This is a genomic window from Pseudomonas sp. CK-NBRI-02 (assembly GCF_008124495.1).
Taxonomy (GTDB): Bacteria; Pseudomonadota; Gammaproteobacteria; order Pseudomonadales; family Pseudomonadaceae; genus Aquipseudomonas; species Aquipseudomonas guariconensis.
In genome coordinates, this window is record NZ_VSJH01000028.1 from 1 (window position 1) to 41,347 (window position 41,347).

37 protein-coding genes are annotated in these 41,347 nt (G+C 66.4%); 29 read left to right on the forward strand and 8 right to left on the reverse strand.

All coding sequences use genetic code 11. From position 1 onward, the window contains the following. The 5 genes from DQ397_RS17385 to DQ397_RS17405 form a co-directional block, all read left to right on the forward strand. Positions 1–2,004: RHS repeat-associated core domain-containing protein (locus DQ397_RS17385; RefSeq protein WP_148921590.1), on the forward strand; the 2,004-nt coding region annotated here is incomplete at its 5' end. A gap of 154 nt (positions 2,005–2,158) precedes the next feature. Continuing rightward, positions 2,159–3,274: a DUF1214 domain-containing protein gene (locus DQ397_RS17390; RefSeq protein ID WP_043215162.1), complete on the forward strand. Its 1,116-nt coding sequence runs from the start codon at positions 2,159–2,161 to the stop codon at positions 3,272–3,274. Then, complete coding sequence (locus tag DQ397_RS17395) at positions 3,271–4,446, forward strand: sulfotransferase (protein ID WP_043215160.1); 1,176 nt, start codon at positions 3,271–3,273, stop codon at positions 4,444–4,446. The genes DQ397_RS17390 and DQ397_RS17395 overlap by 4 nt, the downstream gene beginning before the upstream one ends. A gap of 30 nt (positions 4,447–4,476) precedes the next feature. Then, entirely contained in the window at positions 4,477–5,265 is a 789-nt protein-coding gene (locus tag DQ397_RS17400; protein ID WP_043215156.1) for an SDR family oxidoreductase, read from the forward strand. A gap of 11 nt (positions 5,266–5,276) precedes the next feature. Beyond that, positions 5,277–6,242, forward strand: coding sequence for a hypothetical protein (locus DQ397_RS17405; RefSeq protein WP_043215155.1), 966 nt, complete (start codon positions 5,277–5,279; stop codon positions 6,240–6,242). A 77-nt stretch (positions 6,243–6,319) separates the two neighbouring features. On the opposite strand, the gene DQ397_RS17410 is transcribed toward DQ397_RS17405, so the two are convergent. Beyond that, on the reverse strand, positions 6,320–7,702 hold the full coding sequence (locus DQ397_RS17410) for a DUF1329 domain-containing protein (RefSeq protein ID WP_043215152.1): 1,383 nt from the start codon (positions 7,700–7,702) through the stop codon (positions 6,320–6,322). Positions 7,703–7,726: 24 nt separating this feature from the next. Then, positions 7,727–9,304, reverse strand: a complete 1,578-nt coding sequence (locus tag DQ397_RS17415) for a DUF1302 domain-containing protein (RefSeq protein WP_102082467.1) — start codon at positions 9,302–9,304, stop codon at positions 7,727–7,729. A 257-nt stretch (positions 9,305–9,561) separates the two neighbouring features. Between DQ397_RS17415 and DQ397_RS17420 the strand changes: the two genes are divergently transcribed. Continuing rightward, complete coding sequence (locus DQ397_RS17420; protein WP_043215150.1) at positions 9,562–11,295, forward strand: FAD-dependent oxidoreductase; 1,734 nt, start codon at positions 9,562–9,564, stop codon at positions 11,293–11,295. Between the two features lie 2 nt (positions 11,296–11,297). Further along, a complete protein-coding gene (locus tag DQ397_RS17425; protein ID WP_043215148.1) occupies positions 11,298–12,176 on the forward strand; it encodes an SDR family NAD(P)-dependent oxidoreductase in 879 nt (292 codons plus the stop codon). A 123-nt stretch (positions 12,177–12,299) separates the two neighbouring features. Here the strand turns inward: DQ397_RS17425 and DQ397_RS17430 are convergent, their stop codons facing one another. From DQ397_RS17430 to DQ397_RS17450, 5 genes are all read right to left on the reverse strand, one after another. Next, the gene (locus tag DQ397_RS17430; protein WP_043215145.1) at positions 12,300–13,883 is read right to left on the reverse strand and encodes a FadD3 family acyl-CoA ligase; all 1,584 of its coding nucleotides are present in this window, start codon (positions 13,881–13,883) and stop codon (positions 12,300–12,302) included. A 67-nt stretch (positions 13,884–13,950) separates the two neighbouring features. Beyond that, positions 13,951–14,697: an SDR family NAD(P)-dependent oxidoreductase gene (locus DQ397_RS17435; RefSeq protein ID WP_043215143.1), complete on the reverse strand. Its 747-nt coding sequence runs from the start codon at positions 14,695–14,697 to the stop codon at positions 13,951–13,953. A 149-nt stretch (positions 14,698–14,846) separates the two neighbouring features. Further along, positions 14,847–15,938, reverse strand: a complete 1,092-nt coding sequence (locus DQ397_RS17440; protein ID WP_052352513.1) for a ferredoxin--NADP reductase — start codon at positions 15,936–15,938, stop codon at positions 14,847–14,849. Between the two features lies 1 nt (position 15,939). After that, entirely contained in the window at positions 15,940–17,637 is a 1,698-nt protein-coding gene (locus tag DQ397_RS17445; RefSeq protein ID WP_148921591.1) for an FAD-binding protein, read from the reverse strand. A gap of 9 nt (positions 17,638–17,646) precedes the next feature. Then, positions 17,647–18,165: a flavin reductase family protein gene (locus DQ397_RS17450; protein ID WP_043214641.1), complete on the reverse strand. Its 519-nt coding sequence runs from the start codon at positions 18,163–18,165 to the stop codon at positions 17,647–17,649. Between the two features lie 211 nt (positions 18,166–18,376). Between DQ397_RS17450 and DQ397_RS17455 the strand changes: the two genes are divergently transcribed. From DQ397_RS17455 to DQ397_RS17540, 18 genes are all read left to right on the forward strand, one after another. Beyond that, positions 18,377–19,558, forward strand: coding sequence for an acyl-CoA dehydrogenase family protein (locus DQ397_RS17455; protein WP_043214643.1), 1,182 nt, complete (start codon positions 18,377–18,379; stop codon positions 19,556–19,558). Positions 19,559–19,681: 123 nt separating this feature from the next. Beyond that, positions 19,682–20,806: an LLM class flavin-dependent oxidoreductase gene (locus DQ397_RS17460; RefSeq protein WP_043214646.1), complete on the forward strand. Its 1,125-nt coding sequence runs from the start codon at positions 19,682–19,684 to the stop codon at positions 20,804–20,806. Between the two features lie 281 nt (positions 20,807–21,087). Then, positions 21,088–21,984 carry a VOC family protein gene (locus DQ397_RS17465; protein ID WP_043214648.1) on the forward strand — a complete coding sequence of 299 codons (897 nt, stop codon included), beginning with the start codon at positions 21,088–21,090 and terminating at the stop codon, positions 21,982–21,984. Positions 21,985–21,995: 11 nt separating this feature from the next. Further along, positions 21,996–22,877, forward strand: coding sequence for a CoA transferase subunit A (locus DQ397_RS17470; RefSeq protein ID WP_043214650.1), 882 nt, complete (start codon positions 21,996–21,998; stop codon positions 22,875–22,877). A gap of 12 nt (positions 22,878–22,889) precedes the next feature. Further along, on the forward strand, positions 22,890–23,693 hold the full coding sequence (locus DQ397_RS17475; protein ID WP_043214652.1) for a CoA-transferase subunit beta: 804 nt from the start codon (positions 22,890–22,892) through the stop codon (positions 23,691–23,693). A gap of 38 nt (positions 23,694–23,731) precedes the next feature. Then, complete coding sequence (locus DQ397_RS17480; protein WP_043214653.1) at positions 23,732–24,604, forward strand: enoyl-CoA hydratase; 873 nt, start codon at positions 23,732–23,734, stop codon at positions 24,602–24,604. A gap of 2 nt (positions 24,605–24,606) precedes the next feature. After that, positions 24,607–25,674, forward strand: coding sequence for a nitronate monooxygenase family protein (locus tag DQ397_RS17485; protein WP_043214655.1), 1,068 nt, complete (start codon positions 24,607–24,609; stop codon positions 25,672–25,674). Positions 25,675–25,686: 12 nt separating this feature from the next. Then, the gene (locus DQ397_RS17490; protein WP_043214657.1) at positions 25,687–26,442 is read left to right on the forward strand and encodes an enoyl-CoA hydratase family protein; all 756 of its coding nucleotides are present in this window, start codon (positions 25,687–25,689) and stop codon (positions 26,440–26,442) included. Positions 26,443–26,451: 9 nt separating this feature from the next. After that, positions 26,452–27,618, forward strand: a complete 1,167-nt coding sequence (locus tag DQ397_RS17495; RefSeq protein WP_043214659.1) for an acyl-CoA dehydrogenase family protein — start codon at positions 26,452–26,454, stop codon at positions 27,616–27,618. Positions 27,619–27,628: 10 nt separating this feature from the next. Beyond that, positions 27,629–28,708 carry an acyl-CoA dehydrogenase family protein gene (locus DQ397_RS17500; protein WP_043214662.1) on the forward strand — a complete coding sequence of 360 codons (1,080 nt, stop codon included), beginning with the start codon at positions 27,629–27,631 and terminating at the stop codon, positions 28,706–28,708. Beyond that, positions 28,701–29,849 carry an acetyl-CoA C-acetyltransferase gene (locus DQ397_RS17505; RefSeq protein ID WP_043214664.1) on the forward strand — a complete coding sequence of 383 codons (1,149 nt, stop codon included), beginning with the start codon at positions 28,701–28,703 and terminating at the stop codon, positions 29,847–29,849. Before DQ397_RS17500 ends, DQ397_RS17505 begins: the two co-directional genes overlap by 8 nt. A 15-nt stretch (positions 29,850–29,864) precedes the next feature. Next, entirely contained in the window at positions 29,865–30,740 is an 876-nt protein-coding gene (locus DQ397_RS17510; protein WP_043214667.1) for an SDR family oxidoreductase, read from the forward strand. Between the two features lie 243 nt (positions 30,741–30,983). After that, positions 30,984–32,156, forward strand: coding sequence for an acyl-CoA dehydrogenase family protein (locus DQ397_RS17515; RefSeq protein WP_043214669.1), 1,173 nt, complete (start codon positions 30,984–30,986; stop codon positions 32,154–32,156). Continuing rightward, the gene (locus DQ397_RS17520) at positions 32,153–33,343 is read left to right on the forward strand and encodes an acyl-CoA dehydrogenase family protein (RefSeq protein ID WP_043214670.1); all 1,191 of its coding nucleotides are present in this window, start codon (positions 32,153–32,155) and stop codon (positions 33,341–33,343) included. The genes DQ397_RS17515 and DQ397_RS17520 overlap by 4 nt, the downstream gene beginning before the upstream one ends. Before the next feature lie 15 nt (positions 33,344–33,358). Next, on the forward strand, positions 33,359–34,141 hold the full coding sequence (locus DQ397_RS17525) for an SDR family oxidoreductase (protein WP_043214673.1): 783 nt from the start codon (positions 33,359–33,361) through the stop codon (positions 34,139–34,141). A gap of 2 nt (positions 34,142–34,143) precedes the next feature. Further along, positions 34,144–34,602, forward strand: coding sequence for a MaoC family dehydratase (locus tag DQ397_RS17530; RefSeq protein WP_043214675.1), 459 nt, complete (start codon positions 34,144–34,146; stop codon positions 34,600–34,602). Between the two features lie 19 nt (positions 34,603–34,621). Continuing rightward, the gene (locus DQ397_RS17535) at positions 34,622–35,824 is read left to right on the forward strand and encodes an acetyl-CoA C-acyltransferase (protein ID WP_043214677.1); all 1,203 of its coding nucleotides are present in this window, start codon (positions 34,622–34,624) and stop codon (positions 35,822–35,824) included. 1 nt (position 35,825) lies between these two features. Beyond that, a complete protein-coding gene (locus tag DQ397_RS17540; protein WP_238556637.1) occupies positions 35,826–36,212 on the forward strand; it encodes a steroid Delta-isomerase in 387 nt (128 codons plus the stop codon). Between the two features lie 205 nt (positions 36,213–36,417). Here the strand turns inward: DQ397_RS17540 and DQ397_RS17545 are convergent, their stop codons facing one another. Next, complete coding sequence (locus DQ397_RS17545; RefSeq protein WP_043214679.1) at positions 36,418–37,191, reverse strand: SDR family oxidoreductase; 774 nt, start codon at positions 37,189–37,191, stop codon at positions 36,418–36,420. Between the two features lie 171 nt (positions 37,192–37,362). On the opposite strand from DQ397_RS17545, the gene DQ397_RS17550 reads away from it, so the two are divergent. Genes DQ397_RS17550 through dmpG form a run of 4 tightly spaced genes read left to right on the forward strand, consistent with a single transcriptional unit; the run spans position 37,363 to position 40,950 of the window. After that, complete coding sequence (locus DQ397_RS17550; RefSeq protein WP_043214683.1) at positions 37,363–38,190, forward strand: alpha/beta fold hydrolase; 828 nt, start codon at positions 37,363–37,365, stop codon at positions 38,188–38,190. Beyond that, the gene (locus tag DQ397_RS17555) at positions 38,187–38,978 is read left to right on the forward strand and encodes a fumarylacetoacetate hydrolase family protein (protein ID WP_043214685.1); all 792 of its coding nucleotides are present in this window, start codon (positions 38,187–38,189) and stop codon (positions 38,976–38,978) included. The genes DQ397_RS17550 and DQ397_RS17555 overlap by 4 nt, the downstream gene beginning before the upstream one ends. 16 nt (positions 38,979–38,994) lie before the next feature. Beyond that, positions 38,995–39,903 (forward strand): acetaldehyde dehydrogenase (acetylating), encoded by a 909-nt coding sequence (locus DQ397_RS17560; RefSeq protein ID WP_043214686.1) that lies wholly within the window; start codon positions 38,995–38,997, stop codon positions 39,901–39,903. 12 nt (positions 39,904–39,915) lie between these two features. Beyond that, positions 39,916–40,950, forward strand: a complete 1,035-nt coding sequence (dmpG, locus tag DQ397_RS17565) for a 4-hydroxy-2-oxovalerate aldolase (RefSeq protein WP_043214688.1) — start codon at positions 39,916–39,918, stop codon at positions 40,948–40,950. The last annotated feature ends 397 nt before the right edge of the window (positions 40,951–41,347 follow it).

Below are 41,347 nucleotides of genomic sequence, written 5' to 3' on the forward strand. Positions count from 1 at the left end.
ACCTACGAGCCCAAGACCCAGCGCCTGGCCTCCATCAAGACCGAGCGTCAGGGCAGTGGGGCGAAAGTGCTGCAGGATCTGCGCTATGCCTACGACCCGGTGGGTAACGTGTTGAGCGTGCGTAACGACGCCGAAGCCACGCGCTTCTGGCGCAACCAGAAGGTGGTCCCGGAAAACACCTACGCATACGACAGCCTCTATCAACTGGTCAGCGCAACGGGGCGCGAGATGGCCGATGCGCGGCGGAAAGGGCAGGACCGCGACCATCCCGCGCTCATCGCATGCGATGACGCCACCTACACCCGCTACACCCGTACCTACACCTACGACAGGGCAGGCAACCTGGCCCAGATCCGCCACAGCGCGCCGGCCAGCGGCAACAGCTACACCACCGACATCACCGTGAGCGAACGCAGCAACCGGGCGGTGCTGAGCTCGCTGGCCAAGGATCCGACCGACGTGGAGACGCTGTTTAACGCCGGGGGGCAGCAGCGGCTGTTGCTGCCGGGCCAGTCCCTGGCCTGGACACCGCGTGGAGAGCTCGCACAGGTCACCCCCGTCAAGCGCGACAGCGGCGCGGATGACCACGAACGCTACCGCTACGACAACGCCAGCCAGCGTGTGCTGAAAACCAGCACCCAGCAGGCGGCCCGCACCACACAGACCAAGAACATCCTCTACCAGCCCGGCCTGGAGCTGAGGCGCACGCTGAGCAGCGGCAAGGTCACGGAAGACGTGCAGGTCATCGCCGTGGGCGAAGCGGGTCGCGCGCAGGTGCGGGTGTTGCACTGGGTAGCCGGTAAACCCACCGACATCGCCAACGATCAGTTGCGCTATAGCTACGACGACCAGACGGGCAGCAGTGCACTCGAAGTCGATGGCACAGGGGAATTGATCAGCCACGAAGAGTATTACCCCTATGGCGGCACCGCCCTCTGGGCCGCTCGCAATGCGGTGGAGGCGCGTTACAAAACCGTGCGCTATTCGGGCAAGGAACGCGACGCGACGGGGCTGTATTACTACGGGTATCGCTACTACCAGCCGTGGGTGGGCCGCTGGCTCAGCGCTGATCCGGCGGGGACGGTGGATGGACTGAACCTCTATCTTATGGTCAGGAACAACCCGGTGACGCTTGTGGATGAAAAGGGGCTCAACGGCGAAACACGTCACTTGGACAGTGCTCGCAAAGCGGCAAGATTAAAAACAGGGGAGCAACGGAAAGTACCAGGCTCTGTGTTGGGGTTTACTAGAAGCCAGCCTGCCACGGTCCATATAACAGCGGAGCCTGTGAGCACGGATAAGGTTATAGACGACGCGGTGCTGAGAAGTGTCCCCTTGCTGACGGATCTTTTCGTCCCGAACAAAGTGCATTCTGACAGTGCAACGGCGGAAATCGTAACGAACCAAAACGGAGGAGGGATCCTCGCGTTCAACGCACTTCATTTGCCGCTCGCTGAAGATAAAAGCGTTAACGCCTTGCAAATAGTCCACACGAAGACAATGACATCCCAGAGAAGCCCAGAAATGCACTATGCCTATTGGGCGCCGCAAGGCGGATATGTCGATATTGCCGCTCATCCTCGACAGGGTGAACCTGAGCTCCTGTTTACACCCGGTTTCAGTGGATGTTCGCTTGTTGTGGACAAAATGAGCGAAGAGACCTTACGTGTTCGACATGTAGAGGGCAGCAAAGAAGACGCACAATATAATGATTTGGATGAGGCTGAGCATGGTATGGGAATGCTGGGAGCCATGGAATTTACAGATTATGGTTTCCACGTCACTGCAGACGGAAAGGTGGTCGAGAACGTGACGGCTACTGCTTTTATGAAATACGAGGAAGGTGAGTGGAGGATTAAGTATCAGAGCCTTCTGCTTTCGCCCACAATTGAATCGCTTCAAACAAAGCCGGGCGGCTTCTTCAAAGCGGACCAATTAAAAGCCAAAGTTAGGCATTACGAGGGGCGGTCCGTTGTCAAAACAGCAACGATCCCACTACGTTAAGGACATCTGCGTTTTCCACATTCATCAGCCAACGCAACTGCATTGTGTCACCGGAAGCGCACGTGCTGTTAGTCCGCTCGGACGTAGTACTCCGAGGGCCGCAATTCCTATGGTCTCCCAACCCGCGGCATTCCGCCCCCCCAAGGAGACCCTCATGGTTAACGACCCAACCGAGCAGCAGGTGTGCAGCGGTGAAACCTGGAACCGGTTCTGCGAACAGCTAAGGCGCAGCGGCGAGCAGATCCTGCGCGCCGAGGCGCCGGCCGATGCGCAGACCCGCGCCGAAGGCTTTCGCTACCTCACGCGCCTGCTGCGCATCGCCTTGGAGATGCACCTGGAGTTCGCCGACCCGGACTTCCCAGGCTTCATCACACCCTCCCACGAAACCGCCAAGATCGGCGCCGACAACCCCGACAACCTGTACCGCTACGCCCGCCTCAATGGCGCCCAGCGCTACCGCGTCAGCGGCCAGCGCGGCAGTGTCGCCTACTTGAGCTTCGGCACACAGAAAGGCGGTTACGAGACCGACGGCAAGATGATCCAGACCGGCTTCATCGACGCCAGCCAGCTTGAGCTCGATGCCCAGGGCAACTTCGAAATCATCCTCAGCCAGTACCCGCAGGCCAGCGGCAACTGGTTGCGCCTGGAGCCGGAGAGTAACGCGCTGATCGTGCGCCAGACCTTCCTCGACCGCGCCACCGAGCAGCCTGCACGGCTGCACATCGAGCGCCTGGACGCCGACCAGGTGCCCGCGCCGCTGGACCCTGCCTTCCTGCAGCACGGTCTGCAGCGCGCCGCCTCGTTCGTGGAGAACACCGCACGGCTGTTCGCCGACTGGGCCCAGGGCTACCAGGCCCACACCAATGAGCTGCCGCCGGCCGACCAGGCGCTGTGCCAGTCGGTGGGGGGCGACCCGAACATCTTCTACTACCACTCGTACTGGGCGCTGGCTGACGACGAGGCGTTGCTGATCGAGGTTGACCACGTACCGGCGTGCGATTTCTGGAACCTGCAGATCAACAACTACTGGATGGAGTCCCTGGACTACCGCTACCACCGCATCTGCCTGAACAAACACTCGGCCCAGTTGGATGACGGCGGTGGCCTGCGCATGGTGCTCAGCGCCCGTGACCCGGGCTTGGCCAACTGGCTGCACACCGCCGGTCACCCCCACGGCACCCTGTGCCTGCGCTGGGTCGGCGCGAAATCCCCTGTTCACCCCAGCACCCGCGTCGTGAAGTTGCATGCCCTTGAGGAGCTTGTCCGATGATCAACAGTGAATTCGCCCCAGACCGCCTGCTGGCCGACGCCAGCGCCCGGACCGGCGGCCTGCAGGATTTCGGCCCCGGTAACTACCGAGAGGCCCTGGCAGTACTGGCCCAGGCGCTGGAGCTGGAGGCCCGGTTGTCGTCCGCCGGGCGCGGCATGCTGCGCGAAAAGTTGGTGGCGCAACTGGCCAACCGTTTGGTGGTGGAGGAGCACTGCAAGCGCTTCCCCGAAATCCTGGCGCAACCTGTCGACGACCCACTGGTGATCGTCGGCCTGCCGCGCACCGGCACCACCTTGTTGCAGCGCACCCTGGCGGTCGATCCGCAGTTCAGCAAGGCCCATTGGTGGGAAACTCGCTACCCGGCGCCCCTGCCCGGCGAAGACCCGGCCCAGCCCGAGGCGCGCATCCAGCGCGCCCGCGCAGAGGTCGCGGCAATGGTCGAGCACCTGCCGCAGTTGCTGGCCATTCACCCCCTCGATGCCGAGCAGGCCGATGAAGAGTTCATGTTGATGGAGCACAGCTTCCTCTGCGCCATGGACTCCTATGTCAATGTGCCCAGCTACACCGCCTGGCTCGATCGCCAGGACCAGACCGAGGTCTACCACTACCTCAAGCGTTGCTTGCAGTTCCTGCAATGGCAGCAGGGCTTGCGCGGTATCGCACCGGGCCGTCGCTGGCTGCTCAAGAGCCCCCAGCACCTGCATACCCTGGAGCTGTTGATCAAGGTCTTCCCAGGCGCACAGGTGATCCTCACCCACCGCGAGCCTGCCAGCACCATCCCGTCGCTGGCGAGCTTCATCCATACCCTGTGGCAGCTGTACAGCGACCAGGCCGATGCCGAGGCCGTCGGCGAGCAGTGGAACCGCCGCATGGCCCGTGCCCTTCGTCATGCCATGGCCGTGCGCGAGCTGCTGCCCGCAGGGCGTGTGCTGGATGTGCATTTCGAAGACACCCTTGGCCAGCCATTGGCGGTGGTCGAGCGTATCTACGCGTTCGCCGGCCTGGACCTGAGCGACGCGGTGCGCGAAGCCATCGTGCGTTGGCTGGCCGACAACGGCCGCGAGAAGCGCGCCAGCCACCACTACACCCCCGAGCGCTTCGGCCTTACCGAGGCCATCTTGCAGCGCGACTATGCCCAATACCGCAGCCGCCACCTGCGCGCCCGTGCCTGACACCCTCACAACCAGAAGAAGGAACACTCCATGCTGTTGAACGACAAAGTCGTGATGATCTCCGGCATCGGCCCGGGCCTGGGTATCAAGCTGGCCCTGGAGGCCGCGCGCGAAGGTGCGCGCGCCCTGGCCATCGGGGCTCGCAGCGCCGAGCGGCTGGCCGACGCCCGCGCCCGCATTCTCGCCCTGGGCCACGCTTGCGACGTGCTGTGCGTGCCCACCGACATCACCCAGCCCGAGGCCTGCACCCGGTTTGCCGAAGCCACCCTGCAGGCCTTCGGGCGCATCGATGCCTTGGTCAACAGCGCGTTCTCCCACGGCGGTTTCCAGGCCGTGGAAGAGGCCGACAACGCGCCGCTGCGCGAGGCGCTGGAGGTCAACCTGCTGGGCTCGCTGAACATGTCCCGGGCCGTGCTGCCGGCGATGCGCGAGCAGGGCGCAGGGGCGATCGTGATGATCAATACGCTCGGTGTGCGCAAGCCTTACCCGGGCGGCGCGGCTTACTCGGCGTCCAAGGCGGCCCTGGCCGCCAGCGTGCGGTACCTGGCCTGCGAGCAGGCCGGGCATGGCATCCGCGTCAATGCCCTGGCCTGCGGCTGGATGTGGGGGGCGCCGGTGCAGGCGGTGGTCCGTCAGAGTGCCGAGGCCCGCGGGATCAGCGAGGCGCAGGTCAAGGCCGAGTTCAGCGCGGGCATCCCCGGCGGGCGTATGCGCACCGATGATGAATGCGCCCGGGCGGCGCTGTTTCTGGCCTCGGACTATTCCAGCGCAATCAACGGCGCGCAGCTCGACGCCAATGGCGGCGAAGTGATGTATTGAAGGGGGCGGTCATGATCGATCATTGCGCTTTCAACGGCGACGCCGATGGCCTGTGTGCCCTGCAGCAGTTGCGCCTGGCGGGCGAACTCGACCCTAACGTGCAACTGGTCAGCGGGGTCAAGCGCGACATTGCATTGCTGGGCCGGGTCAAGGCCCGCCCCGGCGAGCGGGTGACGGTGCTGGACATCGGCCACGAGCAGAACCGCGAAGACGTCCAGCGTTTGCTGGCCGACGGCGCCCAGGTGCGCTACTTCGACCATCACTTTGCCGGGGAACTGCCCCAGCATCCGGCCTTCGATGCGCACATCGACACGGCGGCGCACGTGTGTACCAGCCTGCTGGTCGACACCTGGCTGCAAGGCAAGGCCCACCGCTGGGCGGTGGTGGCGGCCTTTGGCGATGGCATGGCCGGGCCGGCACGGGCCCTGGCGCAACGCCATGGTCTGGGCGCACCTGAGCTGACGGCCCTGGCGCAGTTGGGCGAATTGCTCAATTACAACGCTTATGGCGACAGCGTGGCCGATTTGCACTTCGACCCGCTGGCCCTGGCCGCCGAGCTGTTGCCCTATGCCGACCCGCTGGATTTCGTGCAGCACAGCGCAAGCTTTGCCGTGCTGCGGGCCGGTTACGCCGCGGACATGGCCGCCGCCGCGGGGCTTTCGCCGTGGTGCGAAGGGCCGGGCATGCGCCTGTTCCGCTTGCCGGAACAGGCCTGGGCGCGGCGAGTCAGCGGTGTGCTGGCCAACGACCTGGCCGCTGCCGCGCCTGGACGTGCCGTGGGGCTGCTCAGCGCCAAGCCTGATGGCGACTGGATGTTCAGCCTGCGCGTGCCGGACGGTGCGCTTTGGTCCGCCGATGCCTTTTGCCGGCAGTTCCCCAGCGGGGGCGGCCGGGTGCGTGCCGCGGGCATCAATCGCCTGAGCCCCGCACAACTGCCAGCACTCGCCCAGCGCCTGGCCGCCTGCTACCCCGGCTGATCCCTCCCACCCCAAAAGCGCAAGGCAAAACAAAAAGCCCCGGGTCTTTCGACACGGGGCCTTGAGGTGGTCGCTGCTTAGCGGGTGCCGAGCTTGCGCAGGTTGCCTGGCGTGAATTCGTCAGCGCCGAAGTTGCTGGCGTTGAGCTTGGCCGGGGTCTGGCCGTCGAGCAGGCGGTCGACCATGTAGGACCCGGCGATCAGGTCGTGGTACAGGCCCAGACGGGCATGGAAGCGCTGGATGTCATAGGCATACACCGAGGTCTGCATGTTGGTGCGCCACAGCTGGCCACGGGCATCGTAGTTGTCGGCCAGGATGGCAGCCCAGCTGTCCTCGTCGATGTAGAAGGTACGCTTGGCATAGATGTGACGCGCGCTCGGTTTGAGGGTGGCCTGCAAGACCCAGACGCGATGCTTCTCGTAGCGCATCAGGTCAGGGTTGATGTGACCGGCGGCGTTGATGATATCAGCCTGGCTGACTTGCGGGCTGTCGATCTTGTAGTTGTTGTACGGGATGTAGATCTCTTTCTTGCCGACGATCTTCCAGTCGTAACGGTCGGTGGCACCGTTGAACAGGCGGTCCTCGTCGTACACGCGGAAACCACCGGCACCGGTCGGGGAGTCATAGCCCACGGTCGGCGCACGGCGCACGCGGCGCTGGCCAGGGGTGTACTGCCAGGCCTGGCGCGGCTGGGCGGCGGCGTTGATGAACTCGTGGCCGACGACGATCTCACCTTTCTTGCGCACAGGCTCCAGGGTGGTGAGCAGGAAGTCGGTGAACACACCGTTGGTGCTTTGCGCATTCTGCTTGGGGTCGGACCACAGCGAGTAGATCTTGTAGTTGACCTTCTCCAGCACGCGGTTGTTATCGGCGTAGACCACCACCTGGTTGTAGTTGGCCTCCTCGGTGATCGCACGGGCCTGCATGGTGTGGTTGAGAATCAGCTCGTTGCCGTTCTTCGGCACCGGGAACGGCGAGGCACCGAAGGCGTCCAGGGCGTCGTTGCCGTCGCTGCTGAGCTTGGCGCTGGCGGCGTTGCGGCTGATGGCCGCCTCGGTGTCCGGATCGACGCGAAAATCCCGGTGGCTGGGGTAGACCGGCATCTTGAAAGTGTCGGGATAACGCTTGAACAACGCTTTCTGGCCGTCAGAGAGGTTGGCCGCGTACTGGTCCATGTTCTGCGCGGTGATGACGAACAGCGGCTTTTCGTCGGCATAGGGATCCGGGTAGGGGGTGCCGGGGCCGGCGAATTTCACCTGGGGCGGTGCGCCGCGCCATTTGCCGGTCCAGGCCGGGATGCTGCCGTCGGCGTTGCCGGCGCGCTCGGCGCCCATGGGCGTCAGGTCCTTGCCCAGGGATGCGGCACTGGTGCCGCTGACGTTGGCCTGCAGGGCCAGGCTGCTGCCGAGCAGGGCGACGGCGAGGGTGGTGCGTATCCAGGGGTGCTTGAGATTGGACATGTCGATGATCCTCCGTCGGGGGCTTCAGAACCGGTATTTGAAGTTGAGGGCAACGTTGTCGCGGTCGGCCCAGGGCGAGTTATTGGCATTGCCCAGGTAGGCGCTGTAGAGGGCCTCGACAGTGAAGTTGCCGAGGTAGCGCCAGGTGGTACCGATGCTGGCGCGGTCGTCGCCCTGGCCGTAGTTGATCGAGCCGGTCAGGGCGCTGTCGTGCTGGGCGGCGGTGCTGAAGTTGATCGGCACCGACATGTCCCAGCCACTGAACACGTCGTTGTAGTCGAAGTTGACTTGCACCGTGTAACCCCAGGCATCGCGATCGCCGACCAGCGAGTCGGTGCCCGGCAGCGAGAAGCCAGGGGCCAGGGTCAGCGGGTCGGACTTGTCGTTGTTGAGCACGGTGTTGTAGACCAGCTCACCGGTCAGGGTGGTGTTATCGGAGAAGGCATTGGGGCCGAACACGTGGATGGCCGACACCTGGGCCTGCAAGGTCTCGGCGCGTACCGCGCTGGAGAAACCGTTGTCGACCATCACCGGTTGGCCGTCGCGGTAGCTGACTTCGCCGGCCAGGCTGGTATCGCCGAGCACGGTGGCGAAGCTTGCGCCGTACAGGTCGATGTTGTCGAAGTAGCGCGCACGGTAGAAGCCCAGGTCACTCTGGAAGTCCAGCGTCGGGGTCTTGTCGTGGTAGCGCACGTAGTACAGGCCGAACTCGGTGTTGTTCAGCGACGCTGCGCTGTAGCGCAGGGCCAGGCCGTACTGGCCGCTGTCGCTGGGCTCGTCGTCGGGCAGGCGCTTGACGAAGCCGCTGGCGTCGCTGTAGCCGCCACGGTCGATGAAGTCGGTGGTGGAGAAGTAGCTGCCGACGCCGAACAACTGTGTCTTTTCCCACTTGTACTGGTAGTAGGCTTCCACATCCAGGTCGTCGGTCAGGCTGAACTGGCCGAACACCTGGCCGACCGGCAGCAGCACTTCCTTCACCTCGACGCCGGGGGTAGTCGCCTTGGTGGCATCCACCGGGCTCTGGGCGCCCGAGACGCCTGGGTAGAACAGGCTTTCACCCCAGCTCACTACTTGGTCGCCCACGCGCAGGTTGAGGTTGTGCCCGGCCATGTCCCAGGTGCCGTAGGCATAGGCATCGAGCAGGCGCAGGTCGTCGCGGTGCTGGTCGACGGTGTCCTTGGGGAACTGGTTCGGTTTGCTGCAGACACCGCTGGCGAAGCAGTTGGAGGTACCGGTGTCGTTGTCGTTGCTCTGGTCGTAGGCCTTGTCGTAGAAGCCCGAGGCGCGCATGAACAGGCCGTAGTTTTCCTGCCAGCGCAGGTTGGCTTCGGTGAGGAAACCCACCCGGTCGGTGATCAGGCTGCCGCGGTCGAAGGCGTTGTCGCCGTCGTTGCCGTCGGCGTTGTTCACCAGCTTGTGGTCACGCTTCTCGGTACGCCAGGCAAGGCTGTAGGACAACGTCGTGTCCCAATCAATGCTCAGGTCATCGCTGGGCTGGAAGGTCAAGGCACTGGCCTGCTGGCCGAGGCCCCCGGCCAGCAGCAACAGGGACAGACGCACGTACGTGTTAAGGGGTTGGGGGGCGATTGTTGTTTTTATCATTGTCGTCCTCATGCGCGGGCATGCCTGCCCGACCGACGTTCCGGTTTTGGGAGGTGAAGCAGGGCCGACTATGGGACCGGACCCTTGGACCAACATCGTCCAAGTGGACTACGCGCAATCGGTGGTGACCCGCTAGTCCCATCGGACGATGTCCGGTCATGCACCGCGCCAGACAATCGAGCGAGCCCTTGGCCCCGGCCGCGTTCTTCCTTTTCCGGCGCGGGCTTTGGAGGCGTCTGCCCCGAGGAGGTGCGTGCATGATCAGGTGGGACGAATGTTGCGATGTACTGGTGATCGGTTCGGGTGCGGGCGGCCTGACCGCCGCGTTGCGAGCCCATGACCTGGGGCTCGATACCCTGGTGATCGAGAAGAGCGAGCAGTACGGCGGCACCTCGGCGGTGTCCGGCGGGGGGATCTGGATCCCCGACAACCACCGCGTGGCCGCGCTGGGTGGGGCGGACTCGGCCGCCGAGGCGGTGGCGTACCTCAAGGCCGTGACGCAAGGCGAGGTCGACGACGGGCGCATCGAGGCCTACGTCGAGCATGCCCGGTCCATGGTCCAGTACCTGGAGCGCGACACCCGCGTGCGCTTCGAAGCCCAGGCCCACTACACCGACTACTACCCCGAAGTGCCGGGCGGCAAGCCCGGCTACCGTTCCATGGACCCGTTGCCGTTCGACGCCGCGCAGCTGGGTGATGAATTCCTGCGGATGCGCGCACCATCCCCCGGTACGTTGATGATGGGGCGCATGGCCATGACCATGAAGGAAGCGCGGGTCTTGCTGTGCCGAGGCAAAGGCTGGATGGGCCTGACCGCCAAGGTGCTGTGGCGCTACTGGCGCGACCGCAAGGGCCGCAGGCTGTCGCGCCGCGACCGCTACCTGACCCTGGGCAACGCCTTGGTGGGCGCCTTGCGCTGCTCGTTGCTCGACCGAGGCGTGCCACTGTGGCTCGATTGCCGGCTCGATCAGTTGTTGATCGTCGGCGAGCGCATCGGCGGCGCCCGAGTGCTGCGCGACGGGCAATGGCTGAACATCAAGGCCCGGCAAGGGGTGATCATCGCCGCCGGCGGTTTCGAGCGGAACCAGGCGATGCGCGAGCAGTATCACCCGCAACCGTCCAATGCCGGTTGGAGCGCCACACCGCCGCACAACACCGGTGATGGCATTCGCGCGGCCGTGGCCGTTGGCGCACGCACGGCCCTGATGGAACACAGCTGGTGGGCGCCGACCGTGCAGGTGGCGGGCGAGGAGAAGCAGCGCGCGCTGTTCGTCGAGCGCAACCTGCCTGGCTGCATCCTGGTCAACTCGGCCGGTGAGCGCTTCGTCAACGAAGGTGCGCCCTACAGCGACATCGTCTACGCCATGTACGCGAACAACCGCGAAGGCGCCACCAGCGTGCCGTGCTGGATGGTCTTCGACGCCCAGTTCCGGCGCAAGTACCCCTGTGGCCCGTTGCTGCCCGGCTATGCCCAGCCGGACTGGCGATTGCCGGCGCATCTGCGCCAGGTGCTGCACAAGGCCGATGACCTGGGCACGCTGGCGGCGCAGATCGGCGTCGATGCCACCGGCCTGGGCCGCACTGTACAGCGCTTCAACGCCATGGCCGCCCAGGGCCGCGACGACGATTTCGGCAAGGGCGAGTCGCTGTTCGACCGCTACTACGGCGACCCCTGCGTGCAGCCCAACCCATGCCTTGCACCGCTGACCAAGGGGCCGTTCTACGCCGTGCGGGTGGATGCCGGCGACATCGGCACCAAGGGCGGTTTGCTCACCAATACGCACGCCCAGGTGCTGCACCACGATGGCGGGCCGATCCTGGGGCTGTACGCCATCGGCAACAGCGCCGCCTCGATGATGGGCCGCACCTATCCCGGCGCCGGTGCCACCCTTGGCCCGGCCATGACCTTCGGTTACCTGGCGGCCAACCATATCCATGCCCATAGCGAACACAACCAGGGTCAACCGACCCTGGCCACCACTGGGAGGTAAGCATGCACAACGAAAGGCCACAGGTAGCATTGGTCACAGGCGCCAGTCGCGGTGTCGGGCGCGGTATTGCCCAGGCACTGGGTGAGGCGGGCATGACCGTGTACGTCACAGGGCGGATGGCCGGGCAGGGCGGCTCGACGCTCTATGGCCAGGCCCTGGAGGGTGACCTGCAGGGCACGGCCGATGCCATCGACGCGGCGGGCGGACGGGGTATCGCCGTGGCCTGTGACCATGGCGACGATGAGCAGGTGCGGGCGCTGTTCGAACGCATCGAGCGCGAATGCGGCCAGCTGGATCTGCTGGTCAACAACGTTGCCCATATCCATGACCAGCTGATCGAGCCGGGCCCGTTCTGGGAAAAACCGCTGTCGCTGGTGCGCATCCTCGACGTCGGCTTGCGCTCGGCCTATGTCGCCAGCTATCACGCGGCCCCTTTGCTACTGCGCAGCGGGCGTGCGTTGGTGTGCTTCACCTCGTCCTTCGGGGCCGGTTGCTACATGCACGGGCCGGCGTATGGCGCGCAGAAGGCCGGTTGCGACAAGTTCGCGGCGGACATGGCCATCGACTTCGAAGGCCGTGGCGTGGCGGCGGTCTCGCTGTGGCTCGGGCCGCAGCTGACCGAACGCACGCGCATTGCCGGGGAGCAGCATGGTGAGCAGTACCGTGCGTTCCTGGATAACGCCGAGACGCCGCAGTTCAACGGGCGCCTGATCCATGCCTTGCTCAATGACCCGCAATTGGCCGACTACAGCGGCCAGACCCTCATCAGCGCCGAGGTCGCCCCACGCTACGGCATCACCGAAGCTGACGGCCGCCAGCCTCCGTCGCACCGCGCCATGTTGGGCGAGCCCCGCCAGCAGCATCCCGCGCGGGTCATCTGAACCCCGGGGCCGCGTTGCGGCCCATCGCAGGCTCCGCCAGCGCTACCGAATCTCGCCCTGCTGAGCAGCACGGTAGCTGTGGGCGTCAGCGGAGCGATGGGGCGCAACGCGCCCCCGTGGTTCTCAAACAGGCTCCGCGACCCAAGCGCGCAACACCTGCTTGGCCACCTTGCCGGTGGCATTGAGCGGCATGTTGTCCAGCACCTGGACCCGCCGTGGCACCTTGTAATTGGCCATCTGAACCCGGCACCAGGCCAAGAACGCCGCTTCGTCGATCCGCTGCCCCGGCACCGGCAGCAGGAAGGCCATGGCGACCTCGCCCAGACGCTCGTCGGCAATGCCGATCACTGCCGCCTGGGCCACACCGGGATAACGCACCAGAGTCTGTTCGATCTCCGCCGGGTACACGTTGAAACCACCGGTGATGAACATGTCCTTCAAGCGATCGGTAATGCGCAGATAGCCCTCGTCATCGAGCACCCCCACATCGCCGGTATGCAGCCAGCCCTGGGCGTCGATCGTCTCGTCGGTGGCCCTCGGATCGTCCAGGTAGCCGCGCATCAGGTTGTAGCCGCGCACCAGCACCTCGCCCGGCTGATTGGCCGGCACCGGCTGGCCTTGGGGATCGACGCAGCGCACCTCGACATCAGGCATCGCCCGGCCACAGGTGGTGGCGACCCGCTCGGCGCTGTCGCCGGCCCGGCAGATAGTGACGAAGCCACAGGCCTCGGTCAGGCCGTAGGCGGTGACGATGGTGGCAAAGCCCAGCTCGCTGGCCATGCGCCGGATCATCTGCACCGGGATCGACGCCGCGCCCGTCACGGCAATGCGCAGGCTGCCCAGGTCATACGCCTGGCGCTCGGGGTGGGCCAGCAATGACTGGTACAACGTGGGCGGCCCGGGCAGCACGTTGATGCGCTCGCGCTGGATACATTCAAGCAGCGCCTGGGTGTCGAACACCTGCTGCGGCAGCAGGGTGCAGCCGCGCATCAGCGCTGCGACCCAGCCGGCCTTGTAGCCAAAGGAATGGAAGAACGGGTTGACGATCAGGTAGCGATCGCCCGCCTGCAGACCGACGATTGCGCTCCAGTCACGCACCACGCGCAGGTTCTGGCCATGGCAGCTCATCACGCCCTTGGGCTTGCCCGAGGTGCCGGAGGTGAACAGCAGGTCCGACAAGGTGTCGGCCGTGACCTGTCGTTCGCGTTCGCTCAAACAGGCGTTGGGCACCTGCTCGGCGAGGGCGAGAAAGTCCTCCCAGGCCAGGCCTTGGCCGACATCGCCCTCAGGGCGCAGGTGGATTACCTGGCGCAGCGCGGGCAAGGTCTGGTCGGCCAACAGGGCAGGGTAGTCGGTGTCGAGAAAACGGCTGATGCAGAACAGCACACAGGTGCCGCTGTCGTGCAGCACCTGCGCGGCCTCGGCGCCTTTCATGCGGGTGTTCAGCGGCACCAGGGTGGCGCCGACGCTGTGCAGGGCGGCGGCCGCGACGATCCACTCCCAAAGGTTCGGAGCCCACACTGCCACCCGCGCCGCCACCGGCACGTCCAGGGCCAGCAAGGCACGCGCGGCCTGGCGGCGCAACTGGTCCAGGCGCTGGTAGCTGATGGGATCGCCGGCGTCTTCGATGGCCGGGCGCTCGCCGTAGGCCTCGGCGGCCAGGGCGAACAGTTGCGGGAAGGTCTGGGCGTTTTCCACGGACGGCATGTGGCCTCCTCAGGCAGAGGATCGATAGACGAAGGGAAAGGCCGGGCGCCAGGCCCGGCCGGGTCGGTCAGGCGCTGGGCGGGGCGAAGCGGCGGCCGGCGGAGAAACCACCGTCCACGGCGATCATCTGCCCGCTGACGAAGGACGCCTCGTCGCTGGCCAAAAACAGCGCGACATTGGCCACTTCTTCCGGCTGCCCGGGGCGGCTGAGCATGTGCTGCGAGGCGAAGAAATCATGGAACGCCTGGTTCTCGCGGACCATGCTGGTCATCGGCGTTTCGATCAGGCCCGGACACAGGCCGTTGACGCGGATATTGGCGTAGCCATAGTCGATGGCCATGCTGCGGGTCAGCTGGTTGATGCCGCCCTTGGAGACGTTGTAGGCGACGTTGCCGTCGCAGCCCTGCAGGCCGAAGATCGAGCCGATGTTGATGATCGAGCCGCTGCGCTGGGCCTGCATCTGCCCCAGCACATGCTTGCTGGTGAGCATGCTGCCGGTCAGGTTGATGTCCAGGACCCGCTGCCAGTCGGCGGTGCTGGCGCTGGTGACGCTGCCTTGGCTGGCGACGCCGGCGGCGTTGACCAACACATCGATATGGCCGAAACGCTGGACGACCTCGGCCATCACCTGCTGCACCTGGGTTTCGTCGCGGACATCCAGGGTCATGAATAGGCCCGGGAAGTCCGCTGGCGCCTGGCCGACATCCAGCCCGACCACCTGGGCACCCTCGGCGCTGAAGCGACGCACGCAGGCCAGGCCAATGCCCGACGCGCCCCCGGTGACCACCGCGACCTTGTTTTGCAAACGAGCCATATTCGAACCTCTGTCTTTTATTGTTGTGAAGCTGCTGCTGTGGCGAGTCTACCTGTTGCGGGGGGCGGGTGGGATCGTCTGTAGAGACTAGGGGGGACTGGCTTTTTCGCGGGTAAACCCGCGAATTGGCCAGGGCGACCTCGAAAGCCTTAGGCAGGAAACTTCAATCGCACCCGCGCGCCCTGCGGATGCCCCTGGCACGCCAAGGTCCACCCGGCCGCAAGCTCCGCCTGGCTGAGCACATCGTTGCGGGTCAGCTGCGACTGGCCTTCCTCGACGGTGCACATGCAGGCCCCGCAGAACCCTTCCTCGCACGAGTACGGCACATCCAGCCCCGCCGAACGACAGCTCTGCAGCAGGGTTTCGCCCGGGCGCGGCACGATCTGGTGGGTCACACCGTCCAGCTCCACCAGCAGCAGCTCGCAGCCGGTGCCGTCAAGTGGCACCGGGGCCTGTGCGGCGCCTTGGCTGTCCGGGTCGGGCGGCGAGACGAAACGCTCCACATGGATGCTGTCGCGTGCTTCGCCCAAGGCCAGCAGGGTGGTTTCCACGGTGTCCATGAACGGCCCTGGCCCGCAGATGAAGTAGTCCGCGCCACGCCAATGGCGCACCAGCTGGCGTACCTGGGCGGCATCGAGAAAGCCTTGCACCGAGTCCAGCACGTGCACCACCTGCAATTGCTCCGGGTGGGCCCGGGTGAGCAGGCGCAATTGATCGCGGAAGATCACCGACGCCTCGTCACGGTTGGCATACACCAGCAGCACCGGGCGCTGGCCGCTGTGCAGCACCGCCTTGAGCAAGGAGAACACCGGGGTGATGCCGGAGCCGCCGCCAAACAGCACCAAAGGCCGGCTGGCGTCGGCCGCCTGGCGCTGGTCGAGACAGAAGTGCCCGGCTGGCGGCAGCACGTCGAGCCAGTCGCCGGCCTGCACGTGCTGGTTCATCCAGTTCGACACTCGCCCGCCTTCGACGCGCTTGATGGTCACCTGGGGCTGTGCATCGGTCCACGGCGAGCTGGACATCGAGTAGCAACGGGTCAGGCGCTTGCCGTCCACGGTCACCCGAAAGCTCAGGAACTGCCCGGGTTTGTAGGCAAAGCGTTCGCGCAGTGCCTGCGGGACGTCGAACACCAGCGAGCGGGCGTCGGCGGTCTCGTCGATCACCGCGCTCACCTGCAGGCGCAGCGTGCTGGCAGGCGCCGGGCTGGCCTGGGTCTGGTCTGGGGTGGCCTGGATGTTCATGTCAGCGGCCACGGGTCAGTTGCGCGTTGCATGGGTGTTCTCCTTCAGAGGCACGTTGGCTTGCGGCAAGCTCGGCCACATGGGCCGCGGCGCGCCGGCCAGAAAAGACACAATCGGCCAGGGACAGGCCCGAGACATACAGGTTCGACGCAACGCCCACGGCGCAGCGGCCGGCGCCGTACAGCCCGGCGATGGGGGCGCCTTGCTGGTCGAGCACCCGGCCGCTTTGCTCGCACACCCGCAGTCCGCCCAAGGTCAGGGTCGGGCAGGGGTAAAGGCGGCTGTCGTAGGACAGATCCAGGCAATACCAGGGGCCCTGGCCCAAGTCATGCAGCATCGAGGCGGACTTGCCCAGCGGGTCGGTGGTCTCGCCACGGGCCGCCAGGTTGTAAGTCTCCACGCTGCGGCGCAGGATGTCGGCGGGCAACCGGCAGCGGTCGGCCAACTGCTCCAGCGTGTTGCCTCGGCGGCAGTTGAACAGCAGGTTGAGCAGCACCGGCAAACGCTGGAACGACCACACCTTGCCTGGCCCGACCTGCGCCAGGGCCTGGTTGCGCAAGGTGCGGTCGAGGATCAAAAGTGCACGGCCGTCGTGTTCCTCGACCATGGCATGGCCCAGGGTGGCGCCGTAGAGTTCTTCGTTGCAGTAGCGCTCGCCCCGGGCGTTGACGATCAATCCGCGCGCCCAAGCCAGCGGTGGATTGATGAAGCGCCAGGCGCTGACTTTGTTCATGCGCCCAAGGCTGGCGCCCACGCTACGCCCCAGGTCGATGCCGCTGCCGTCACAGCCGCTGCTGCCCAGGGGCAGGCCATCGAGGTAGCGCGGCGCATACTCGCCCAGCAGCTGGCGGTTGAACACGAAACCGCCGCTGGCCAGCACTACACCATGATCGGCGCGGACCCGCACCGGCCGGGCATGGCGTTGCTCGAGGCGCTGCATGCGCGCCCGCAGCCTGGCGGACAACGCCGGCACGTACATGTGCACGGCGGCGGCCCAGCGCGCCAGGCGCGCATGGCTGCGTGCCGCGCGGCTGCCGGCGGGCAATTGCCAGGCTTCAACGCCGATCACCTGGTTGTCACGGTCGATCACCAAACGCCGCACCTGGCACTGGGTGCGCACCTGCACGCCACGGCGCCGGGCGCTGTCGGCCAGGGCACGGAACAGCGCCGAACCGGACATGCCTGTGCCTTTGGTGCGGTGCCCGCGGGGCGCGGCGGCGGCATCAACGGCATAGGCTGGCACCGCCTCGTTGCCCGAGTAATAGAGGTAGTAGCGGTCGCTGGGATAGGAAGTCTTGTGTGGGGCCATGCTGCCCTCGAACACCGCGCCCTGGCGCTCCAGCCAGGCCAGTTGCTCCCGGCTGCCTTCGCAAAAAGTGCGCAGGGTCTGTTCGCTGACCGCATCGCCTACCTCCTTGCGTAAGTAGTTGAACATCGCCTCGCTGCTGTCCGGGTAGCCCGCTTGCAATTGCTGGGGCGTACCGCCGCCGGCATAGACCACGCCACCGCTCAGGGCCGTGGCGCCGCCGCCGGCGAAGCGCTCCAGTACCAACACCGAAAGGCCGCGACTGGCGGCCTCGATGGCGGCACTGGCACCGGCGCCGCCGAAGCCGACCACCACCAGGTCGGCGCGCTGCTGCCAGTGCAGTTGCTCGGCGTTGTCGACGCGCAGCGGTGCTGTCACCGCGTGCTTCGCCATGGCCGCGCCTCAGCCGACACTGGCCGCGAGGGGCGCAGGCTTGGCAGTGGTGGTGTAGTGGCCGTCCAGGTACACCAGCGGGGTGATGGTCGGGGTGGTGTGGATGCGCAGGATGCGACCGATGAAGACCGTGTGGGTGCCGTAGGCGAACTGGCCATCCTGGCGGCAGAGGATCGATGACTGGGCGTCGGCCAGGTAGGGGATGCCTTCGTCGCTGGTCAGCCACTCACCTTGGCCGAAGCGCGCCTCGCCCTTGATGCTGCCGCTGCACAGGTGTGCCAGGTGCTGCTGCTCCAGGCCCAGGATGTTCACGCAGAAGCTGGCACCGGCGGCCAGCGCGGCGTGAGGTGAGGCGCTCTGGTTGACGCAGATCAGCAGCGATGGCGGCTCGGTGCTCAGCGAATCCACCGCAGTGGCGGCCATGGCGAAGCGCTGGCTGCCGTCGCTGGTGCTGATGATGGTCACGGACTTGGCCAGGCGGCGCATGGCCTGGAGCATGTCGGCTTTCAAATTGTTGTTGTCGTTCATCGCACGCCCTCGGGTTGGCTGTCTCAGTGGGATGAATTCTTCCAACGACTGCAAGGGGCAACATCGTCCGAGGGGACTAGTCAATGCGCACCCCACATGGTCCGTTTGAGGGATGTCGCGCGCGATTGACCTTGTTGCAATGGCCACGGTGGAGGCCCAACGCCTCTCTCGCACGCTCCGGGGATCGGGGCGATCAGAGGAGAACAACAAGATGAATCAAGACCTCGTACGCCAACAGTTGCGCCAGCGCGCCCGTGAACTGGTGCCGGTGCTGCGTGAACGTGCCGAGCAGGCCGCGCAGATGGGCCGCCTGCCGGAACAGACCCTCGCTGACTTCCACGAGGCAGGCTTTTTCCGCATTCTCCAACCGGCCCGCTGGCAGGGCCTGGAGCTCGAACCCAAGGACTTCTTCGAGGTGCAGATGACCCTGGCCGAGGGGTGCATGTCGTCAGCCTGGGTGCTGGGCGTGGTGGCCATCCACAACTGGCAGCTGGCGCTGTTCGATGACCGCGCCGCGCAGGATGTCTGGGGGCAGGACACCTCTGTGTTGATCTCCTCGTCCTACATGCCGGTGGGCAAGGTCCAGCGGGTCGAAGGGGGCTTCCGTCTGAGTGGGCGTTGGGGGTTCTCTTCCGGCAGCAAGCATTGTCAGTGGGCGTTCCTTGGGGCCATGGTGCCGCCGGCTGAGCCGGGCGGCGCGCCGGACTACCGCACCTTCCTGGTGCCGCGCAGCGATTACCAGATCCTCGACAACTGGAACGTGATGGGCCTGGAGGCCACCGGCTCCCATGACGTGCTGGTCGAGGACGCCTTCGTGCCCGAGTACCGCACCCACCGCGCCGTCGATGGCTTCATGCAAGACAGCCCGGGCAATGCGGTCAACACCTCGCCGCTGTACCGCCTGCCGTTCGGGCAGATCTTCGTGCGCGCGGTGTCGTCCTCGGCGATCGGTGCGTTGCAGGGCGCGGTCGATCACTTCATCGCCCACAACAAGGCGCGGGTGGCGGTCAACGATGGCCGCAAGATGCTCCAGGACCCGGCCGCCCAGAGCGCCCTGGCCGATGCCATGGTCTGCGTCGATGAGTGCCGCACCGTGCTGCTGCGCAACTTCGAGGTGATGCTCGACCATGCCCGCGCCGGCACCGCGCTTGGGATGCAGGCGCGGGTGAAGATGCGCTACGACTCGGCCCTGGTGGCCGACCGCTGCGCCAAGGCGGCGGCACAGCTGATGTTCAACAGCGGTGCATCGACCATTTTCCGTGGCCACCCGATCAACCGTGCGTTCCGCGACATCCACACAGGTCGCGCCCACGTCGCCAACAGCCCGGCCAAGTACGCCTGGAACCTCGGCGGCGTGAGCATGGGCCAGGACACTACCGACTTCTTCCTCTGAACCGCCGGGCGCTCACCGAAACCGGCTAGTCCGTTTTAGGGATTCGAGCTCACCCGCGATGCCAGAGGATGTGACCAAGGCCGGCGCTGCCGGCCAACGTCAACAGAACAACAAGGAACGCACATGAAATTCTCGCTGATATACGAAGCCCAGACGATCGATGCCAGCCGCGAGGGTGACCGCAAGATCTTCGATGACACCGTCGAGCAGGCGGTGCTGGCCGACAAGCTGGGCTTCGACACCTTCTGGTGCGTGGAGCACACCGCGCTGACCAACTACTCGCACATGTCCGCGCCGGAAACCATGCTCGCCTTCGTGGCCGGCAAGACCGAGCGCATCGGCATCGGCCACGGCGTGGTGTGCCTGCCGCCGGCGATGAACCACCCGGTCAAGGTGGCCGAGCGCATCGCCACCCTGGACCTGCTGTCCAAAGGCCGTGTGCATTTTGGCGTGGGCAAGGGCGGCACCCAGCAGGAGGCCGGCACCTTCGGCTATGACCTGGCGACCCTGCAGCCGCAGATCGACGAGGCCATGTACCTGATCCCGAAAATGTTCGTGCAGGATGAGATCGAGCACCACGGCGACTTCGTCAAGATCCCCAAGCGCCCGATCCACCCCAAGCCTTACCAGGATCCGCACCCGCCGATGTACCTGGCCTGCACCAACACCGACTCGCTGAAAAACGCCGGCGGCCGTGGCATGGGCGCGCTGGTGCTGGGTTTCGGTGGGCCCGAGGAAATCGCCAAGAAGGTCGAGGTCTACCACCAGGCCTTCGACAACCGTGAGGCGCGCAATCAGGTGGGCTTCCGCCCGAACCGCCACATCGCTGCACTGTGCCCGGCCATCGTGCTGGATGACAACGAAACCGCGCGCCGCATCGGTATTCGCGGCCAGCGTTACTTCATGGAGTCGCTGGGCTACTGGTACGGCGGCGGCGAGCGTCCGGATCCGCAGAAGTGGAAAGACGACACCTACGTCGATGGCAATGGCCAGGCGGTGATCAAGTCGCGCTTTGCCTCCGAGGAAGTGAGCGTGGACTTCTCCGACCCGACCATGGCGATGATGAACCCCAACCATGCCTACGGCACCGTCGAGGACTGCATTGGCTATGTGCAGCGCCTGATCGATGCCGGCGCCGACGAGATCCTGTTCATCTGCCAGATGGGCACCGTGCCGCAGTGGGCTCAGCTGGAGACCTTGCGCAACATCGGCGAGAAGGTCATCCCGCATTTTCGCAACAAGCAGTAAGCCCATCGGGGGGCTGCAACGCAGCCCCATTTGCGCAAGCGCGGGGTATGGCACCGGCCTTGCCGGTGTTCTCGGGTGAACTCGCTCTCTCAGGTTCTGTGCTGTTGGTGAACACGGCGCCGAACCTGTGGGAGCGGGCTTGCCCGCGAAGCATTCGCCGCCGAGCAAGGCCGTTGCTCGGCCGGTATCACGCGGCCTGCGGGCCGGTAGTCCTATTGGACGATGCCGCCAACCCCCTGACTGGCTTGAATACGCCAAGTACAAAAACGAGGAGATCGTGCATGGATATCCGTGGCCTGGGTTACGTCACCGTACGTTCCAGCGACCTGGCGCAGTGGCGTCACTACGCATCCCAAGTGCTGGGCATGATGGTGGTCGAGGACGAGCGCGGCGAGCGTCTGTTCCTGAAGATGGACGAGCGCCCGTACCGCATCCTGGTGCAGCACAGCGCCCAGGATGGTTTCGGCGCCTGTGGCTGGGAAGTAGCCGGCCAGGCCGCCTTCGACCAGGCCGTGGCCGAGCTGCACGCTGCCGGCGTGGCGGTGGAGCAGGGCAGCGCTGAGCAAGCTGCGCTGCGCCAGGTCCAGGCGCTGGCACTGTTCGCCGACCCTGATGGCAACCGCCACGAGCTGTACTGGGGCCCGCGCCAGGATTTCGCCCGCTTCGTCTCCCCGGTGGGCGTGCGCGGTTTCGTCAGCGACGGGCTGGGCATGGGCCATGTGGTCCTGCCGGCACCGACCTTCGACCGCTGCCGCGATTTCTACGAGCAGGTAATGGGCTTTGGCCTGTCGGACCTGATGAAAGTGCGCTTCACCCCGGACCCTGCCGAGCCGGAAAAACGCATTCACTTCATGCACTGCAACAACGGCCGTCACCACTCGCTGGCGATCTTCGAATGCCCGGTGCCTAGCGGTTGCGTGCACATGATGGTCGAGGTCGCGGGCCTGGAAGACGTGGGCCGCGCCCTGGACCGCATGCACGCCAACGGTGTGAAGCTCTCCGCGACCCTGGGCCAGCACACCAACGACCAGATGATCTCCTTCTACATGAAGACCCCGTCCGGTTTCGACCTGGAGTACGGCTGCGACGGCCTGGTGGTCGACTGGAGCCGGCACACCCCGTTCGAAAGCACGGTGGTCAGCCAGTGGGGCCACGACTTCAGCGTCGGCCGCCAATGAGGACAACACCCATGGATAAACAGATGACCACGGCCGAAATGGTCGCCCAGTTGCGCGACGGCATGACCCTCGGCATCGGCGGCTGGGGCCCGCGCCGCAAGCCCATGGCGTTGGTGCGCGAGATCCTGCGCTCGGACCTCAAGGACCTGACCATCGTCGCCTACGGCGGTGCTGACGTCGGCCTGCTGTGCGCTGCCGGCAAGGTGAAGAAACTGGTGTTCGCCTTTGTGTCCCTCGACTTCATCCCACTCGAGCCGTACTTTCGCAAGGCGCGCCAGGAAGGCGCCCTGGAAGTGATGGAGATCGACGAAGGCATGCTGCTGCTGGGCCTGCGTGCCGCCGCCATGAACGTGCCGTTCATCCCCACCGCGGTGGGCCTGGGCACCGACGTGTTGCGCCACAACCCCGAGATCAAGCTGATCGCCTCGCCCTACGCCGATGGCCGTGACTGGGTCGCGATGCCAGCGCTCAAGCTCGACGCCGCCCTGGTGCACGTGGACCGCGCCGATGCGCGCGGCGTGTGCCAGATCGCCGGCCCCGACCACTACATGGACGATCTGTTCGTGCGGGCTGCGGCGCGCACCTATGTCACTTGCGACGAGTGGGTCGACAGCGCGTGGTTCCACGCGGAGCCTGCGCGTGCGCACCAGGTGTTCTGGGAGCGCAACCTGACCACCGCCGTGGCCCACGTGCCCGGTGGCGCGCACCCCTCGTCCTGCGCGCCGCTGTATGGCTTCGACGTGCCGCACTTCAAGGCCTACGCCGCCTCGGCGCAGAGCGAAGAGGGCTGGCAGGCCTATGTCGATCAGTACGTGGCCTGTTCCCACTCCCAGTACCTGGAGCGTTGCGGGGGCCTTGAGGCCATCCGTCGACTGCCCCTGCCGGTTTTCTAAGCGAGGAACGTCATGACCACCGCAAGCACCTACAGCCTCGCCGAACTGATGATCTGCGCCGCCGCCCAAGCCTGGCGCGACGACGGCGAAGTCCTGGCCACCGGCATCGGCGTGATCCCACGCCTGGCGGCGTCCCTGAGCATGCTCGACAACAATCCACGACTGATGATGACCGACTCGGAGGCCTATATGGTCGCCGAGCCCGTGCCGGTCGGTGCGCGCAATGGCTACGTGCCCAAACGCGACAGCTGGATGGGCTTCTCGCGCATCTTCGACAACGTCTGGAGTGGCAAGCGCCACGCCATGATCGGCCCGATCCAGGTCGACCGCTTCGGCCAGGCCAACATCTCCTGCATCGGCGGCGACTACCACAAGCCCAAGGCGCAGATGCTGGGCGTGCGGGGCCTGCCGGGCAACTCCATCAGCCATGCCAACTCGTTCTATGTGCCCAGCCACAACCGCCGGGTGTTCGTCGAAGGCGAGTGCGACGTGGTCGCCTCGGTGGGCTACAACCCCGCGCGCCTGGCCCGTGGCTGGTCGCTGGAAGACATCGACATCCGCCTGATCGTCACCGACCTGTGCGTGCTCGACTTCCTCGGGCCTGAGCACCAGGTGCGCGTGCGCTCTCTGCATCCTGGCGTGAGCCTGGACGAGGTGCGTGACAACACAGGCTTTGCCCTGCATGTGCCTGAGCAATGCCCGGTGACCACCGCGCCCACCGAGGCGCAGTTGCAGCTGATCCAGCGACTGGACCCGCATAACCTGCGCGCCAGCCAGCTCAAGGACAACCCACCGGGCCAGCGCTCCGCGCGCTGACAGCCCGTTCCAGCCAACCGCCTTGCCGGAGTGCAGTAATGAGCGAGCAAAACAATAAAGAGGCCGATGAGGTGGTGCTGTACGAAGTGCGGGGCGCGGTAGCCCTGGTCACCATGAACCGCCCCGAGTACCACAACGCCCAGAACTCGCGGATGACCTATGCCCTGGATGCGGCCTTCGCCCGCGCGTGCGCCGATGACCAGGTCAAGGTCATCGTCCTGCGCGGGGCCGGCAAGCACTTCTCCGCCGGGCACGACATCGGCACCCCAGGGCGTGACGTCAACCAGAGCTTCGAGCGCGTGAGCCTGTGGTACGACCATGTCGACAAGCCAGGCGGCGAGTTCCTCTACGCCCGTGAGCAGGAGGTGTACCTGGGCATGTGCCGGCGCTGGCGCGAGATGCCCAAGCCGACCATCGCCATGGTCCAGGGCGCCTGCATCGCCGGCGGCCTGATGCTGGCCTGGGTGTGCGATTTGATCGTGGCCAGTGACGATGCGTACTTCCGCGATCCGGTGGTGCGCATGGGGATTCCGGGGGTGGAGTACTTCGCCCACGTGCATGAGCTCAATCCGCGTATCGCCAAGGAGTTTCTCTTCCTCGGCGCGCCGATGCCGGCGGCGCGTGCCTACCAGATGGGCATGCTCAACCGCGTGGTGCCCCGCGAGCAGCTGGAGCAGGAGACCTTGGTCATGGCCGGGCAGATCGCCCAGATGCCGCGCCTGGGCCTGCAACTGAGCAAACAGGCGGTGAACAACGCCGAAGACCTGATGGGCAAGCGCTCGACCATGGACATGGTGTTCGGCCTGCACCACTTCGCCCATGCTCACAACGAGTTGGTGTCCGGCGATCGCCTGGGTGGCTACGACGCCAAGGCCATGGCCAGCTCCCAGCGCGAACCGGGGAGGGCGTGAGCATGGCCGTGTCGCTCGATACCCGCCTGACCGCCTTGCTCGGCTGCCGCTACCCGATCATCCAGACCGCCATGGGCTGGGTCGCCGACCCGCGCCTGGTGGCCGCCACCTGCAACGCCGGGGGCTTTGGCTTTCTGGCCGGGGCGACCATCGAACCCCGGCAGATGGAGGCAGCGATCCTCGAGACCAAACGCCTGACCGACCGTCCGTTCGGGGTCAACTTCCACATGTACCAGGCCAACGCCGAAGAGATCGTCGAGCTGGTGGTGCGCCACCAGGTGCGCGCGGTCAGCTACAGCCGCTCGCCAGGCAAGCAGATGATCGCCCGGCTCAAGGACGCCGGGGTGGTCTGCATGCCCACGGTGGGCGCGCTGAAGCACGCGCAGAAGGCCGTGGAGATGGGCGCCGACGTGGTGACCGTGCAGGGCGGCGAGGGCGGTGGCCACACCGGTGCGGTGCCCACGGCCATGCTGCTGGGCCAGGTGCTCGACGCGGTGCAGGTGCCGGTGGTGGCCGCAGGTGGCTTCAAGGATGGCCGCGGGTTGGTGTCTGCCCTGGCCCAGGGCGCCGATGGTATTGCCATGGGCACGCGTTTTCTGATGACCGCCGACAGCCCGGTGCCCCAGGCCACCCTGGCGCGCTACCTGGCGGTCAAGGACCCGGCGGCGGTGATCGTCAGCCGGGCCATCGATGGCTTGCCGCAACGCATGATCCGCAACGAGCTGCTCGATGAGCTGGAAACCAGCAGCGGCCTGCGTCGCTGGCTGCTGGCCGTGCGCAGTGGCCTGGCCTACCGCCGTCACACGGGCCTGGGCCTGGGGCAGTTGCTGGGCAGCGCCCTGAAGATGCGCCGCGACGGCGGCCTGAGCGCCGCCCAGAGCCTGATGGCGGCCAACGCGCCGATGGTCATCCAGAAAGCCATGGTCGAAGGTCTGCCCGCCGAAGGCGTGTTGCCGGCCGGGCAGGTGGCCGCAGGCATCGACAGCCTGCCGGGCTGCGCCGAATTGATAGAGCAGATCGTCCGGGACGCCGAGCAGCGCCTGGGCGCGCTGTGTCGCCGAATTTCGTGAGGGGGACTCCCAGTGCAACCATTCAACGTGAGCATCGATAACGGCGTTGCCGAGATGGTCTTCAACCATCCCCCGGTCAATGCCTTCAACAGCCAGGGCTGGGCCGACATCGCCAGCACCCTGCAGGCGCTGGGCGAGGACGCGCAGGTCAGGGCCATCGTCATCCGCGCCGAAGGCCGTGGCTTCTGCGCCGGGGTCGATATCAAGGAGCTGGCTGCTGACGGCAACCTGATCGTCGCGGTCAACAAGGGCAACTACGACACCTTCAAGGCCGTGCACCGCAACAAGGTGCCGGTGATCGTCGCCGTGCACGGCTTCGTCCTGGGCGGTGGCATCGGCATCTGCGGCGCCGCTGACATCGTCGTCGCGTCCGACTGCGCGCGCTTTGGCGTGCCCGAGGTGGACCGTGGCGCCATGGGCGGCGGTGCCCACCTGCAGCGGCTGTTCCCAGTGCAGAAGGTGCGCCACATGTATTTCACCGGCGAGATGATCGACGCCGCCGAGGCCTACCGCCTGGGCGCGCTGGAGCGGGTGGTGCCGCGCGAGCAGTTGCGCGAGACCGCGTTGGGCATCGCCGCATCCATCGCCGCCAAGAGCCCGGCGATGATCCGCCTGGCCAAGGAAGCGCTCACCGGCATCGAGGACGGCAACCTGGAAGACAAGTACCGCTGGGAGCAGGGCTTCACCCTCGAGGCCTACCGCACCCAGGACTCCCAGGAAGCCCGCGACTCGTTCGTCGAGAAGCGCCACGCGAACTTCAACGGCTGAGGGCAGACCATGGACCTTACCTACACCCCTGCCCAGCAGGCCTTTCGCGCCGAAGTGCGGGCCTGGCTCCAGGCCAATGTGCCGAGCCAACCGCTGCCTTCGTTCGACACCGAGGAAGGCTTTGCCGCCCACCGCGCCTGGGAGGCGCGCCTGAACGAAGGCCGCTGGGGCATGGTCACCTGGCCCACGCGCCTGGGCGGGCGCGGCTGCGACCTGATCGAATGGCTGATCTTCGAAGAAGAGTACTACCGGGCCGGTGCACCGGCGCGGGTCAACCAGAACGGCATCTTCCTGCTCGGCCCGACCCTGATGGAGTACGGCACCGAGGCGCAGAAGGCGCGCTTCCTGCCACGCATGGCCACCGGCCAGGACATCTGGGCCCAGGGTTGGTCGGAGCCGGGCGCAGGCTCGGACATGGCAGCGATCCGCTCGCGCGCCGAGCGTGACGGCGACCACTATGTGATCAATGGCCAGAAGACCTGGTCGACTCGGGCGGTATGGGCCGATTGGGTGTTCGGCATCTTCCGCACCGACCCGGGTTCCCAGCGTCACCACGGCCTGACGTTCATTCTGGTGCCGCTCAACAGCCCCGGCATCACCGTGCGGCCGATTGCGCAGCTCAACGGCTTGCCAGGCTTTGCCGAGATCTTCTTCGACGATGTGCGCGTGCCGGTGGAGAACGTACTCGGCGGGGAGGGCATGGGCTGGCACGTGGCGATGTCCACGGCGGGCTTCGAGCGTGGCTTGATGCTGCGCTCGCCGGCGCGCTTCCAGGAAACCGCCCGGCGCTTGGTGCAGCTGTACCAGGCCAACCGCGAACGCGCCGACCGGGACCCGGCCATCGGCGAGGCGGTGATGCGCGCCTGGCTGGATGCCGAGGCCTACACCCAGTCCACCTACATGACCGCCTCGCAGCTGGTCAAAGGCGGGCGCATCGGGCCGGAGTCCTCGACCAACAAGATCTTCTGGTCCGAGCTTGACCTGCGCATGCACGAAACGGCCATGAGCATCCTGGGCCTGCGCGGCGAGCTGCTGCCCGAGGCGCCGGCTGCTGGGGACGTCGGTCAGTGGCTGGACGGCTTCCTGTTCGCCCAGGCCGGGCCCATCTACGCCGGCACCAACGAGATCCAGCGCAACATCATTGCCGAACGCATGCTCGGCATGCCGCGTGCCTGAGGAGCAGACCATGGACTTTAGTTTCAACAGCGACCAGTTGCTCTTCCAGGACAACGTACGCAGTTTCTTTATCAACGAAGTGACGCCCGAGCGCATCCGCGAGCTGTGGCAGAGCGACAGCGGCCGTTGCGACCGGCTCTGGGGGCAACTGGTGGAGCTGGGCCTGACTGCCTTGACCGTGCCGGAGCAGTACGGCGGCATGGGCCTGGGCGCCCTGGACTTCGTCTTGCTGGCCCAGGAATGCGGCTATGCGGGCCTGCCGGAGCCGCTGGTGGAGACCATGCTGGTGGCGGTGCCGCTGCTGGCCGAACTGGGCGCGGCGCACGAGGGCCTGAAGGCGGACTGGCTGGGGCGCGTGGCCGAGGGCCAGGCGCGCCTGGCGGTGAGCGAGCCGGGCAATCCGCTGGTCAGCGACGCCCACGTGGCCGACCTGCTGCTGCTCAGCCACGCCGATGAGCTGCACGCCGTGCCGCGCGAAGATGTCGAGCTGGTGCGCAACCTGTCTGTGGACCCGAGCCGCCAACTGTACCAGGTGCTGTGGACCCCCGGCGCGGCCACCTGCGTAGCCCGTGGCGGGGAGGCTGCGCGGTTGCTGGCGCGCGCCTTCGAGCGCGGCGCGCTGGGCTGCGCGGCGCAATTGCTGGGCCTGGCCAAGCGCATGGTGGACCTGGCCGTGGACTACAGCTTCGAGCGTAAGCAGTTCGGCAAGCCGATCGGCTCGTTCCAGGCGGTCAAGCACTTGATGGCCAATGTTGCGGTGCGCATCGAGTTCGCCAAAGGCCCGCTGTACCGCGCCGCCCACGCGGTGGCCCACGGTGAGGCCGGGCAGGCGCTGGCGGTGTCCCACGCGCGCCTGGCGGCCTCGGAGGCGGCGCTGTTGGCCGCCCGCAACGCCATCCAGACCCATGGCGCCATGGGGTACACCTGGGAGGTCGACCTGCAGCTGTTCATGAAGCGCGCCTGGGCTCTGGACAAGGCGTGGGGCGACCATGCCCTGCACAAGGCGCGGATCCGCCAGGCGCTGTTCGACTCACGCCGGGCCATAGGGGCCGGCACCACGTTCATGTCGGCAGAGGTAGAAGATGCCTGAAGCTTATATCGTCGATGCCCTGCGCACGCCCACCGGGCGACGCAAAGGTGGCTTGGCCCATATCCACGCGGCCGATCTGGGCGGCCACGTGCTGCGCGCCCTGGTCGAGCGCAATTCGATCCCCGATGAAGACTATGACGACGTGATCTTCGGCTGCGTCGACACCATCGGCCCGTTGGCCGGCGATATTGCCCGCACCGCGTGGCTGGCGGCCGGCCTCAGCGACGTGGTGCCCGGCACCACCGTCGACCGCCAGTGCGGCTCTTCGCAGCAGGCGCTGCACTTCGCCGCCCAGGCGGTGATGAGCGGCACCCAGGACGTGGTGGTCGCAGGCGGCGTGCAGACCATGACGCAGATCCCGATTTCCTCGGCCATGACCGCCGCCGAGCCGTTGGGCTTCACCAACCCGTTCACCGGTTCCGAAGGCTGGGTGCGCCGCTACGGCTCGACCCCGCCGACCCAGTTCCGCTCCGCGCAGATGATCGCCGAGCACTGGCAGCTCAGCCGTCAGGCGCTGGAGGCCTATTCGCTGGAGTCCCATCGCCGTGCGCTGCGGGCCATCGAGCAGGGCTATTTCACCCGTGAGATCGTGCCCTTGGCCGGGGTCGAGCATGACGAAACCCCACGTCACACCAGCCTGGACAAGATGGCCGAGCTCGACATCCTGTTTGGCTGCGACCGCGTCACCGCGGGCGTCTCCAGCCAGACCTGCGACGCGGCCAGCGCGCTGCTGGTGGTTTCGGAGGCGGCGCTCAAGCGCTACAACCTCACACCCCGGGCGCGCATCCATCACATGAGCGTGCGTGCCGCCGACCCGGTGTGGATGCTCACCGCGCCCATCCCGGCCACCGCCTATGCGCTCAAGCGCGCCGGCATGCGCCTGGAGCAGATCGACCGGGTGGAGATCAACGAAGCCTTCGCCGCGGTGGCCATGGCCTGGATCAACGAGACCGGCTACCCCCACGCCCAGACCAACGTCAACGGCGGCGCCATCGCGCTGGGCCATCCACTGGGCGCCACCGGCACCCGGATGATGTGCAGCCTGCTCCACGAGCTTGAGCGCAGCGGCGGGCGTTATGGCCTGCAGACCATGTGCGAAGGCGGCGGCCAGGCCAACGTCACCATCATCGAGCGCCTGTAAGCGCAGGAGAGTCCCATGAGCAGTTGCAACAACCGAGTCGTGGTCATCACTGGCGCAGGCGGCGGCCTGGGCCGCGCCTACGCCCTGGCCTTCGCGGCCGAAGGCGCCAAGGTGGTGGTCAACGACATCAACCGCGACGCAGCCGAAGCGGTGGTCGCGCAGATCCGCGAGCAGGATGGCCAGGCCATCGCCAACAGCAACGACATCACGCATTACGAAGACGCAGGACGCATCGTCGCCGCCGCGCTGGAGGCCTTCGGCGGCCTCGATGTGGTGGTGAACAACGCCGGCATCTGCCGCGACCGCATGTTCGCCAGCCTCACCGAGGCGGACTGGGACGCGGTGGTGGCGGTGCACCTGAAGGGGCACTTCTGCCTGTCCAGCCATGCCGTACGCCACTGGCGCGAGCAGGCCAAAAATGGCGTCAAGGTCGATGCGCGCATCATCAACACCAGCTCCGGCGCGGGCCTGCAGGGCTCGATCGGGCAGTCCAACTACGCCGCAGCCAAAGGCGGTATCGCGTCCTTGACGCTGGTTCAGGCGGCGGAGCTGGCGCGTTATGGCATCACCGTCAACGCCCTGGCCCCGGCGGCCCGTACCGGCATGACCGAAGGGGTGTTTGGCGAGGTGATGAAAAAGCCCGAAGCAGGCTTTGATTACTTCGCCCCGGAGAACGTCGCGCCAGTGGTGGTGTGGTTGGGCTCGCGCGAATCCGCTGGCGTCACCGGGCAGATGTTCGAGGTCGAAGGCGGCAAATTGTCCATCGCCGACGGCTGGCGGCGCGGCCCGCTGGTCGACAACCAAGGCCGTTGGGCCGTGGCCCAGGTGGGCGCGGCGGTCGGTGAGCTGCTGGAGCGTGCCGTGCCGGCACAGAAAGTCTACGGCAGCTGATTCGAGGTTTTTTCGCCATTAGGGCGGGGCCGCACCACATGCCAGGGTGGTGCGGTTTTTTTTTGCCTACACACAATCTATGCGTGGTCCTTTCGCTGGCGCGGGCTTGTCTTGTGATAACCGGCGGAGCCGATTTACCCGCGAAGCAGACACCACCGCGCCTAGTCCACTTGGCCGATTCGACCGCCAGCGCATCTGGCCACACTCGCAGGCACCTGGGCCAGACGAGTAGAAGACGCCGCGATGGACTTTGCATTGAGCGACGAACAGGAAATGATCCGCGCATCGGCCGAGGGCTTCCTTGCCGATGTGTCCGACTGTGCCGCCGTGCGCGCGGCCATGGTCAGCGAAACCGGTTATGACACCGACCTCTGGCAGCGCCTGTGCAACGAAATGTACTGGCCTGCGATTCACATTCCCGAAGCCTACGGCGGTTTGGGCCTGGGCTTCGTCGAACTGGCCATCCTCCTGGAACAGATGGGCCGGCGCCTGTTGTGCTCGCCGTTCTTCGCCACTGCCTGCCTGGCCACGCCAGCGCTGCTGCTGGCCGGCACCGAGGCGCAAAAACAGCGCTGGCTGCCGGCCATCGCCGAAGGCCGTGTGCGCGGCACCGCAGCCTGGGGCGATGGGGGTGGTTGGTCCGCCGAAGGTATTGGCGTGACGGCAACGCCCGAAGGCGAAGGCTACGTGCTGGACGGCGAATACGCCCAGGTGATCGACGGCCACAGCGCCGACCTGCTGGTGGTCGCCGCGCGTCTGGCCGGCAGCACGGGCGAGGCGGGCGTGAGCCTGTTCCTGGTCGAGGCCGGGCAGACGGGCCTGGCGCGTCAGTGGCAGCCGACCATGGACCAGACCCGGCGTTTGGGCCGCGTGCGCCTCACGCGTCTGTACGTGGGCCCGGACGCGGTGCTCGGCGAGGCCGGTACGGCCTGGCCAAAACTGCAGGACATGCTGCGCCTGGCCTGCGTGGGCCTGGCCGCCGAACAGGTCGGCGGTGCCCAACAGGCGTTGGACCTGAGCGTGGCCTACCTGCAGGAGCGCCAGCAGTTCGGCCGCCCCTTGGCCAGCTTCCAAGCCCTCAAGCACCGCGCCGCCGACATGATGCTGCAAGTCGAATGCGCGCGCTCGGCGAGCTATTACGCCGCCTGCGTCGCCCAGGAGGCGCTGGACCCCGCCGGTGACGCCCAGGTGGCCGCAGAGCTGCCACTGGCCGCTTCCCTGGCCAAGTCCCAGTGCTCCCAGGCGTACTTCCACTGCGCTGCCGAGTCGATCCAGTTGCATGGCGGCGTGGGCTTTACCTGGGAATACGACCCGCATCTGTATTTCAAGCGTGCCCGGGCCAGCGAGAGCTACCTCGGCGCACCGGCCTGGCATCTGCAACAGATCGCCAGCGTGATTATCGGGGAGCAGCCATGAAGATCCGTTTCAGTGAGCAGGACGAGCGCTTTCGCCAGGAGGTCGCCCAATGGATGGCCGCCCACTTGCAGGGCGAGTTCGAAGCCCTGCGTTTTCGCGGCGGCCCGGGGGATGAGCACATGTTCCCCGAGGCGCGCAAAGCCTGGGAGCGCAAGCTCGCCGAGGGCGGCTGGACCTGCGTGGGCTGGGCGCCGGAGCATGGCGGGCGAGGGCTGTCGATCAGCCAGCAGGTGATCTTCCACGAAGAATACGCCCGCGCCGGAGGGCCCGGTCGTATGGGGCACATCGGCGAGGGCCTGGCCGGGCCGACCATCGCGGCGTTTGGCAGCGACGAACAGAAGCGGCGTTTCTTGCCGGGCATCGTCCAAGGCACCACGTTCTGGTGCCAGGGGTATTCGGAGCCGGGGGCAGGTTCGGACCTGGCGGCGGTGAAGACCCGCGCCGCACAGGATGCTAACGGCGACTGGCTGATCAACGGGCAGAAGGTCTGGACATCGCTGGCCCACGAATCGGACTGGTGCTTCGTGCTGGCCCGCACCGAGCCGGGCAGCGTCGGCCACCAGGGCTTGTCGTTCTTGCTGGTGCCGATGGACCAGCCGGGCATCAGCGTGCGGCCGATCGAGCAGATGACCGGCACCTCGGAGTTCAACGAGGTGTTCTTCGACGACGCCCGCACCGAGGCGTCGAACATCGTCGGCCAGCCGGGCGAGGGCTGGAAGATCGCCATGGCGTTGCTGGGCTTCGAGCGCGGCGTGTCCACCCTGGGCCAGCAGATGCAGTTCCAGAACGAGCTCGACGAGGTCATCGCCATCGCTCGTACCAACGGCGCCGACCGTGACCCGCACCTGCGCCAGCGCCTGGCCGAGGCGTGGTGTGGCCTGCGCGTCCTGCGCTACAACTCGCTGCGCATGCTCTCCGGGCCTCAGGACGGCACGCTGCGCCGCGAGGCGACCATCTACAAGCTGGGCTGGTCGAGCTGGCACGCCAGCCTCGGCAAGCTGGCCATGGACGTGCTCGGCCCCCAGGCCGAGTTGCTCGAGGCTGCGCCGTATCAGCTCAACCGCCTGCAATCGCTGTATCTGTTCAGCCGCGCCGACACCCTGTACGGCGGCAGCAACGAGATCCAGCGCAACATCATCGCCGAACGCGCCCTGGGCATGCCCCGGGAGCCGCGCCCGCATCCCTGATCGAGGAGTCTTCGCATGTCCGTTCCACACTATGTTCCCGGCCATGGCCTGCTGCGCGGCAAGTCGGTGCTGATCACCGCTGCCGCCGGTTCCGGCATCGGTTTTTCTGCCGCCTTGCGTGCGGCCGAGGAGGGCTGCCGGGCCCTGATGATCAGTGACATCCACGAAGGCCGGCTCAATGAAGCGGTCACGCGCATCCGCGAGGCCACCGGCCTTGCCCAGGTGCATGGGCGCCTGTGCAATGTCACCGACGAAGATCAGGTGCGAGCCCTGGTCGAGGCCGCCGAGGGTACCTTGGGCGGCGTCGATGTGCTGATCAACAACGCCGGCCTGGGTGGGTCGCGGGCACTGGTGGAGATGCCCGACGATGAATGGAACCGGGTGCTCGATGTGACCCTCACCGGCACCATGCGCATGACCCGCGCCATGCTGCCGTACATGATGGCGCGTCGCGCCGGCGTCATCGTCAACAACGCCTCGGTGCTCGGCTGGCGCGCGCAGAAGCAACAGGCTCACTACGCCGCGGCCAAGGCCGGGGTCATGGCCCTGACGCGCTGCGCGGCGGTGGAAGCTGCCGAGCATGGCATCCGCATCAACGCGGTGAGCCCGAGCATCGCCATGCACGATTTTCTCGCCCGCTCCGCGCCCCAGGCGGTGCTCGACCAGCTGGCGGCCAACGAGGCCTTTGGCCGCGCCGCCGAGGTGTGGGAAGTGGCCAACGTGATGATGTTCCTGGCCAGCGACTACAGCTCGTACATGATCGGCGAAGTGCTGTCGGTTTCCAGCCAGAGGGCCTGAACATGGCGCGTATCTTCCGCACACCCGAGGCGTTGCACGAAGCGGTGGGCCAGGAGCTTGGCAAAAGCGACTGGTTGCGCATCGACCAGGCGCGCATCGACCTGTTCGCCGAGGCCAGTGGCGACCACCAATGGATCCACGTCGATCCCGAGCGCGCGGCCCAGGGGCCGTTCGGCGCCTGCATCGCCCACGGCTACCTGAGCCTGTCGCTGGTCAACCTGTTCTTGCCGCAGATCATCGAGGTCCAGGGCATCGCCATGGGCGTCAACTATGGTTGTGAACGTGTGCGTTTTCCGTCGGTGGTGCGTGTGGGGTCGCGGGTGCGCGGCAGTGCCTTGCTGGTCTCGACCGAGGCGGTCGGCAGCGGGGTGCAGGCGGTGATCCGCGTCAGCGTCGAGATCGAAGGCCAGGAGCGTCCTGGCTGCGTGGTCGACACCATCAGCCGGTACTACCCGGCATGAGTCATCCAAGGAGTCCAGCATGAACGAAGCAGTGATCGTTTCCACGGCGCGTACGCCCATCGGCAAGGCCTTTCGCGGCGCCTTCAACGACACCGAGGCCCCGACCCTGGGTGGCCACGTGGTAGCCGAAGCGGTACGCCGCGCAGGCATCGCGCCGGACGAAGTGGACGATGTGATCATCGGCGCCGCCGCCCAGCAGGGCACTCAGGCCTACAACCTTGGGCGCCTGTGCGCCACGGCCGCCGGGCTGCCGGTGCAGGTGTCCGGCATGGCGGTGGAGCGCCAGTGCGCCTCGGGCCTGATGAGCATCGCCATCGCTGCCAAGGGCATCCTCTGCAACGAGCTCGACATCGCCGTGGCCGGTGGCCTGGAGTCGATCTCCCTGGTGCAGAACAAGCACAAGAACCTCTACCGCTGGCAGTCCACCCTGGTGCGTGAACGCGACCCGCGGGCCTACATCCCGATGCTCGAGACCGGCGAAATCGTCGCCCAGCGCTACGGCATCACCCGTGAAGAACAGGATGCCTACAGCCTGCAGAGCCAACTGCGCACCGCCAGCGCGCAACAGGGCGGGCGCTTCGACCTGGAACTGGCGCCGTTGACCACCCAGAAGCTGATCGTCGACAAGGCCAGCGGCGAGAGCCGTCATGAAGCGGTGACCCTGTTGCAGGACGAGTGCAACCGCCCCGACACCACCGCCGCCAGCCTGGCGGCCCTGGAGCCGGTGTGGGGGGGCGGGCAGTGGACCGAAGCCGGGCGTTTCATCACCGCTGGCAACGCCTCCCAGCTCTCGGACGGCGCCTCGGCCTCGGTGCTGATGAGCGCGCGCTTGGCCGAGCAGCGCGGGTTGCAACCGCTGGGTATCTATCGCGGGCTGGCGGTGGCCGGTTGTGAGGCCGACGAGATGGGCATCGGGCCGGTGTACGCGATCCCCAAACTGCTCAAGCGCCATGGCCTGAAGGTCGATGACATCGGCCTGTGGGAGCTCAACGAAGCGTTCGCCTGCCAGGTGCTGTACTGCCGCGACACACTGGGCATCGACAACGACCGCCTCAATGTCAACGGCGGCGCAATTGCCATTGGCCACCCGTTTGGCATGTCGGGGGCGCGGATGGTCGGGCATGGGTTGATCGAGGGTAAACGCCGGGGTGTGCGCTATGTGGTGGTGAGCATGTGCATCGGCGGTGGCATGGGCGCTGCTGCGCTGTTCGAGGTGGCTTGAGATGGGCCTGCCGACGCCAGAGCAGGTGCAGGCGAGCATGCAGCGTTACGTCGAGCTGGTGGACGCCGGGGACATCGACGGCATCCTGGCGTTGTACGCCGAGGATGCCACCGTCGAAGACCCGGTGGGCCAGCCGCCGTTGCGTGGGATGGACGCGATCAGTGCGTTCTATCGGCAAGGGTTGGGGCAGATGAATGTATCCGCAGCCCTCACCGGACCTGTGCGCGCTACCAACAACGGCTGCGGCGCCGTGCCGTTTCGGGTGGACCTCACCTGGGACGGGCGCGAATGCTCGCTGCAGGTGATCGATGTGATGGAGTTCGATGAGCACGGCCTGATCCGCAGCATGAAGGCCTTCTGGAGCGAAGTGAACCTCCAGTCGCGTTGAGAGCGATGGCACCGGCTACGCCGGTGTTCGCGGGTGAATCGGAGCGCCGAACCGCCGCTCCCACAGGTGCTACGCTGCGTTCTGGTCTGTGGAGTCGGTGCAAATGGGGCTGCTTTGCAGCCCATCGCAGGCTTTGCCTGCGTCTACGAGAGCGGATTTACCCGCGAACACCGGGAAGTCCTCGGTGCCATTGGCTGTGCCCAGGTCACTGGCTTTTCGCCGCATCGAGGAAAGCCGGGCGTTCGCCGCCGCCGTGCACCATCAGGTCGGCGCCGCTGACATAGCGGGCGAGCGGCGAGGCCAGGTACAGGCAGGTGTCGCCGATGTCGTCCGGCTCGGCCAAGCGGCCCAAGGGCACGGTCGCGGCCACCTGGGCCTGTTGCTGGGCGTCACCATAATGCAGTTCGGCCTGTTCGGTCAGGATCAACCCGGCAGTGACCGCATTGACCCGCACCTTGGGCGCCCACTCCACCGCCAGCGAGCGGGTCAGGTTGAGCAAGCCGGCCTTGGCGGCGCCGTAGGCGGCGGTGCCGGGCGAGGGGCGAGTGGCGCTGACGCTGCAGATGTTGACGATGGCGCCGCCCTCGGCCTGCTCCTGCATCACCCGGTTGGCCAACTGGCACAGGTTCAGCGGGGCCAGCAGGTTGAGCCGCACGATGGACTCGGAAAACCGTGGCGAGGCCGTGGCCGCTTCGGCGAACGGCGCGCCGCCGGCGTTGTTGACCAGCACATCGAGGCGGCCGAAGAACTTGAGCACGTTGCCGATCAATTGCTCGAGCTGCTCCAGGTCACGCACGTCGCACTGCATGAACACCGCCTGCTTGCCGCCGCCGCTGGGCAGCCGCTCCGGTGCCTGGCGGCCGCAGATCACCACGTTCGCACCGCACTCCAGGAAGCGGCGGGTGATACCGCGGCCCACGCCCTTTGCACCACCTGTGACCAGAACCACTTTGCCGCGAAAATCCAATGGGTCATGCATGGAAATGCCTTGTCTTGTCTGTCGGAAGGTTGCCTCGATGCTAGGCAGCCATTGCCGTGCGGCCAACGTCCAAAGGGACTAGGGGCGCCGCTTGTAGTCTTGTTGGACGATGCCGTATGCCCTGGCCGCTCTGAATAATCCCGGTACAACAACAAGCCGGGAGGTTTCCCCATGGGCGCAGCAGCGCAAGGGCACAAGGTCAGGTTGGCGGATGGCCTGCAACTGCACTATCAGGACGTCGGCTCGGGCGAGGCGGTGGTGTTCATCCATGGCAGCGGTCCAGGCGCCAGCGGCCACAGCAACTTCAAGCGCAACTACCCGCAATTCGCCGCCGCCGGCTACCGCGCCATCGTGCCGGACCTGCCGGGCTACGGCGCCTCGGACAAACCGCAGACCGCCTACACCCTGGATTTCTTCGTCGAGGCGTTGCTGGGGCTGCTCGACGCGCTGGACATCCAGCGCTGCACCCTGGTCGGCAACTCCCTGGGCGGCGCCATCGCCATTGCCATCGCCCTGCGCCAGCCGCAGCGGGTGGCGCGCCTGGTGCTGATGGCCCCCGGCGGGTTGATGGACAAGGCCCAGTACTACCTGCAGATGGAAGGCATCCAGCGCATGGCCGCGGCCTTTGCCAGTGGCGAGCTGCGCGACGCTGCCGGCATGAAGCGCCTGCTGGGCCTGCAATTGTTCGACCCCTCGCTGATCGACGATGACACCGTCGCCGAGCGGGTCGCGGTGGTCGCCGAGCAGCCGCCGTGCGTGCTCTCGACCATGGAGGTGCCGAACATGGCCGAACAGCTGTCGCAGCTGGCTTGCCCGATCCTCGGCTTCTGGGGCATGAACGACAAGTTCTGTCCGGTGTCCGGGGCCAACACCCTGATGCTGGCCTGCCAGCGCATCCGCTTCGTGCTACTGAGCGAGTGTGGCCATTGGGTGATGGTCGAGCACCGTGAGCTGTTCAACCGCGAATGCCTGGCGTTCCTCGCGGAGGGCCGAGCATGAGCCTCGAACTGCGCCGCCAGCACGGCGACGAACTCTACCAGGCCCTGTGCGACGGCCAGACCCTGGCCCCGCTGACCGAGCGCTGGCCCCAGATCAGCATCGAAGACGCCTACCATATTTCCCTGCACTGCATCGAACGCCGGGTGGCGGCGGGCGATCGCATCGTCGGCAAGAAAATCGGCGTCACCTCGGCTGCCGTGCAGCGCATGCTCGATGTGCACCAGCCGGACTTCGGCTTCATCACCCGGGGTATGGCCTTCGACAATGGTGCCGACATCTCGCTCGCCGGGAACCGCCTGATCCAGCCGCGCGCCGAGGGCGAGATCGCCTTCGTGCTCAAGCACGACCTGATCGGCCCGGGAGTGACCGAGGCCGATGTGCTGGCGGCCACCGATTACGTTACGCCGTGCTTCGAGATCGTCGACTCACGCATCCATGACTGGCGCATCCGCATTCAGGACACCGTGGCCGACAACGCCTCGTGCGGCGTGTTCGTGCTCGGCCAGGAACGCGTCGACCCGCGCGAACTCGACCTGCCGGCGCTGCACATGCGCGTGTTCAAGAACGGCGAGCTGCTGAGCGAGGGCCTGGGCTCGGCGGTGCAGGGCAACCCGTTGACCGCGGTCGCCTGGCTGGCCAACACCCTCGGCGCCTTCGGCATCCCCTTCAAGGCGGGCGAGGTGATCCTCTCCGGCTCGCTGGTGCCGCTGGAGCCGGTGCGGGCAGGCGACCGCTTTTCCCTGACCATCGACGGCCTGGGCAGTGCCCAGGTGTCCTTCCGAGCCTGATCGAGGAGCAAGGCCCATGAGCCAGAAACTAAAAGCGGCCATTATCGGCCCGGGAAACATCGGCACCGACCTGCTGATGAAAATGTGCCGCTCGCAGTGGATCGAGCCGGTGTGGATGGTGGGCGTGGACCCGGAGTCCGAAGGCCTCAAGCGTGCCCGGGCGATGGGGGTGAAGACCACCGCCGACGGCCTCGACGGCCTGCTGCCCCATGTGCTGGACGATGACATCCGCATCGCCTTCGACGCCACCTCGGCCTACGTGCATGCGCACAACAGCCGCAAGCTCAACGAGCTGGGCGTGATCATGGTCGACCTGACCCCGGCGGCCATCGGCCCGTTCTGCGTACCGCCGGTCAACCTCAAGGAGCACGCGGCCAAGCTCGCGATGAACGTCAACATGGTCACCTGCGGCGGCCAGGCGACCATCCCGATGGTGGCGGCAGTGTCGCGGGTGCAGCCAGTGGCCTATGGCGAGATCGTCGCCACCGTGTCGTCCAGCTCCGTGGGCCCCGGTACCCGCCAGAACATCGACGAGTTCACCCGCACCACCGCAGGCGCGGTGGAAAGTATCGGTGGCGCCCGTCGCGGCAAGGCGATCATCGTCATCAACCCGGCCGAGCCGCCGCTGATGATGCGCGACACCATCCATTGCCTGACCGACGACACCCCCGACCAGGACGCCATCCGCGCGTCGGTGCTGAGCATGGTCGAAGAGGTCCAGCGTTACGTGCCCGGCTACAAGCTGGTCAACGGCCCGGTGTTCGACGGCAACAAGGTATCGATCTTCATCGAGGTGCAAGGCTTGGGGGACTTTCTGCCCAAGTCGGCCGGCAACCTGGACATCATGACCGCCGCCGGCCTGCGCACCGCCGAGATGTTCGCCGAAGAAGCCCACAAGGGCACCCTGCAATTGCCAGCCCGCTGAGGAGAGGTGGTGATGAACCTTCAAGGTAAGAACGTGCTGTTGCACGACATGAGCCTGCGTGACGGCATGCATGCCAAGCGCCACCAGATCAGCCTCAAGCAGATGGTCGATGTGGCCACCGGCCTGGACGCCGCCGGCGTGCCGCTGATCGAAATCACCCACGGCGATGGCCTGGGTGGGGCCTCGTTGAACTATGGCTTCCCGGCGCACAGCGATGAGGAGTACTTCAGCGCGGTGATCCCCAAGCTCAAGCAGGCCAAGGTCTCGGCCTTGCTGCTGCCAGGCATCGGCACTCTGGATCATCTGAAGATGGCCCATGAGCACGGCGTCTCGACCATCCGCGTGGCCACCCACTGCACCGAGGCGGACGTCTCCGGGCAGCACATCGGCATGGCGGCGAAGATGGGCCTGGACACCGTGGGCTTCTTGATGATGGCGCACATGGTCAGCGCCGAGAAGCTGCTGGAGCAAGCGCGCCTGATGCAAAGCTACGGCGCCAACTGCATCTACTGCACCGACTCGGCCGGCTACATGCTGCCCGACGAAGTCAGCGAGAAGATCGGCGTATTGCGCCAAGGGCTGGAGGCGAAAACCGAGGTGGGCTTCCACGGCCACCACAACCTGGGCATGGCGATTGCCAACTCCCTGGCCGCGATCGAAGCCGGCGCGGTGCGTATCGACGGCTCCGTGGCCGGCCTGGGTGCCGGTGCCGGCAACACCCCGCTGGAGGTGTTCGTCGCCGTACTCGAGCGCATGGGCGTGAACAGCGGCGTGGACCTGTACCGCATCATGGACGTGGCCGAAGACCTCGTGGTGCCGATGATGGACCAGCCCATCCGCCTGGACCGCGACGCCCTGACACTCGGTTACGCCGGTGTGTACAGCTCCTTCCTACTGTTTGCCAAGCGCGCCGAGCTCAAGTACGGCATCCCCGCCCGCGACCTGCTGGTAGAGCTAGGCCGCCGCGGCACCGTGGGAGGACAAGAAGACATGATCGAAGACCTCGCCCTGACCCTCTCCCGCGCCCGCAACCTCCTGCCAACCTGAAACCCCAAAGGGCTGCTTTGCAGCCCATCGCAACTGCGCCAGCACCCACAAGCATTTGCGCCGACCGTCAGGTCGGCGCCTGAGCGCCGAACCACCGCTCCCACAGTCTCCAGCGCAGACCAGAACAAATAATCAGCTTGTTTGCCGTTGCCGTTGCCGTTGCCGTTGCCGTTGCCGTTGCCGTTGCGGTAGCGGTAGCGGTTGCCCTTGCCCTTGCCCTTGCCGTTGCTTTTGATGCGCGACGGTTCAGCCACCACCGATCGCGACCTCAGAAGGCCGAGAGGAGGTGTCTGGAGGGGCAGGCGCGCAGCGCCCTTCGGCGTAGCCGAAGTCGCGAGATGGAGGCTGGCGTAGCCAGCCGGAGGCCGCGAGGCCCCGTAAGACACCGCAGCGAGGG

Bases quoted from the DNA above. Each gene is read 5' to 3' on its own strand.
- DQ397_RS17390 (WP_043215162.1), top strand. From the start codon at position 2,159: ATGGTTAACGACCCAACCGAGCAGCAGGTGTGCAGCGGTGAAACCTGG.
- DQ397_RS17395 (WP_043215160.1), top strand. From the start codon at position 3,271: ATGATCAACAGTGAATTCGCCCCAGACCGCCTGCTGGCCGACGCCAGC.
- DQ397_RS17400 (WP_043215156.1), top strand. From the start codon at position 4,477: ATGCTGTTGAACGACAAAGTCGTGATGATCTCCGGCATCGGCCCGGGC.
- DQ397_RS17405 (WP_043215155.1), top strand. From the start codon at position 5,277: ATGATCGATCATTGCGCTTTCAACGGCGACGCCGATGGCCTGTGTGCC.
- DQ397_RS17410 (WP_043215152.1), bottom strand. From the start codon at position 7,702: ATGTCCAATCTCAAGCACCCCTGGATACGCACCACCCTCGCCGTCGCC.
- DQ397_RS17415 (WP_102082467.1), bottom strand. From the start codon at position 9,304: ATGATAAAAACAACAATCGCCCCCCAACCCCTTAACACGTACGTGCGT.
- DQ397_RS17420 (WP_043215150.1), top strand. From the start codon at position 9,562: ATGATCAGGTGGGACGAATGTTGCGATGTACTGGTGATCGGTTCGGGT.
- DQ397_RS17425 (WP_043215148.1), top strand. From the start codon at position 11,298: ATGCACAACGAAAGGCCACAGGTAGCATTGGTCACAGGCGCCAGTCGC.
- DQ397_RS17430 (WP_043215145.1), bottom strand. From the start codon at position 13,883: ATGCCGTCCGTGGAAAACGCCCAGACCTTCCCGCAACTGTTCGCCCTG.
- DQ397_RS17435 (WP_043215143.1), bottom strand. From the start codon at position 14,697: ATGGCTCGTTTGCAAAACAAGGTCGCGGTGGTCACCGGGGGCGCGTCG.
- DQ397_RS17440 (WP_052352513.1), bottom strand. From the start codon at position 15,938: ATGAACATCCAGGCCACCCCAGACCAGACCCAGGCCAGCCCGGCGCCT.
- DQ397_RS17445 (WP_148921591.1), bottom strand. From the start codon at position 17,637: ATGGCGAAGCACGCGGTGACAGCACCGCTGCGCGTCGACAACGCCGAG.
- DQ397_RS17450 (WP_043214641.1), bottom strand. From the start codon at position 18,165: ATGAACGACAACAACAATTTGAAAGCCGACATGCTCCAGGCCATGCGC.
- DQ397_RS17455 (WP_043214643.1), top strand. From the start codon at position 18,377: ATGAATCAAGACCTCGTACGCCAACAGTTGCGCCAGCGCGCCCGTGAA.
- DQ397_RS17460 (WP_043214646.1), top strand. From the start codon at position 19,682: ATGAAATTCTCGCTGATATACGAAGCCCAGACGATCGATGCCAGCCGC.
- DQ397_RS17465 (WP_043214648.1), top strand. From the start codon at position 21,088: ATGGATATCCGTGGCCTGGGTTACGTCACCGTACGTTCCAGCGACCTG.
- DQ397_RS17470 (WP_043214650.1), top strand. From the start codon at position 21,996: ATGGATAAACAGATGACCACGGCCGAAATGGTCGCCCAGTTGCGCGAC.
- DQ397_RS17475 (WP_043214652.1), top strand. From the start codon at position 22,890: ATGACCACCGCAAGCACCTACAGCCTCGCCGAACTGATGATCTGCGCC.
- DQ397_RS17480 (WP_043214653.1), top strand. From the start codon at position 23,732: ATGAGCGAGCAAAACAATAAAGAGGCCGATGAGGTGGTGCTGTACGAA.
- DQ397_RS17485 (WP_043214655.1), top strand. From the start codon at position 24,607: ATGGCCGTGTCGCTCGATACCCGCCTGACCGCCTTGCTCGGCTGCCGC.
- DQ397_RS17495 (WP_043214659.1), top strand. From the start codon at position 26,452: ATGGACCTTACCTACACCCCTGCCCAGCAGGCCTTTCGCGCCGAAGTG.
- DQ397_RS17500 (WP_043214662.1), top strand. From the start codon at position 27,629: ATGGACTTTAGTTTCAACAGCGACCAGTTGCTCTTCCAGGACAACGTA.
- DQ397_RS17505 (WP_043214664.1), top strand. From the start codon at position 28,701: ATGCCTGAAGCTTATATCGTCGATGCCCTGCGCACGCCCACCGGGCGA.
- DQ397_RS17510 (WP_043214667.1), top strand. From the start codon at position 29,865: ATGAGCAGTTGCAACAACCGAGTCGTGGTCATCACTGGCGCAGGCGGC.
- DQ397_RS17515 (WP_043214669.1), top strand. From the start codon at position 30,984: ATGGACTTTGCATTGAGCGACGAACAGGAAATGATCCGCGCATCGGCC.
- DQ397_RS17520 (WP_043214670.1), top strand. From the start codon at position 32,153: ATGAAGATCCGTTTCAGTGAGCAGGACGAGCGCTTTCGCCAGGAGGTC.
- DQ397_RS17525 (WP_043214673.1), top strand. From the start codon at position 33,359: ATGTCCGTTCCACACTATGTTCCCGGCCATGGCCTGCTGCGCGGCAAG.
- DQ397_RS17530 (WP_043214675.1), top strand. From the start codon at position 34,144: ATGGCGCGTATCTTCCGCACACCCGAGGCGTTGCACGAAGCGGTGGGC.
- DQ397_RS17535 (WP_043214677.1), top strand. From the start codon at position 34,622: ATGAACGAAGCAGTGATCGTTTCCACGGCGCGTACGCCCATCGGCAAG.
- DQ397_RS17540 (WP_238556637.1), top strand. From the start codon at position 35,826: ATGGGCCTGCCGACGCCAGAGCAGGTGCAGGCGAGCATGCAGCGTTAC.
- DQ397_RS17545 (WP_043214679.1), bottom strand. From the start codon at position 37,191: ATGCATGACCCATTGGATTTTCGCGGCAAAGTGGTTCTGGTCACAGGT.
- DQ397_RS17550 (WP_043214683.1), top strand. From the start codon at position 37,363: ATGGGCGCAGCAGCGCAAGGGCACAAGGTCAGGTTGGCGGATGGCCTG.
- DQ397_RS17555 (WP_043214685.1), top strand. From the start codon at position 38,187: ATGAGCCTCGAACTGCGCCGCCAGCACGGCGACGAACTCTACCAGGCC.
- DQ397_RS17560 (WP_043214686.1), top strand. From the start codon at position 38,995: ATGAGCCAGAAACTAAAAGCGGCCATTATCGGCCCGGGAAACATCGGC.
- dmpG (WP_043214688.1), top strand. From the start codon at position 39,916: ATGAACCTTCAAGGTAAGAACGTGCTGTTGCACGACATGAGCCTGCGT.